Raw genomic sequence first — 57,671 nt, forward strand, 5'->3', positions numbered from 1 at the left:
GGCGAGGCGCGATGGGCGAGGCGCGATGCCGCCTTCTTGCCGGAGATCCAGCGGGTCTTTGACGAGAACTTCCAGGTCTATGGCGTGCGTAAGGTCTGGCGGCAGATGCAGCGCGAAGGGCATCAGCTTGCTCGCTGCACCGTGGCGCGCCTGATGCGCAGTGCGGGCCTGCAAGGCGTGATCCGCGGCAAGCCTATGCGCACCACGATGGGTGACAGGGCGGCGCCGTGCCCGCTCGATCATGTGAACCGGGTCTTCCGGGCACCGGCACCGAACAGGCTGTGGGTCTCGGATTTCACCTACGTCAGCACCTGGTCGGGCTTCGTCTATGTCGCTTTCGTCATCGACGCCTACGCCCGCCGCATCGTCGGCTGGCGCGTATCGCGGACCGCGCACGCCAGCTTCGTGCTCGACGCGCTGGAGCAGGCTCTGCACGAGCGACGGCCCGCACACCGCGGCGGCCTCGTGCATCATTCCGACAGGGGTTCTCCATATGTCAGCATTCGATACACCGAGCGCCTTGCCGAGGCTGGCATCGAACCCTCCGTCGGCAGTGTCGGCGACAGCTATGACAACGCTCTCGCCGAAACGATCAACGGCCTCTACGAAGCGGAGCTCATCCATAGGCGTGGACCCTGGCGAAGCTTCGAGGCCGTCGAGTTCGCCACGCTGACCTGGGTCGACTGGTTCAACAATCGCCGGCTGCTGGAACCCATCGGCAGCATCCCGCCGGCCGAGGCCGAGGAGCGCTACTACGCCATGCGCGAACCAGCCATGGCGGCGTGACTCAAACGAAACAGCCTCCGGGAAACCCGGCGCGGTTCACCAAGGAGATTCTCGGCCTCTGGCTGGAGCAGAACGAAGGCGCGAAGTTCTTAGCTCAGCGTCATGAACGAGCTGCGCAACCGCGGCGTCGAGGACATCCTGCTCGCCGTCATCGACGGCCTGAAGGGCTTCCCCGACGCGATCCGGGCGGTCCCGGAGGCCATGGTCCAGACCTGCATCGTCCATCTGCTGCGCCATAGCCTGGACTTCGTCTCGTACAAGGACGGCAAGCCCGTCGCCGCCGCGCTGAAGGGCATCTATCGTGCCGTCGACGCGTACGCATACGAGGAAGGCCGCGTGATCGAAGCCTTCTCGCGAGCGTAGCGGGCTCTATGATGAGGTTGGTTGAAGTTCAGGCGGCTTGCTGATCGACGATCGTGTCGGCCTGGCGCAGGTGCTTCCACTCCCAGGGCAGCAGTTCGTGCAGACGTGAGGCCGGCAGATCGGCGATGCGGGCCAGGACGTCGGCCAACCAGGCCTTCGGGTCGACGTCGTTGAGGCGGGCCGTGGTGATGAGCGTGAGCATGACGGCGGCGCGATCGGCACCGCGCTGCGAACCGGCGAAGGTCCAGTTGCGTCGTCCGAGAGCGATGCCGCGCAGCGCTCTCTCCGCGGCATTGTTGGAAAGGCAGATCCTACCGTCGTCGAGGAAGCGGGCGAAGTCGGCCCAGCGACGGAGCATGTAGTTGATCGGCTTCAGGACCTCGGCGGAGCGGGAGAGGGTCTCGCGCTCGCGCAACAGCCAGGCCTGCATCTCATCGAGAAGCGGCTTACTCTTCTCCTGGCGTACGTCCCGCCGCTCCTCGGCGCTATGGCCGTTGATGGCACGCTCGATCTCGAACAGCGCGTCGAGGCGTTTCACTGCTTCCAGGGCGATCGGGGAGACCGGCTTGCCCTTCACGCCGTCGCGGGCCTTCTTCGCGATATCGGCCAGTTCGAAGAAGCCGCGCCGGGCATGGGCGAAGCAGAACGCCGGTGTGATCGGCTGGTCCTTCCGTTGCGGGTCGAACAGCGGCTCGAAGCCTCCATAACGGTCGCACTGAAGGATGCCGGTGAACTTGGCCAGATGCTTCTGCGGGTGCTCGCCGCGCCGGTCGCCTGAAGCGTAATACACCGCCGCCGGTGGCGCAGGTCCAGCGAAGGGGCCATCATCGCGCACATAGGTCCAGATCCGTCCGGTCGCACATTTTCCCTTCGCCAGGATCGGGACCGTCGTGTCGTCGCCATGAAGGCGCTCGGCCGCAAGCACATGGGCCTCGATCAGGTCGAAGACTGGCTTCAGGGCGAAGGTTCCATGACCGACCTGGTCCGCCAGCGTCGACAGCGGCAGGTCGATCCCCTCGGCCTTGAAGCGCGCGCTCTGGCGATTGAGGGGAGCGTGCATGCCGAACTTGTCGAAGAGGATCGTCGCCAGCAGTTGCGGGCCGATGAAGCCGCGCGGCGTGGCATGGAACGGTGCCGGCGGCTGGCTGACCTTGCCGCAATCGCGGCAACTGAACTTCTCGCGCACCGTCTCGATCAACTTGAAGCGGCGCGGGATCTCCTCCAGCGTCTCGGTGACGTCCTCGCCCAGCTTCGACAGGCGCGAGCCGCCGCAACTGGTGCACGTCGTGGGAGGATCGATGACGATCCGCTCGCGCTCGATATCCTCCGGCCAGGGCTTGCGCACCGGCCGCTTGCGCGTGAAGGCGCGTACGTTCCCGCTCTTCGCCGCCGCGACAGACGCGGCAAGCTCGTCCTCGCTCGCCGCGGTTACGAGCTCGTCGAGCTGAAGCTCCATCTGCTCGATCAGCCGTGCCGTGCGTTCGGAACGCTGGCCGTATTTCTCGCGCTTCAGCTTCTCGATCATCAGTTGGAGATGCGCGATCAGCGCCTCGGTGTCCGAGAGTTTCGCCTGCGCGCTCGCGGCCACCGCCTCGGCTTCCAGCCGCGCCTCGCGTTCGGCCCGCAGCGCCACCAGGGCACTTGCGAGGTCGGAAGGAAGATCGTCCGGCTTCACCATCACGAAGCCAGTGAATCAGATTTAGCCTGCGATTTCAAAAGGTAAATGCTAGCCGACCCGCGTCGGGCGCCAGGTTTCCTGCGGATTTCGCCAGTCGATTCCGGACAGAAGATAACTCATCTGCGCCGTCGAGATCGTCACCGCCCCGTCCGCTGGAGACGGCCAAAGGAACCGGCCCCGTTCCAGCCTTTTCGTGAACAGGCAGGCGCCCTGGCCGTCATGCCAGATCACCTTCAAAAGGTCTCCTCGACGCCCCCGGAAGCAGAAGAGATGCCCACTCAGCGGATCCCGGCGAAGTACCTCCTGCACCTGCAGCGACAGGCCCGGGAAGCCGCGGCGCATATCCGTGTAGCCTGTCGCCAGCCAGACCCTCACGCCCGTCGGAACCGGGATCACGCAAGCCGCTCCAGGGCCTGCACGATCCGCAGCAGAGCCTCGACGTCGACATCGCGATCCACGATCAGGCGCCGCCCGTTCGCGGTCTCGATCTCGATCCGACCGCTGCCCTCTGCCATCAGCGCGCAGCTCGTCGCCGCGACCTCCGGCACAATCACTGCCGGAACAAATCCTGCGCTCGAAACCGGACCGAACCGCCCAGCCCGCGCGGCATCGCGCCAGTCATTCAACTGCGCGCGTGTGATTCCGTACTTGCGGGCCGTCGCCGAGCCCAGACGCCGACCCGAATAACTCTCCTCGACGATCCGCAGCTTCACTTCATTGCTGAAGCGCCGCCGACCGCCCCTCTCAACGATCTCAAGCCGACTGATCGGTGTGTCTGTATAGACGTCCATACAGACGAATTCTCACCGCAAAATCTCAATTCTCAAGACGGCCGCCCTCGGAGGGATGCGTCGACGCCGCCGCCGGCGAGGTGGCACTCGGCGCCTTCGAGGAGGGGCTCTGGGGCCGCCGCTATCCTGCCATCGCCCAGAGCTGGCGCCGTGCCTGGAGCGAGGTCGTACCGTTCTACGCCTTCCCAGCGGACGTCCGGCGCATCCTCTACACCACCAACGCGATCGAGGCGCTGAACGCGAAGCTGCGCCGCGCTGTCCGGGCCAGAGGGCACCTCCCGACCGATGAGGCCGCGATGAAGCTGCTCTTCCTCGTCTTGAACCGCTCGGAGAAGGAGTGGAAGATGGGCCCCCGTGAGTGGGTTATGGCCAAGGCCCAGTTCGCCGTCATCTTCGGCGAGCGCTTCACCAGGCCCATGGCGGCCTGATGTTCAACCCGCCGCCCGCACACGGAAATCCTGACACTCCCGAGCCGGTAACGACGCCAAGCGACGCGCGGCCGCGCCATTCTCAACTGACTGCTCGCGCGGCCAACCTACTCAAGGCCCGGCTCTGTGTGAAGTAGAGCGAACCCGCTGCCGTTAGCGGGTCGGAAAGGAAAACCGCCGCTGTGGCCGGTGCGGGATGTTGAGCGTGTCCGAGCACGAATGAAACGAAGCGGCTTGGATCTTGTGCTTCACAGAACAAAACTTTCAAGCCGGCAGTATCCGCTAACCACTTAATATTCGATTCCGAGTGGAGGAAATTGTGCTCTCGGTAGACATATTCTGGCGCGAGGAGAGGTCCCTGCGCAATGATGACGCCAGTGTCAGATAAGAAGTTGGCGCATAACCTCAAAACCTCGACAGCATCCGAAAGATGCTCAAGCACGTGCCATAAAAATATAGCCGCTACCTTACCCCTATCAGCCGGGCGCTCGGTTAAAAACGCTAAAATGTCCGTAGTGATGAGTTCGTGTTCTGCCAATCCGTAAACAACCCGCGCACGTGCGGCTAGCTCGACCGACGGCTCGCAGCCCATAGCCTTGTGACCGTTTGCAAGGAGGGATGCCAGCAGATTTCCTCGTCCCGCTCCTAGATCGTAGACGACTTGATCGCGGTTTTGCGGAAGGTGATGATCATGAAACTGGAGCACGCGCGTCATCGCGTCTCGATCTTGCAGATATCGACTTATGGTCTCCCCGCGCCAGTGCATTTCATGAAAGACCGTTTGACGTTCGACCATGTCTCGCTCGTCGTCTGGATACTCCGGCGTCAAAGCACAGCACTTTTGACAGTGGAATATCCGGACCGACTCATCGTCCCGGTCAGGCGCTCGCAATAGCGGTACCGTTTCCGTGCCGTGACAGCAGCCGCAACGCATCAAATCAGACCCTCGATTATTTTCGACATCATACTTCAAACCGAATCAATGCTCAGCAGAAGGGCAACTTGGCTCGGGAAGAAGAAACTTGTGCTGCAGGTTGGGAGCGCATCCCCTGAATTACGAGATCAACTGACATGCGAAACCGCGTCGGCTTCGCGATATTAGGATCGATGGCGCCCGATCAATCAGACCACGCCCCCTACTCCGCTCTCCCGGTTCGACCGTTTATGATGTTTGCAACCGAGAGCGCTCAAGCTCCGATCTGAAGCGATCCCGTTCGCGGACAAGGCTGAACCTCGAAATCGCTCGTTCACGTCGACTCACATTTTGGGCTTTAACTTCGGCCGCATGATCGCCGTTCAACGGCTTCTGAAAGATGAAGCTTAGAACGTTTTTGGCAAAACCAACGGGCAAGCCCACACTGTACATATCAAAAGCCGACAGCATCAGCTGGTCATCAGGAGAGATAGGAAACCAGCTGACCATTTCCGGATCGTAACCATCAGCGATCACCAGCTCGTTCAAGTCATGGCCGAACGCTTGCTGGAATAATTCAGGCGTAGCTCCGAGGCCCAGTCTTCTGCGAAGATCGAACAATGCTTGATCACCATGATCAGATGCCGCAAGCAGGGCCTCCCTAAATCGAAGCGATGCCGGCTGATCTTCGACCCATCGTCTAAAAAAATGATCGGGAATAAGATGAGAATAAGGACGCTGGAACGTATGATCGTCAAAAACAGAATATAGGTTTGGCGTCTCCGCGATAACGAGCAAACCACCCGGACGCAAGCGACTCCAGAATTCCCGCAGGTACTCTATCCGCTCGCCATCAAGAAGATGCTCGACTACCGCTACAAGAACAACAATCGATTTCGGTCCAACAGTCGAAAGCGCTTTTTCGAACACAACGCCAGGATCGGGCTGAAAATAGAAAGATACATTGGGGGCACCAAATAACTCCATCCTTGTCCTGGATGCCAGCTCAAGACGTGTGTCGATCTCGAACGTGTCGACGTGCTCTGCATAATGTGAGAACGCGAGAGCCGACGAGCCACACCCCCCGCCAAAATCAATAATGTTCTGTCCAGACAAAATTTGGTGCCGTTCGATCCACGGGATCAAGAATCGTACCGTGTTGTCATGGCGTCGGAAGACAACAAACTCTGAAGCTTCCCTTCCCGCCGCGCTATTTGCGAAATCCTGCCCCCAGTGCGCAACGCATGCTTGCCGCTGTCGTTCAGCCGCTACAGGATCAATGCGCTCGGCGAGAACGCGAGTAGAATACCGCTCATCCAACATAGGCCAACCTAACATAGCTTCGCACCTTCATTTTGACACGATCTGTATCACCTGCGCAAATTGAAGCGCCCGCATATCTGCCGAAAATCCAGCGGATGCGTGCAGTTCGGATGCCCCACGGGGAAACAGCACCTTGCCCGGAATATGGCGCAAGCCGCCAGCAATCTTTCTCGGACCGCGCCGCCCCTCAAAATGGCATGGTGCCGCGTCGCGGAACCAATTCACAAACAAGCGGATCGCCATTGCGCGGCACCAAGCGTAGAACAGCGCGCCGATCGAGGAAGCTCGCTGCAAGATAGGAGCCTCGGTGTCGAGATTGGATACTCTCGTGGCGCCAAGCCAAGCCAAGCCAAGGGGCGAGATCACTTGTCTTCTTGACCGGGTTTCCGCTGACCACGGCACCAGGGAGTGCGCTAGCACCGACGGGACCGATGCCGGAAACGAACATCAGCCGGCGCTTTGCCGGTGAGAGATCGCTCTCTTAAGCGCCACCACCAGCGACAGATCCAGCTTGAGACGCGGCCCACCCGCCGTATGGCGACGCCGTATTGAAGGCAGCAGCCTCGCATCTGGCTAATCAGCCAGATGCGACGTCCCGAAATACGCTGGCACGATGCGCACGCGTGACCAAGACTTTGGAGCTTGCGCGCAGCCACATGGAACCACGGCAAGACCCCATGCCGACGAGCGCGGGACTGATAGCACAAAGAAGGCCAGCACGGCGAACTTCATCGGTCGCAGGAGCTGACCGCCCCCCGCCGACGATACGGAAAGCGCTCTTCGGCGGCCCGACAGGACTCATCTTGGCTCTTGGCTTTCCTTCTACTGAATCACCGCAGAGATGGGCAGACGAGACCCTTGGGGACCTTCCGGTCGAAATGATGAGCACGGGCAAAGCCCGCAGGGAGGCCCAAGTTGCACGCAACTGTCGTAGAGGCAGCGCTGGCGCATCCATAATTGTCCGGTTCATCCACCCGGATCGGTGCACGGGAGCTGGTGCATTCCGGTCGAGCCCCCCTCCTAAGACGCCCCCCGTCGAGATAAACCTTGTAACCAATGCGTTGCAACCGTTATGTAGGATGAAAGATCGCGACCGAGACCCAGATTAAACATGACATTCCTGAACTTAAAGGCGATACGGCTCTTTAATTCTGCCGCGAGGCCAGCTAATCCTGATATTTCCGACATAAATGGGCGGATAAACCTTATCCTCGAGTCCGGCTTGTTTGATTCTAACTGGTACCGCGAAAAGAGGGGGCTGGGATCCGCCCACGACATCGCGGCGATTGCCGACTATCTGGCGCACGAATCCGACGACGTTTCCCCACATCCGCTTTTCGACGTTCCCTGGTTCCGGCGCAGCTTTCCCGAGCTCGTGGCGAATGGCTACTCTCCGCTTGAAGTTTATATAGCGGCCGCCCGGAAGGATTCGGTCAGCCCGAATCTATTGTTCGACCCCGCCTGGTACAGCAAGCTAGCCTCAGTCCCAGCCAACGTGCTGCCCTTCCTGCATTTCCTGCGCGACGGGGCGGCGCATGGGCTGTCGCCGCATCCCCTGTTCGACAGTCGCCACTACTTCCATCAGGATCCAGCGCTTGGTCATGGGCGCGTCAACCCGCTGACCCATTTCATCGAGATCGGCGCGCGGTCTGGTCTGAACCCCAATCGTTACTTTTCCTCGTCCTGGTATCTGTCGACTTATCGGCCAAGCGACCGAGACCCACTTTCGCACTTTCTGGAGGTCGGTGCCGAGCTCGGCCATCGCCCCCACCCCCATCTCGATCTTGACCGGTTCATGAAACTGGAGGGGCTCACCGGCTCGCGGCTTGATGCCTATCGCAGCATCGTCGTGAAGGATATTCGCCACGCGCTCCAGTCGGACGGCGATCCGGCCGGCGCGCCCTTCCGCACGGCGGGCTCCGGCGCCTTTCACGACAGGCATCCGCGCTCCGTCAACGACGGCGAGACGTGGCTCTTGGGCCTAAGTCTCGATTCCTTCGAGGCAGCGCTGAAAGAGGATGAGCGTTTGCCGCTTGCCCTGCCGGCTCCGTTGAGACTGGATCATCGGGGCGCCGAGGTAGTGACCTTCGATGTCTGGGATACCGTCTTGCGCCGGGACTGCCATCCAGACGAAATCAAAGTGCAGTCGGCACGTTTCCTTTTGTTGAGCGCGCACGACCTTCTGCGCCCGGCTTTTCGCAACATCCCCGCGCTCTTTGCGGCGCGCGTCAAGTCCGAGAACACCAGCGCCCCGAACGACGAGTTCGAGTTCCGCTTCGAGGAAGCTGTTCCGCGCTGGCTCGACATGGTGCTGAGGCGTGGCACTGCCGACGCGCTGCAGCAGGAACTGCAGGAGAGCGTCATCAGGCACGAATTCCAGGCTGAGCGGCGGAGCACGCATGTCGACGGCCCGGTGCGCGACGCCCTTGCCGACCTGAAGCAGCCTGCCGTCTTCGCCTCCGACTTCTACATGTCAGCAGATTTCATCGCGGCCTTGCTCCGTGAACACGGACTCAGCCGGCTGTTTGTGACCGGCTTCACCTCGTCAGATTCGTTCGAGACGAAGCGAAGCGGACGGATGTTCGCCAAGCTCATAAAGGAGTTCGGCGTCGACGCCGGCTCCCTGTTACATGTTGGCGACAACCAGCACGCCGATGACGCGGTTCCCCGGGGGCTGGGGATTCGTACCGTTCTCTATCAGCCCGAAGGCGAAGCGGCACGCCGCTCCTGGTTCGACCTCGGCTTCGAAGCCTGGCAGCGCAATGACATGTCCGTCCATCATAGGCGGCTCGCCAGTATCTGCGAGGAGACGGCCCGCGAGCAGGGCGGCATAAGCGAGTTGCACGCAATCGGCGCACGGCTCGCACCGCTCGTAGTAGGCTATTCGCTCAGCGTCCTCGAGGCCGCGATAAGGGACAATGCCGACAAGGTCTTCTTCCTCACGCGCGAAGGCATCTTTGTAAAGAAGGTCTTCGACGCTCTGCGCGAGGCGGACCCGTTCAACTGCCGCGCTCCAGCCTCCGAGCTGCTGGAGGTAAGCCGCCGTGCCACCTTCGCTGCGTCGTTGGAGGATGCGACACCGAAGGAGCTCATGCGGCTCTGGACACTTTACAGCAAGCAGTCGCTAAGGGGGCTAGCGCTGTCGCTCAATCTCGATGAGCGCCTGGTGCAGCGTCTCTGTCGCGAGCACGGTGTCGTCTATGACGAGGCCATCACCTATCCGTGGCAGGACCGTGCCTGCCTCGCCCTGTTGCAGAGCGAGCGCTTCTTGGAACATGCGCGCGAGCGGATCGCCGTGCAGCGCGAATTGCTGGTCGGGTATCTTCGTCAGCAAGGGTGCGTCGGAGCCGGGCTGAGGCACATCGTCGACATCGGTTGGCGCGGAACGATCCAGGACAACATCGCCAGGGTGCTGCCCGAGGCGCATTTCGTCGGCCATTATTTGGGACTTTTCCAATTCCTCAACCCGCAGCTCCCCAACACCAGCAAATTCGGCTGGGTCTTCGACGCCAACGACCCGTTGGAGGTTGCGGACGTCGCGCCTCTGGAGATGCTGCTGAACGGCCCTGGCGGCTCCGTTTCGGGATATGAGCATGACGGCGGCGAGATCCGTGCGATCCGACAGATCATCTCCGGCGAGGAAGACGTCATCCTGAACGAGGTCGCGGCTGTGCAGGAGGGGGTCTTGGCCACGGTCTCGGCGCTGGCCGACTATATTCGTCTGCACGGCCTGACTTCGGATAGCCTCCGTCCACTGGCGCGGGCGCTCGTGGTGTCCCTGACCGCGAGCCCACCCGCCGCCGTTGCGACCGCCTTCAATCGCCTGGAGCACAACGAGACCTTCGGCACAGGCACGACTGACGGGGGTGAGCGCTGGGACAACATGGCGGACGAACTCTCCCGCCGCGGGGGCAGCGAACTGCATGCCTTCGCGGATGCGGTGCTGCGCGAGTCGCGCTGGCCCCAGGCGCTAATCCACGCCCGGTCGGTCGCGAGCTGGTGGGCCGAAGCGCCGGTTGGCCAGCGCTGCGCCTTGCCATTGGAGTTTCTCGGCCTGGCACGTCCGGCCCTGCAGCGCATCACAGGCTCGCGCCTGCTGGTCTACGCCCCCCCGCCGCTCACGGCCTCCGGCGGTCACCGCACGATCTACAACATGGTACGGCGCTTATCGAAGCTGGGCTTCAACCCAGAGATCTTCTTAGAAGGCGTCGGAGATGGCGTCGAAGCGGTCGAGCGCTATCTCGACGGAACCAGCGCGCTGATCCATACTAGCTGGCATCATAACATCTCGGCAGATCTGGCATTTGCCACCGTCGCTCACTCGTCACAGTTCATTTCCCGAGTGAACGCCTACAACAAGGCGTATCTGGTGCAGGACTTGGAAGCGCTGTTCAACCCGATGAGCGACGCCTACGTCGTGGCCGAGAATAGCTATACGCAGGGCCACCAACACTACACAGTTGGCAACTGGCTCTCCCACGTCATCAATCTAAATTATCATGCCCAGGCCTGCCCGGCGGGCCTAGGAGTCGACACCTCGGTCTATCACCCCCTATCAAGGCAGCAGCCGCGCGAGCGGGCGATCTGCTTCCTCTACCAACCGGATAAGCCGAGGCGGACTCCTGTTCTTGGCATAGATGCGTTGCGTCTGGTCAAGCAGGCCGCGCCGGACGTGACCATCTACGTTTATGGTTCGAACACCCCTCTACATCTCGACTTTCCCGTCGAGAACCTCGGTCTAGTCCACGACCTCCGCGAGCTCAACGACCTCTACAACCGTTGCATGGCGGGACTCTGCATTAGCGGCTCGAACCCATCGCGCATCCCTTACGAGATGATGGCAGCGGGCTGCGTGCCGGTCGATCTCTATCGGTACAACAACCTGATGGATCACATCCCCGATACCATCATGCTCGCCTATCAGGATTCCGCCTCAATCGCGGAGGCGCTGCTCGCGGTGCTAGATCCCCCCACCTTCAAACGGATGAGCGTGGCGGCCCGGCGCTTCACGGCCTCTCGCACGATGGATTGGGAGATGGACGTTATAGCCAACAGCGTGCTGGCGCAGATCGACGGCACGCTGCCGGCCGACGCCAGCATCCGCTTGTCATACGTCGACGAGCCCGTCATCGCCACCGGCTCGCGCTCCGTGGCCGTCGAACGCTTCTGCTGCAGCCAGCGCGAATTGGCGGAACGACGGATGCCCCCTGCCGGGCCTTCCGCAACGGCGCCGTCCGGGACCGGGCGGCAGAAGCGTGCCGGGGCCTCCACCGCGGCCACGAAGCAAAAGCGCGCGCAGTGACGGGTGGCGTGCCCCTCGGTCGGGCGCTTGCGCGTGCCGACGCGCTGCGGGACGCGCGTCGGTTCGACGAGGCCGCCGCAGCCTATCGCGCCGCCCTAGATCGGGCGCCAGAACGGGCCGATTTGTGGGTTCAGCTCGGCAACATGCTTAAGGATTCCGGCCGCTTCGACGAAGCCGAGGCGGCCTATCGACAGGCGCTCGCGCTGCGGCCCTGCGAGGCGGACACCCATCTCCAGCTCGGGCGGGCGCAGCATCTGGCTGGGCGAAGGCCCGATGCGCTACGTTCTTTCATCGAGGCCCTGCGAGTGTCGCCAGCCGACGCGACCGTTATCGCCGAACTCGCCTCGCTGGGGGCAGGCTGGGAGGCCGGCCGCCAAAAGTTGCTCGGGCCACGGCTCCTGACCGATCTTTTGGACCTCGCTGAAGAAATGAGAGATACGCTGCGCCGGATTGAGTCCGAGTTGCCGCTCGTTCGCAGCCTCGTGACCCTGCCGGCGGAGCAACATGATCTGCGGCGGCGGACATTCGCGGCGCCGCCGCCGCCCGTGCCGGCGCCGGATTTTCGGCTCGCCGTCGTGATCGCGGGGGACGGTCCTCTGGTCGAGCTTCTCGAGGTGCTCGCCAGCATGCGGCGGCAAAGCCATCGGAATTTCAGCGTGGCAATGCCCGACCTGACTGGAGAGGGGCGTCTAGCCTTTGCCCGGATGGCCGCGGCAAATCCGGTGCGCTTCATCGATTCGGTCCGCTCCCGGGACGGGGCGCTCGCTGTTCTGGTAGACGCCATGCCCCCCCATGACGGAGTCGTGCTGTCCGACATCCCGATGGTTCTCGCTTCTGAGGCACTGGCGTGGATGGCCGCGGGACTGGCCGAGGGAGAGGCCACAGCCTTCCCCGACGAGGACGTGGTGCATCTAGGTGGCGCAAGGCCAATCTACTCCCGGCCGGAGGCGAAGGCCGAGTTCGATGCCGAGTTGCTCGAACAGGGGAAACGCCACGGGCTGATCGCCGCTATCGGCCGTGCGCCCTTCCAGAGAGCGCTCATAGCCTCCGGCAGGAGGGCAAAGACTCTGGCAGAGCTCTTTCCCGCTCTCGCCGGCGAAGGGCCAGGCCGGCCTCTGCGGCAGTTCCTCGCCAGCCGGCCGCATCGGATCGCCATGCCACTGCCCGTTAGCGCCGCGCGAGTTTCACCGACCGTCGTCGGGTCAACTAGGGATATAGCAGTCGTGATCCCGACGCGTGACCGGGCAGAGCTACTGGCGAATTGTTTGACGGCGTTAGAAGCGACTGCTGCGCAGCGAGAGCGGGTGAAGGTCGTCGTGGTCGACAATGGCTCGCGCGAGGCGGAGACGCAGGATCTGTTGGCTGCCGGGACCGCCTCGGACCGCTTCACGGTGACGCGCATCGAAGAACCGTTCAACTGGTCCCGCCTCAACCGGCTCGGCACAGCCGTCACAACCGCTCCGCTGCTGCTCTTCCTGAACAATGACGTTGATCTACTGACTCCCGGCTGGGATGCGAAGCTCGACGCACTGCTGGGACGCACCGAAGTGGGTGTGGTTGGGGCAAAATTGCTCTATCCAAATGGTACCATCCAGCATGCCGGCATTGCTGTCGGCCTCGGAGTGCATGCGGATCACCTTGGTCGCGGAGCCCCCTCCGACGCCGAAGGCCCCTTCGGCCGCGCAATGGCCCGTCGCTCGGTGACCGGTGTGACCGGAGCCTTTCTCGCAACGCGACGAGATCTGTTCGACAGGCTGGGCGGCTTCGACGACGAGGGGTTGCCGCTGTGGTTCAACGACCTCGACTATTGCCTGAAGGTGTGGCAAGCGGGCCTACGCGTAGTCGTCGAACCAACGATCAAGGCAATCCACCACGAGTCGCAGACACTCGCGCCAATAGATTCGGTGCGGGATGCCCATTTCGAGGCAGCGGCGCGGCTTATGAAGGAGCGGTGGGGCGAGGCCATGACCCGCGACCGCTGGTTCCGGACCGAGCATCTGGGTTGACGAGGCCGCATGCTAACGGCCTGTGCTTCGCGGAGCGCGACCTCGGGCTGGACTTGCACCATGATTTTGGAGAGCGATTTCGGTTCTTCGCGGCCCAACTCTCACACCGAAGCGGACTTTGAAGCTGAGCGCCGAATGGCGCCGGATGGGGTTGTAAATGCTGTCGATATATCGGCCGATGGCGGCCGCACCCTCGGCCCGACTTTGGATGGCGACGCGCCAGACCAGTTCGGCCTGCAGCATCTTGAAGAAGGCCTCGACCATGCCGTTCCCGAAGCAGTTTCCCTTGTCGGACATCGATATCTTGATCCCAACGCGGCGCAATTCCGCTTGATACGCGATGGCCCAGTAGTGGCTGCTGCGATCGAACCAGCCCGTTCAGCAGCCCCCGAATGATGACGGCACGACGTAGAGCGCACGAGGGCAATTCGTTATGGGATGATCGTTGGTTGCTCAAGGCGCAGACGGGTTCGCTCGATCACGGCAAGATCGGCGGGCACAAGCAGCCGCGGCTGTCGGGCGAGACGGCGGATTGGTTGCGCGAACGCTGTCGCTCGGGGCCTTTCACGACGCGAGGCCTGACGGCGGAGTTGCTGGCGCGCGGCATCAAAAGCGACCGGCGCAGCGTCTGGCTCCTCCTGCATGCGCAGGGGCTGAGCCTCAAAAAAACCGTGCTGCCGGCCGAACAGACCCGACCTGACATCGCCCGCAAGCGAGAGCGTTGGAAGACGCATCAGGCCTGCGTCGATCCGCGCCGCCTCGTCTTCATCGACGAGACCTGGATCAAGACCAACATGGCACCGCTGCGCGGCTGGGGCCCGAAGGGAGAGCGCCTTCAGGCGCGTACGCCACATGGTCACTGGAAGACGCTGACCTTCATCGGCGCGCTCAGATGCGACCGTGTCGATGCGCCTCTCGTCATCGACGGCCCGATCAACGGGAGCTCTTTGCCCTCTATGCCGAGAAGGTTCTGGCCCCGACGCTGGCCAAGGGCGACATCGTCGTCCTCGACAATCTCGGCAGCCACAAGGGCCAGGCCGCCCGTCGCGCGATCCGGCAAGCGGGCGCCCATTTGCTCTTCCTGCCGCCCTACAGTCCCGATCTCAATCCGATCGAGCAACTCTTCGCCAAGCTAAAACACTGGATGCGCGACGCAGAGGCCAGGACGGTCGAGGCAACATGGCGAAAGCTCGGAGACCTCCTCAACCTCGTCTCACCAAACGAATGTGCAAATTATCTCAAAAACGCCGGCTACGCTGCCGTATAAATGAAGCATGCTCTAATGCCCAGATCCCCCGCGATCTCCCTTCTGCGTGCGACCGCTCGCCTCGACCAACAGGATGGCCTCAGCCTCAAACCCCTTATCGACCAACGCTGGGCTTGATCAGCAGACGCGCCTCATTCTCCCAGAAGAGCTCTCCCCTTTGCTGAAGCACATCCACCGCGCGATTGTGGCTTGAGAGCATGGATATGTGGCTTGTATGAGAGTTTCTGATTTTTCATTCCCCGATATCAGACAGATAAGCGACATGCCTCTCATCCTTCACATTGGCTACCACAAGACCGGATCCACAGCGATCCAGAATTGGTTGCAAGACAATCGAGAAAACTTGGCTTCCAACGGTACCATCTACCCAGCCGGTCTCAGCAGCTGGCTTGGACATCCAGAAATGTCTTGGATCTTCGAGACGGCGCACTACCCTTGGCAGGATAAGACGTACTCGCTCGATGAGACGCTGGCGCACTACCAGCCGCATCTGGAAACCAGCCTAGATCCCAACATTAAAGTCGTTTTAAGCTCGGAGGAGTTCTGCCGGCTCGAGTTCGACCTCGCCGCCCTATTGCGCTTGCGCGATACTCTGGCCGCTTACGCCCCTATCATCGTCGGTTATGTCCGCAACCCGATGCCGTTCCTGCTGTCGCGCTATCGCCACGAGGTTCAGCACGGCGCCGAGCGCCGGGCCCTGCGCGAGTTCTTGCTGAACTTCGATAACCTGGTTTCGGCGGCCTTCGCGTTTCGGGCAAATGTCTGGCGGAGGATCTTCCCCGATTCATGCATCTTCCGGAGCTACGAAGACGAGTTCGATAGCTGCGGCTCAATCATCAAATCCTTCGGAGACCTGCTCGGCCTGGAGGGAATGCAGTACCCAACGGGCCACGACGAAAAAGAAGTGAAAATGCATCCGACCTTGCTGGACCTGACGCGTCTGGCCGCCGGATCGGACATCTCCGCCGAATGCAAAAACCAGATATTCGAGGAAGCCTTTGCCCTGTCGAACCTACTGCCGCCTACAAGCTTGGAGAACCTGCTTGCGACGGCAGGTCTCGGAATCGACGTCCAGACGGTCGTCGGCACAGTGCCGGACTTCCAGCACAAGGAGGGCGAGGATCTCTCGACGATCATAAAGATGCGCGGGGCCGCGCGCCGCCACAGTGCGAAGGCTCCAAGGCTGACAGCCTCGGCCCGCTCCGCCAAGCGCAAGCCCTGATCGGACGGCGGAGCAAGACCAGATGCTAGGTCCGAAACCACCGTCGTGGGTCACGTTCTCACCACGGCGCACCTTCATCACCGGCGCCCCCTCGCTCGCCGGGACGCCCAGGCCCCTTCGACCAGCGCGGGCGTCTTTGACGTTGCCTTATTTTGTATCGAGCATTGAAATCGTTTCTGGCGGTTTTGGAACCCGTTCTGGCAGACGAAGCGACGGTCTCCGGCGCTGTGCTGTCGCCATAACGCGGCGAGGTGCCCAGCGCGGCAGCTGTCGCGACAACGCTATAGCAGATAGCTTCTTGACCCGCTCAAGCGCCAGTCCACATCAGTCCATCTCAGGGCTCAGCGTCTACTAGGCAGAATCTAGCGCCCTTCTGGGATCGGCGCGCCGGCCAGTGGCTGGCCCAGAGGGGCGCCACGGGTACGGTGGGGACATCGCGTCAGGCTGTCGGAAACTTCCTTCGAAGTTACTGAGGCCAACTGCGCACTGAAGTTCAGGCGCTCGCTTGGCAAACCGAACTTTGCCCGATATGCCGCGAGGCAACATGATAAACGCTGCTAACTCGTTTGTGCCGTGCCGCATCCTGTGCGAGATGCTAAGAAGGCGTAGTGGGAAATGACGTCGCGCTCGATCTTTCGACCGCCAACCATAGTTAAGCGGCATGAAGGTGATTGCTTCATTCCGAGTTACCCTGCGCCACCTACGCAAGACCTTAACCTCCTGCAGATCATCCTGGGTGCACGCCGGAACCTCATCGAGATCTGGCCCGCCAAATACTACCGCTCCGGCATCGACAGCTTTCGCATCCTGCGCCGGCAAATTGTTTTCGTGAACAGCCCAGAGCACATCCGGCATGTCGTCGTGACGCGTCACGACAATTTCGAACGAAAAAGCCCTCAGATGCGGCGCGCGCTCGAAGCTCTGCTGGGAGACGGTCTCTTCATCAGCGATGGCGAGACCTGGAAGAAGCGCCGGCCCCTTGTTGCCGACATCGTCCACAAACGCCGTTTGCCGGAATTCGGGCAGACCATCGAGGACGCGGCGCTCGCGGTCGCCGCCGAGTGGGCCGCCCTGCCTGCCGATGCTGAAGTCGAACTCACCGAGGAAATGGGGCGCCTGACCGCCGCGATCATCTCGCGGGCGGTCTTCGGCAACAATATCGCGCGCGAAGCCGCCCAACAGGTCATCGACGGCTTCAGTGCCTATCAGCGCCATGCCGACTCCTTCAATCTCGGTTATTTCCTGGGGGCGGACAAGGGTTGGCCGCCCTTCGGCGGCAAGCGCCGGCGCCGGGCCATCGCGATGGTTCACGGCGTCGTCGAAAACGTCATCAACGCCCATCTCGCCGGCGAAGGCGATGCCGGTTCGATGGTCGACCTGCTGATCCGCCGCAATCAGAAAAGCGGGGGCGAACCGCTGGATATCACGGCGCTACGCAACGAGGCGGCGACGATTTTCATGGCCGGGCACGAAACCACGGCGACGACGCTGACATGGGCTTGGTATCTCCTAGCCAATGCGCCTTGGGTGAGACGCAGCGTCCATGACGAGATCGCCGCAGCTTGCGGCACCCGAGCGCCTACCTTGGCCGATCTGTCGCAATTGCCTTGGTGCCGCGCCGTCATCCAGGAGACGCTGCGCCTCTATCCTCCCGTCCCCCTGCTGCCAAGGCAGGCCTTGGAGGCCGATCGCATCGGCCATATCGATGTCGAGAAATCCGCTCTCGTCATGATTGCGCCGTGGCTGCTGCATCGTTCTGTGGATCTCTGGGATAAGCCGAACCATTTCATGCCGGAGCGCTTCTTGTCCGGCACCCGGATCGATCCCTTTGCCTATATTCCCTTCGCGGTCGGCCCGCGAATCTGTCCGGGCATGAATTTCGGCCTAGACGAGGCGACCTTGTGCCTGGCGATCCTGGCTCGGCGCTTTGAGGTCCAGCCGCGGGAGGGTTACAAGGTCGAGCCGGTCTGCCGCTTGACGCTGCGTCCCAAGGGTGGTCTGCCCGCCCGCGTGGTCGCTCGCGCACTGCAGCACATGATCTGACGGGACGAGACCGCTATGCAAGCCCTTGAGAGAGTGCTGCATCACGCCTTGCGGCGGCTGCCGATCTCGTTTGTCTCGAACCTCGGCGCCCGGCTGGCCTGGCTCAAGATCCGCTTCATCGACCCTGATGTCGCGCGCAAGGCCCGCGCCAACATCCGGCACCATTTTCCGGCCATGCCTGAAGCGGAAGCCGAGAAGCTCGCATGGCGGTTCGTCGAGAATGTCGGGCGGCTGATGGCGGAATTTTCCATCGTCCATCGTTTCGCCGCGGCCGAGCGAATGGAACTCGTCGGTGCGGATATTGCCCGAGCTGACGTGGGAAAGATTCCGACCATCGCGCTGTGCCTGCACCTCGGCAATTGGGAGGTCCTGGCGTCCGCATTGCAGACTATCGGTGTTCCGATCGCGTCGATCTCGGAAATTCCGGACAACGCCGCACATCGCGACATCGCCGAGGCGACTCGCAGCGCGTTCGATGTCAACGTCCTCCCACCAGACCGAAATGGAGCGCTCCGCGCGCTCTCTATCCTGAAAGGCAATGGCGTCCTTGCCGTATTCCCGGACGAGAAACGCAACGGAACCATGATGGCGCCGCTCTTTGGCCGCCAGCCCCACCTCAAAGGCAATCTGGCTTTTGTGGCGAAGCTTGCGCGGCGCACCAGCGCGCAGATCATCGTGGCCTATTGCGAACGGGTCGGCGAGACGCGGTTTCGACTGCAATTCGAGCGGCCTTTCCATATGGATCCGGGTGTCGAAAGCCCGCTCGCCGATGTCGCCTTCCTCAACGACAGGATCGAGCCGATTATCCTGCGCCATCTCGAGCAATGGTATTATCTGGACGACTCGATCGGGCCGGTCGCGTAGAGCCCCTCCCCCGCAATCGCTCGATCGGAGAACATCCAGTGCCAACACTGCCTCCGCCCAAGATTGCCGTCATTTCCGGCGGCTCGAGCGGCATCGGTCTGGCTTGCGCGCGCATCCTCCTGGAGCGCAGCTACCGCGTCATCCTGCTGGCACGCGACATGGACCGACTGCTTGATGCCAAGACGCTGCTCGGCCCCAAGTGGGCTAATCTGATTGATCTCCAGCCAGTCGACGTGACCAATGCTGTGGCTTCGCAAAGCGCGATCTCTGAGATCGAGGCTCGCCATGGCCGCATCGACTGGCTCATCACATGCGCGGGGATCGTCGAGCCGGGACTGTTTTGCGATCTCGAACTCGCCGCTCATCGCGCGCAGATGGAAACGAACTATTTCGGAACGCTTCACCTGATCCAGGCCGCCGTTCCGCTCATGCGCGGCAATGGCGGCCGGATCACGCTGGTGTCGTCTGGCGCGGCCTTCATTGGCATCGCCGGTTATAGCGGCTATGCGCCAGGCAAGTTCGCAGTCAGGGCACTCGCGGAAATCCTGCGCCTGGAACTTGCAGCCGACCGCATCGCCGTCAGCGTCGCATGTCCGCCCGACACCGAAACGCCGCAGCTGGCGAATGAGAGGTTGAAGCGGCCCGCGGTGACCCGCCTGATCTCCGAGCAAGGCGGCGTGATGACCGCCGAGCGTGTGGCCGAGCGGATCATCGAGAAGGCTGAGAAGGGAGTGTTCCTGCTGGCGCCGTCGAAAACGATGGCGCTACTGGCCTGGTTTCACAGCCTGTACAGACCGCTGCTCGTCTGGCAGCAACAGCGACTGCTCAAACGCAGCCTTGGTCCTGAGAAACCATGAGTCCAGCAATTTCGCCTCATCGACCGTACCGTCAACTTGCTCCCGATCAGGTCGGACCATGATCTATATCTGCTACGGCATCACGAAATCGGCGAGCACCTTCCTCTATCAGATGACAGAGGAGGTCTTCCGGGCTGCCGGACGGCCGGTCGTCCGGCTGGGCGCGCCATTCCGGAAGTCGGATTCGGTCGAGAACTACTTCAACTTCATCGATCACGATCTTCTAGGCGAGATCGAGCGCCATGTCGGCGGAGGCGACATTGTTCTCAAAACGCACGGGCCACCTCGCGGCGAGGTCGCAAACCACGTGGCAGCGGGGAAAGTCCTGGCGAGCGCTTCGATCAGGGATCCGCGCGAGATCGCGCTCTCGATGATCGATCACGGTGCGCGCTCGCGGCGCTGGCGAAACAAGCCGTTCTCGGAATTCGTGACTATCGCCGACACGCTGAACTCGCTCGACATCCAGCTCGGTTGCTTTCGGGAGTGGGCTGTCGTCGAGCCAGTGAAGATCTTTACCTACAACGAGATCTGCTACGACAGCGCTGCCGTGATCCGCGCCATTTCGAACCAGATCGGTGCAGCCATCGACGTCAAGAACGTCCTTGCCAAATTCCGCGACAAGGGTGTCATCGGCCAGTTCAGCAAGGGCAAGGCGCTGCGCTACGCGGAGATGAGCCCCAGCGATCAAGCAGTCTTTCTTGAGCGCTATGCCACGCTCTACGCCTCCTATGCATTCGACACCGACAAGGCCCGCAGCGTTGCCTCGGAGCAATCATCGCTCAAGCTGCGGGCATCAGGCGAGCTCGCCCAGCACATCACCAATCTCAGACGCCGCTTCGGCATCTGAGAACAGATCCGAAGCGCAGAACATTATCAAGCGCTGTCAGCCGAGGACGCGGTCGTAGACCGCCTTCATCCGCTCGGCATAGAGCGCGGGCGAGAAGAACTCGGCCCTCTTGCGCCCTCGGCTCACGAGTTCCGCGCGCAGATCATCGTCGGCATCTAGCGTCCTGATCGCATCCCGGATCTCCTCGATCTTGTAGGGATTGACCAGCATCGACGCGTCGCCGGCAACCTCCGGCATGGAGCTCGTATTCGAAGTGATCGTCGGCGTCCCCAGCAGCATGGCCTCGAGGATTGGAAGACCAAAGCCCTCGTAAAGCGAGGGGAACAGCACCGCCCGCGCGCCCCGGATCAAGGACATGAGAGAGGCCAGCGGCACATAGGGCAAGCGCTGGACCCGGCGCTCGGGCCTGATATGCGAACCGTCGAAGCGCCAGCTCAGCAGCCGCTCGTCCTTCAACGTTTCGAGATCCTGCTCGTATTGCCATCCGAGACCGCCGACCAGGACGAGCGGCCGCGTCGACCCGGAGGCGGCGTAGGCCTCGACCAGTCGCGAGATGTTCTTCTTGGGTTCGACAGCGCCCAGGAACAGAAAGTAATCCCGGAACGAGAGGCCATATCGATTTTCGACATCACGCGCAGCATCCTCGTCCGAGCTCGAAATCGAAGCTTCGCTGACGGAGACGGATTGCCAGGTGTTGGTGATCCGCTCGTCGGGAATATCAAAAAATTCCTGGACATCCCGGCGCGTGAATTCCGAAACTGTCACGATGTGATCGGCTTTCTCGGCGAGATGCCTGATCATATTGTAAAAATACTTCTTCTTATCCAGCGTGGCATAAGGAAGTCGAAGCGGAACGATATCGTGGATCGTGTAGATGTTGGCCGCGCCCTTGACGAAGGCGGGCGTTGGGCGCGTCACATGGAACAGGTCGTGGCGCCCCTCCGGCTTAACCTCCATCCGGCTGCCGAACCGGTTGAAATGGAGAAAGGACCGCTCCCAGAGCCGGACCGATCCATGCATCGGATGGCGCCGCTCCGCCGCCCTGCCCGAGCCGGGATCGAGCACCATGCGCGGCGCTGGCAGGCGCTGTGCCCGCAAGCCGGCCGGCGCCCCGATCGTCCAGTCGATCGCACGGCCGAGCATCTTCACGGGGTCGATCGCCTTTGGATCGATCGCATCGTTGAGAACGACTTCTGACAGGAGCGCTTCGCGTCGATTGACGCTGCGCTCGATCCCGACGAGCAGCTCGACATCATGCCCGAGGCCCGTTGCAGTGCTGGCGAGGTTGCGTGCGTAGGTGGCGATGCCAGTGCCCTGCTTCAGCGTCATCGCATGGGCTTCCAGAAGGATATTCTTCGACACCGGATCCATCTTTCCTGATGCTGTTCGCGATGACCCGCCGTAGCGGCGTCTCGCCTGACGCGGGACCAAGCCTCGCGGTTCCTATGATTGGCGGATAGGGCGTGAGGCCACGTCCTATCGACGCAAAATCTCGTTCAGCGAGACATCGCCCAAGGCCTTCACCTCGCGGGCCAGACAATCGACGGCGTTATCGATCTGGGCGTCGCTATGTGTCGCGTTGATGAAGAAGCGCAGCCGCGCCGCCTTCTCGGGAACCCCAGGCGGCACGATCGGGAAGGCGTTGACGCCTTGCTCCAGCAGCCGCTCGGCGAGCATGACGGTGGGGACCGTCTCCCCGATCACGATCGGAACGACGCCGAAGCCCCAGCTTTCGCCCGTATCGAGCCCGGCCGCGTGGGCCCGGTCCCGGAAGCGTTGCGACTGACGTTGCAGATGCAGGACGCGCTCGGGCTCGCGCACCATCAGATCGAGCGCGACAGTGGCTGCGACCGCATTTGTCGCGGGCATGCCCACGCTGTAGACGAAGCCCGGCGCCTGGTGCTTGAGAAGGTCGACGACGGCGGCGCAGCCCGCGACATAGCCGCCACAACTGACCAGGGATTTCGAGAGAGTGCCGAGCCAGAGGTCGACGCCCTCAGGCGTGACGGATTGATGCTCGAAGATGCCACGCCCGGTCTGCCCGAGGACACCGAGGCCATGAGCGTCATCGATCATCAGCCAGGCCGAGAAATCCGTCTTGATCTCGATCAGGCGCGCCAGATCGGGACCGTCGCCATCCATGGAGAACAATCCCTCGCTGACGATGAGAACCCGCTCGAAACGATGCCGCTCGGCCGCGAGCATGGCCTCCAGCGCATCGAGATCGTTGTGAGGAAACAGCCTGCGAGCGCAGCCGGCCAGCTGAGCCCCGACCACGATGCAGTTATGGATCAGGGCATCGTGAACGATGAGATCCTTCGGTCCCAGCAGCGTCGCGATCGATGACACCGCGCCTGCATGGCCGGAGACGAAGGCGATGCAGTCCTGCGTCTCATAATTGCGGGCCAGCGCCTGCTCGAGATCACGGTGTACCCGGCGCTCGCCGGCGGTAATTCGGCTGGCCGACACGGAACTGCCGTATTCCGTGACAGCCTTGGAAACCGCCTCCGTAATCTCGGGATGACCGTTCAGCCCGAGATAGTCATAGGAGGCGAAGTTGGTGACGGGCCTGCCCTCGACCACCGATGTCGCCCCGGCGCGAACCTCGTGCAGGCGATAATAGGGGTTTTGCAGCTTGGCGAACTCGGCAAAGCTCCGCTGGAATTGCATCTGCTGGTACAGCGGATGATCCTCGAAGGCGATGCTGGTGCGGGTCTGCGGCCGTGCGGCGAGCGCAGCCGGCGCCGGTATGGCGCGCGGAGCCTCGTCCATCCGCGCCAGGAGACTAGCCAGCGCGCCATCCGTGAGAGGTGAGCTCTCGTCGTTCATTCGGCCCCACCATGGCTGGCGCGGCGGACCATCGCCTCGACCTGGCTCGCTTGCTCGGGCGAGAGATCCATCTTCGAATGCACGTTGGCCAGCCTGATGATGGTTGCCTGCATTTTCTCGGCGGGAGCTTGTTCAACGTCCTCCTCGGCCTGATCGAGCTGATCGACGATCGTGCCGGCCATGTCGAGGAGGCTGCGGTCGCCGGCCCCTACCACCGCGATCTGAACGCCGATAGCTTCTTCGAGCGCCATATGGAGCTCCAACGCCATCAGCGAGTCCAAACCGAGATCCGCAAGCGGCCGGGTCAGATCGACCTTGCCCTCCGCCATGCGCAGGATTTCCGCCACCTCGCGGCGCAGGACACCGGTGACGATCCCGATGGCCTCTTCGCGGCTCTTCCCACGCAAGGTCGAGCCCAAATCCTCGGCATGGACCGCCCGCACCTCGCCACCGGGATGACCGAGATCGATGAAGGCAGCGCTCTTGAGCAGGTTCAGCTTGTCGGCGCCGCCACCGGGCGAGATTCCGGCGAAGAACTGCACGGGATCGGCAGCGTTGCCGAGGCTCAGGAGCCGGCCGAGATGCGCTAGCGCCTCGAAGGAGCGCATCGGCACCACGCCGGTCGTCCGCCGCAGACGCTGCCCGAGCTGCTTGTCCCGGGCGATGAGGCCGACATCGGAGATGGCGCCCCAACCGATGGCGAGACCCGGCTTCCCCTGGCGGCGCCGGCCGCGCATGAACCCTTCGAGGAAGCCGTTTGCAGCGACATAGGCGCCCTGCCCCGGGCTGCCGATCAGCGTCGTCGCCGATGAATACGCCACGAAGAAATCGAGCGGTTGATCCTGGGTAGCCTTCGACAGGTTGATGATGCCGTCGACCTTGGTCCGCAGAACCGCCTCCAGGCGCTCCGCAGACAGATTGGCGATCAAACCGTCGTCGAGATGCACCGCTGCATGGATCACGCCCCGGACGGGTCCATGCTCACGCGCCAGCTGCGCGACGGCGGCCGCCACGGCAGGCCCGTCGCAAACGTCGAGCGCTTCGACGATGACCTGCGTACCGCCGGCCCGCATCTCGGCAAGCTGCGGCGCGAGGTTCTTGTCCACCTCGCCGCGACGGGACAGCAACGCGACATGTGAGGCGCCCTTGCGGGCAAGCCATTGCGCCGTTGCGAAACCGAGTCCCGCCGTGCCGCCGATGACGAGATGGAGCCCAGGGCGGACCTTGTAGCTCATCGAGGCCAGGTCGGTCCGTGCGACGCGCGGCGGCCGGATCACGATCTTGCCGACATGCTCGGAGGCCTGCATCGTGCGGAACGCCGCGCCAACCTCGTAGGCTTCGAAGCTGCGATAGGTCAGCGGCCGCAACCCCTGCTTCTGGAAGGCCGCGGACAGCTCCGCCATCATCCCGCGCACCAGCTCCGGATCGGCCGCGAGCAACTCGTCGAGGTCGATGCCGCTATAGGCGATGTTGCGCAGGAACGGCCTCAAGGCCAGCTGGGTGTTGTCGAGGAAGTCCCGCTTTCCCAGTTCGAGGAAACGCCCGAACGGCTTCAGCAAGCGGAAGCTCGCGAGCATCGCGGAGCCCGCCAGCGAGTTAAGCACGACATCGACGGCGCCGAACCGCTCGCGGATTTCGCCGGCGAAACGCTCCTGACGGGAGTCGAAGACTGCGTCCGCCCCTGCCGCTGACGCTATGGCACGGCGTGCCGGGCTGCTGGCGGTGCCGAAGACGCGCGCGCCATGGAGCTTCGCGATCTGGATCGCCGCAAGGCCGACGCCGCCGGCCGCACCGTGGACCAGGACGTCGTCGCCGGCACGGATCCGGCCGCGTTCGACCAGCGCATACCAGGCCGTCGAGAAAGCGACGGGAATGGTCGCGGCAGCTTCGAGATCAAGCCCGTCCGGAACGGGGAAGAAATGCCAGTCGGGGCAGACGATGTGCGAAGCGAAGGTGCCGGTGGCAAAGCCCATCACGGCATCGCCCGGTCGCAAGCGCGTCACGCCCGGACCAACCCGGCTCACCCTGCCCGCGCATTCGAAGCCAAGCGCCGCGCGCGTCAGTCCCGCACCGAGCAGATCGTCATCGAGGAGACCGAGCCCGACCATCACATCGCGATAGTTCAAACCTGCAGCGGAGACCTCGACCTCGATCTCGCCTGCTTGCGGAACAAGGCGCGGTTTCCGCTGCCACTCGAAACCGTCAAGGCCGACGCCGTCGGCAAAGTGGAGCACCGCACGCTCGTCGGGGCCGATCGGCGCCTCAAGTCCGATGCCGCGGCGAATGCGGCCGACCTCGATCCCATGGGAAGCCATCCGCAGCTCACGCTCGGCATTGTCGAAGGCCAGGATATCGGCGAGGCCGGCTGCCGGGGCGGAATCGGAGAGGTCGACAATACGCAGGTCGATCTCGGGGAACTCGTTGATGGCCACACGCATGAAGGCCCAGACACCGGCATCCTCGCCGACGCGATCGGAATCGGTCGTTTGGCCGCTCTCGGTCAGAACCACCATCCGGCGTGGCCGTTCCGCCGCAGCGAGCAGCTTCAACAATTCGGTCAAAATCTCGATGCGAGCAGAAAGTCTGCGGCCTGGCGCAGCATCCGAAATCTCGGGCGTGACGATGATCGTGGCTCGCTCGCCGCCCGGAAGCGTCTCGAGCCACGCGGAAAGCGTCTCGATCCGATCGCAATCGAAGATCCCGGCCACCAAGCCATAGCGATCGTGGCTGTCGCCTGCGCCCGGCGCGGCCAGGACGGCGAAATGTTCTGGCGCAACCTGCGGCCTGCTGGGAGCGGCGGCCCGGGCCGTGAGCAGAACCAGCGTGCCGTCCGCGCTCTGGTGTTGTTCTATGGCGGTGGCGCGGACCTCCTTCAAATGGCGCCGAGCCCCTTCCATCCCGCCATGCGCAGCACTTGCCTGATCCTGCCAAACGGAAGGCGTGGAGGCGCCCAGAAGGAAGGACAGATGTGGATCTTCAACGGGGCTCGCCAAAAGGACCGGTGCTTCGCCAACAAGCAGATCCATCGCACCGCGTATCGCCGCTTCGTTGCTCGCCCATAGCGGCGAAAGCGGCATGTCGCAGCCGATGAAAGCATCGAACCGAGAGGGAGCGGACTTTTCGACGCCATCAAGGATGAGCATGTCGAACAGGCTGCCGGCTCCAGGCCAATGTCTCTGCTCGTCGGCTCTCGCCGCGTTGGCAACGGCCATCGTGACCCGCGCGCGGCCAGCTTGGACCGCCTCCGCCAGAGCCTCGGCAAGCCCGCTATTCCAATCCCCGGCAACGAGCAAACGCAAGGGCCTGCCTGCAGCCGCGCTCCACGCGGTGAGCGTGCTGCCCACCAGATTCCGCATTGCCGCGGAAAGCCCGAGCAGGCTCCAGTGATCGTGGGCGAAGCCGGCCGGACGCGCCTCAACCTCCCCCGTGCGCAGGAACGGCCCCGCATGGCTCAGCGCCAGGGCGGCCAGCCGCAGCTCGCGGTTCGCCGCCGGAACCCGCTGCAGCAGCGTGCCGAGCAGGGCTTCCGGCGAGGGCAACTCGAAAGTCGCCGACAGCCGCGTGCCGTCCTCCGCGCTGTCCAAGCCGCCGGCCATTGCCAGCACATCCCGGGCCAATCCCAAAAGCGGCTGGGCCACCGGCGGAACCGTGCCGTCGACGACGACGCTCTCGAAGCTGTCGCCTCGTTCGGGCGACAGCAGATCGCGGCAGAGTCTCTGCGCCAGCGAAATGGTGAAGGCCTTCAGCAGGAGCGAAAGCTGCTTGGTTTCGCCGGGCTGGCCGCTGCCGGCATCCGGCAAATGGCCCACGACGTCCGGCAAGACCACCGGTGCGATCGACAGATGCTCTTGCCGGAATGTCCGCTCGATCATGAAGGGTTTGACCAGATGGACCGAGCGCAGGACGGCGGCCTCGATCGCCGCGACAAGCACTCCATCCTCACCCAGCAGGATGACCGAGAGCGTCTTGAAGCGGTCGGTCTCCCGCGACAGCTTCGTCACCGAACGCGTTATCTTCGTCGCCGGCTTCCAGACGCGGATGCGGCGAAAACGGATCGGGAGATGCGCCTTGCGCTCGCCGTCGCGTTGCGGGCGCGCAAGGAACAGCCCGTGGAAGCTGCCGTCCAGCGAGATCGGGTGAAGCACATGCGAATCGTCGAAGGCGCCGGTGCCGCCTTGGGGAACCGACAGGCAGCTTTCGCCGACGGTCTCGTCCCGCAGCGTCGAGAGCACAACCCGGAAGGCCGGGCCGTAGTCCAGGCCGGCGCGTTCGGCGGCCGCATAGATCTCCGCGGCCTGGCTGAATATCGGGTCCTCGACCTCGGGGATCTCCGGCACTTGCGCCGCTGCGGCAGGCCGCAGCGGTTCCAGCGTCCCACGGGCGTGCAGGATCCAGTCCCCGCCGCCGAAACGACGCCTGCTCCAGACCTCGATCGAGCCGGTATGCTCGAAATAGCGTGTCGAAATCTCGCGTGTCTCATCATCGGCGAAAGTCATCGCCTTGGTGATGTCGAATTCCACGATCTCCAGCGGCACGGCACCGAACAATTCGCGGCCGGCCGCAAGAGCGAGCTCGATCAATCCCGCCGCGGGCATGACCACGCCGCCGTCGACACGATGGTCGTCGAGATAGGGCAACAAGACGGGATCGAGCAGATTGCGCCATTCCGGAGAGCCATCCGAGAGACGCGCCCCGAGCAGTGGGTGCAAGGGCACGCTTGCGATCAGGCGGCCATGAGCGCTGATCGCTTCGTTCGTTCCCTCGAAATGATACTGCTCCGGCTGGAAGGGATAGGGCGGTAGAGCTGCGATCTTGGCAGGAGCGTCGCCGAAAACGGCCCGCTGCTCGTGAACGATGCCATTGACAGCAAGACGAGCGACCACCGCGCAGACCGGATCCCGATCCATCGCGTCGTTGGTCGACAGGGTCGACAACACGGGCCCCTGGATTTCGGCCGCCTTCAGAATATCGGAGATCGGGCCGACGAGGATGGCTCGCGGCGAGATTTCGATGAAAGCCGCATCGGAATGCGCCGCCAGTGCCGTCTCGACCGCTTCGCCGAAGCGGACGGGGCGGCGGATATTGTGCCACCAATAGAGCTCGTCCAGCTCCTCGCGCGCCAGCGCGCGGCCGGTTACGGTCGAATAGAAGGGCGTGTGCGGCGGCTGGGCTACGATTCCGCCGAGATCGCGCATGAGAGGCTCGCGGACAACATCGAGCGCGCGGGAATGGAACGGATAGTCCACATGCAGCGGGACGCAGGCGACTCGGCTCTTGCGCGCCACCCGCGCCAGCATCTCGAGTTGACCGGCAGGCCCGGATACCGTCGTCGAAGTGGCGCTGTTGTAGGCGGCGATATCGACCTCATCCGCGCCGGATTGCCGCAACAGGTCCTCGACATTCGAAGAGTTGCTCGCCAGGACCAGCATGCGGCCCTTGCCACGCACGGCCTCCTGGTGCCGGCTGCGCTTGTGCATGACCTGCAGGGCGTCGTTCCGGGAGATCAGCCCGCAACACTCAGCAGCCGCGATCTCTCCGACACTGTGGCCGAGGACCCCGGCAGGACGGATGCCGTATTCGGCCAGAACGGCAGCAAGGGCTGACTGAACGGCGAAAATCAGCGGCTGAGCGATCGAGGTTTGCTCGAGTAGCTCGGGCGAGACACCGTCCCGCAGGCAGTCGGCAATCGACCAGCCGGCGATGTCTGCGTAGAGGCGGTCGATCTCGTCGATCTCGCGCTGAAAGGCCGCGTTGCTACGATAGGCAGCGACGCCCATCTGTCCGAACTGCGCACCGTTCCCGCTGAAGACGAAGACGGAGTCGCGGACCGCGCCATGGACCACGGCTGTCGAGGCACGGGCCTGCACATCGGAGCCCTGCCCGAAGGCGCGCAGGGTATTGGCCACATCCGCCGCGGCAATTGCCCCGCCAGCAAGTGGGATGGCCATGCGATGCGGCAATACCTCTCGCTGATATGCGAGCGCGCCCGCCACATGGGCACTCGTTTGGCCGCCCGAAATCGTCTCCGCGATTTGCTGAGAGCGAGTCTTCAGCGCGTCCGCAGTGCTGGCTGAGACCAGCAACACTTCGGCGGAACGTGAGGGCGGTTTGTGCGTTTCGGCGGGCTCATTGGTTCGTGCCGTGCGCAGGATTGCATGACCGTTCGTCCCGCCGAAGCCGTAGTTGCAGATGCCGGCGAAGAGCTCCCGGCCATCGGATGGCAGCGCAAGCGGTTGGGTGACAGGCGAGAGGTTGAGGTCATCGAAGGCGATGGCCGTGTTCCGCTCTTCCGCGAACAGCGAGCGGGGAACGACGCGATGCTCCAGCGCGAGGCTCGCCTTCAACAAGCTCGCGAGGCCCGAGGCAGCCTCGAGATGGCCGATATTGGATTTGACCGAACCGATCGGCAGAGGGCTCGCCCGGCGCTGCCCCAATGCTTGGCCGATAGCCGCAGCCTCGATGGGGTCGCCGATCTTAGTCCCCGTTCCATGCGCCTCGACAAAAGCGAGCGCATCAGGGTCGAGCCCCGCCGACCGGTAGATCGTCTCGATCAAATGCTGCTGAGATTCCGTTGAGGGCAGCGAGATGCCATTGGTCCGGCCGTCCGCATTTGTACCGGCGGTGACGACCACGCTGCGGATCCTGCGCCCTGCGGCAACCGCGTCGGGCTCCCGTTGCAGCACCAGCACCACCGCCCCTTCGGAGCGCACGTAACCGTCCGCAGCTTCCGAGAACGGCCGGCACAGCCCGGTCGGCGAAAGCATGCGGGCTTGCGAGAAGCCAATGAAGGGAACCGGCGAAAGCAGCATGTTCACGCCGCCGACGATCGCCACCTCGATCTCCCCGGCCCGCAGAGCTGCGACAGCTTGCGACAGGGCCACGAACGAAGACGAACATGCCGCGTCTGCAGTGAAACTCGGCCCCTTCAGGTCAAAGACGTAGGATAGCCGGTTGGCGAGAATTGACAGGGCATTGCCCGTCATGAAGTGGCTGCCGATGACGGCCGGATCGAACGCGCCGACACTCTGATAATCGGCAAGCGAGGCGCCGACATAGACGCCGATATTGCGCCCTGCCAGCGCTGACGGAGGCAATCCGGCATCCTCGCAGGCTCGCCAGGTCGCGGTCAGCAGCAGGCGCTGCTGCGGGTCCATCTGCTGCGCCTCACGCGGCGAAATATTGAACGGCGCCGGATCGAACCCAAAGGCATCGTCTAGATACCCTCCGGCGAAAGTATAGGAGAAGCCAGGAGCGGGGTCGCCCGGACGAAGGAACCGCTCGATGTTCCAGCGGCCGTGCGGCCTTGGCGCGACGACGTTTCGGCCGGACTGCAGCAGTTCCCAGAATGATGCGAGCGAATTCGCGCCGGGCAGGATGCACGATGCGCCGATGATGGCGGCTTCGGCGACGGTAGACTGCTTTCGAAACGACATAGACTTCAGCAATCTCGACGATCCCGTGCGATCAGCGCAGGTATATTGCGGCACAGTCATGCCGCCACACCCGACCTGCTGATAAGGGGCACTCGCGCAAATTACAATACGACCTAAACTTCAGATTGCGCCGCCAGCCTCGATCTTATGGACAAACTGTGAAAGCGCCGCGAAGTAATCGGACCAGGTGAAACTGGCATAGCCCGGAGAAGCAGCCAGGCGGCGTGGCTCGGCCGATATGAGCGACGTAACGGCAGCTTCCCAGCCCAGGCCATCGATCGGATCGACGAAGACCGTTTCAGGATGCCCCACTTCGCGATGTGCGGGGATGTCGGAGGCAATGACGGGGGTGCCGACCGCCGCGGCTTCGACAACAGGCAGCCCAAATCCCTCGATGAAGGACGGCATCAGCAATGCGCGCGCACCGCTGATGACGCGCTTGAGCGCTGGCGTAGACAGGCCGTGGAGCACATGAATCTGCGCGCTTACATCACCTGAGCGCCGCAGCCGATCGAGGATCAGGTCGCCTTGCCAGCCCTTGGCTCCCGCGATCACGAGGTGGGGCGTATTCGGCCCGAGACGGCGATGCAAGCGCTTCCAGACCTCCAGAAGCATCAGATGGTTTTTTCGCAGTTCTATCGCGCCGCAGACCACGAAATACGGGATGGAGGCGAGCGTCGGGTCTGGGTCAGGCGGGTGACGGAAGATCGACGGAACCGGCAAGGGCAGGGCGAGCGTGGGCAGCGCCTTGACACCTCGGCGCTCCAACTCCACCGCGATCGCTTTCTGAGCAGCTCGGGTCGTGACGATCAGGCCAGCAGCGTAACGCGCCGTTTGATCGACCATGGTCGAATGAGCCTTGACCGCGCTCGGCGCTACGTATTCCGGCGTTTCAAGCGGGATGACATCGTGCAGCATGAAAAGCGGTCGGATATCCGGCCTTTTATTTAGCCAGCGAAGCAAGAACGGTACGGCAAGGCCGACCTGTCCGACATTCAAGTACACTGTGTTTTGCTTGAGCGTTCTGGCCGCATCGTCACCGAAGCCGATGCCGGTTGCCTTGATGAGGGAAGTCATCCGGGCTGTCTGGGTCAAGGGCCCGCTTGACGGAAGGTACCACGACGATTTCCCGGCCTGCATCGTCGGTGCGAGCGATGTCCAGGCGCCGTCGACCGCCGGCAGCTTGTTCTCGGCCCACAATTCCTCCAATCGGGCCAGGCCGCGCAGGACGCGCTCACGCGGAAAAACACGTGTGCCCCAGGCCGTGGGAAGGATGGCGCAACAATCGTCTTTCTCATGCTCGAAGAAATAGCGCGCATAGGCGAGATCGACCCGGTCGATGCCGCGCGGGGTCAGGGACAGCGGCCCCAAGAAGAGTCGCGTGGCGTCATAGGCGATCGGCACAGAGGAATCCTACAGGGCTGGCTGAGTTCGATTGCCGATCGTTACGGTCTCAAAATATGTCGCCCCGAGCGGGCCACGATCCGACCTTGTGATGAAATACGGTTTATTCGCCGACGATGCTTGAAACCGGCAGCGTACTCGGCAATAGCTAGCTCCATCATTCCATTCAACCAGCAAACGTCCTTGATACGCATCAATAACAGCCTTGTCGGCGCTGTCGAGCGGAAGGCGCTGGCTTGGCTCGTCAGGCGTGTGCCGGCGCGAATGACCCCGGATACGCTGACGGCTTTCGGCATCTTCGGCGCCGCTCTTACGCTGGTAGGTTATGTCCTTACTGCTTGGTCTGCCGGATTCTTATGGCTGGCCTCTTTGGGCTTGGTGCTCCATTGGCTCGGCGATTCGCTCGACGGCAATCTCGCGCGTTTCAGGAAGATCGAGCGGCCGAAATACGGATACTTCCTCGATCAAACGATCGATGTCATCGGCAACCTGTTGATCTGCTTGGGAATGGGGCTCTCGCCCTACGTGCGGATGGACATCGCTCTGTTGGCGCTCGCTGGCTACCACGCGCTGTCGATCTATTCGCTGGTCAAGGCTTGTGTCTCCGGAGAGTTTCACATTTCTCTGGTCGGCTGGGGGCCGACCGAAATGCGTTTGCTCATCATCCTGATGAACACGACGATCTTCTTTTTCGGCGCGCCCGAATTCGTCTTCGCCGGTCTGACCATGACGTGGTGCGATATCACCGTGCTGTTGATGGCAGCCGGCTTCTTCGCTGCCTTCGTCCACCTGCTCGCGAGCTATGCGGCCGAACTCGCCCGCGAAGAACGCAGTGTTCGCGACGAGGAGAGGCGGGTTCGCCGCCCGCGTATCGTCTGAGTCGACCGCCACCCGGGAGGGAGCGCGCGCTCAGCCGTAGTAGGCGATGTATTTCCGGAAATAATCTTCCCAGGTCACCCATTCGCCGCGAACGAGGTATTTCCGCCTGGCATCCGCCCATCCGATCTGTAGTGCCGCCGCGACTTTCGGATGGATCGGGACCTGCAGGCGACTCAGGGAATCGAGCGAGCCGGGCAGCCAGAAATGGAGCGAAAGCCCGAGTTCCTTCGCGACCTGCCTGACCAGCATCTTCATGATGCGGCCATTGGGATGAGCGGTCGTATAGAAGGTTTGCCTTTTCCTGAAATTCTCGAGGATATAGGCGCCGATTCCGGCCTCGAACTTCCGGTCCATATCCTCGAGACGGGCCTGCTCGAAGCGATGCAGGCGATTAAAGTCGATGAGCCGATCGACCTCGAGCGTTTCATACGCTTTGAAGCGTTGCTCATGATCGGGGACCTCCCGCCGCAGGCGCGCCAGCAAGCCGTCGAAATAGGTGAACTCGAAATTCGGGAAGTCCCGATTGCGAGCCACCTTGTCGTCCGGCCCGTTGAACGCGTCGAACGGCCAGGGCGAGGCAAAGCGAACGCAAGGGTAACGCAGTGTCGGCAGGTCGCTCCGCACATGGGCGCGCAGCGGATATTGATCCCATTCCCGGATATCCTGGATGAGAAGGAGGTCGCACTCCTCCAGATCGCGTTTGCCCTGCTCGTGCAGATTGACCGGAAGCTCCATGTAGTGGTGCTTGACCGAAAAATGGCGTGAGAAGCCTGAATGGTAACGAAGTGCCTCGGCCAGCAGGTTGCCCTGACAATTCCCGAAGATCACGATCTGCTTTTTGACCGACGTGGCGGCCGCCGCCCTCCCCCGCGCCGGCAAAATTGATGGAGGTATTTCCGCGGTTAGCCGGCGCAGATCGAGCGAGCGGAGGACGACATCGGCATTACGGAAGTGACGCAGCCGGATGTCGATCGTGCGCGGCACCCCGACATCGAGGCTCAGATCTTTCGCGATGGCGAATTCGAGCGAGACCCGGCCGGTTTCGAGTTCGCGCCCATCGAACTGAGCGCGCCCCAGGACAATGCCATCCCGCGTCTCGACGGCGATTTCGAGCGCAGGCGCCGACGCGCTCCGCATGCGCTTGAGCTCGCAGACCACATCGGCGCGATAGGTCCCGGCCGGAAGTCGCAGAATTGCAGAGCTGCGGCCCAGTTTCAGGCGCGTCATCGAAAGGGGGGTGAGACGCACCGCTCCCGGAATGGGCAACGTCCGCAGCCGGCCGAGCAACCGCCACGGCTCGAGCCGCCCCGGTGCATCAGTCAGCGGCTCGGCGGAGGCTTCGCGATGCAGCGTGACCGAAGCCATCGTCAAAAACGCATTGCCGAAATGGGTGAAGCGGAACTCGAAAGGGGCATCGGCACCGCTTTCTATGCTGAGCTCCCGCGGCACTTCGAAGGCCAAGCTCAGTTCGCCGCTGCGGAGCTCGGCCGCCGTGTAGTCGCGCCATGCGCGCAGGATTCGATTCTGCGCGATGACCTCGAGGCCCATGACGGGATGCTCGCCCTGTAGCGGCAGGCGCACGCGACACTGAAACGATATGCGATATCGCCCCGCCTCCAGACGCAGGAAAGGACCGTAGAGGAACGCCTGCGCCGGAATAAGAAGAACAACCGATACGGTACCATCGGACCAGCGCCTCGCCGGTTCGCGGACCTCCATCAGCGACAGGAGCGGCCGCGAATCACTGTTGCGGGCTTCCGGCGCGACCTCCTGCGTTGTCCTGACCTGCGCTAAAGCATCCATTCTCGGTTCCACCGGATCATGGCCGGGCCTCGTGCCTCATTTGCCAAAGCGCGATGCGGCAACCAACACCGCCTGCCGGCCTTGCCCTGCTCTAGCATTCCTTGCGTCAACACGCAGCCGGCGCAGCAAGGTTTTCGCGGTTGATCTGGCCGCGGCGCGTCTCCATAGAATAGCGATAGTGCTTTCACCTCGCTCGTGAGGCAGAAGAAACTGGAGGCGCCTTCTCCTGCCTCTCGGACCGATGCCCGCGCCCGTTTTATAGATAGCTTTCAATGAGCCATTTCTCGTCTTTGGCAGAGGTCTTGCAGCATCAGGCCGCAAGACGGCCTGAGATTGCCGCGGTAACTGTCTATTCCGATCGCCCCGGCGATCGGAATAGACTGACCTTTGCCGAGCTCTGCGCCCAAGCATCGCATCTCGCACAGCAACTCGCAGCCGAAACGACGCCTGGCGACCGCGCTTTGCTCATCTTCCCATCCTGCCTGGAATTCGTCGTCGCCTATTTCGCCTGCCTGATGGCCGGTGTCGTTGCCGTCCCGATGATGCCGCCGCGTCGCAACGCGAATCACGACGCCAGCGCGGCCATCATCGCGGACTGCGCACCGCGTCTGGCGCTGAGCCCGGCGTCCGATCCGGATCCGCGCGGGCTGCTGCGCCAGCGCCTGGCGGAACGGGGCATTCGCCACATGCTTGTCGCGCTGGCTCCCGAGCCTGCGCCGATGAGCGCCCTACGGCCTCACCCGACGAACCTGGCCTTCCTGCAGTATACTTCAGGCTCCACCTCGTCGCCGAAGGGCGTGATGGTCAGCCACCGCAACCTGCTCGACAATCTGGCGATGATGCAGAGGCGCCTGGGCAACCATGCGGATTCGGCCCATGTCAGCTGGATTCCGCTCTATCACGACCTCGGTCTGATCATGAATTTGCTGCAGCCGATCTATCTCGGCGCGCCATGCGTTCTCATGACGCCATCGGGATTCATGCACCGCCCGCTGAACTGGCTCAGGGCGATCCACGACCATCGCGCCGAGGTAGCAGCAGCTCCCAATTTCGCTTTCGATCTGTGCGTCGACCGGTTCCGGCCGGAGCAGATGGAAGGCGTCGACCTCAGCGGCTGGAAGGTCGCTCTCAACGGCGCCGAGCCGGTGCGCGCCGCGACGCTGGAACGATTCGGCGCGACCTTCGCCGCCTATGGCTTCAACGCGGAAGCGATGCGTCCGGCATATGGCCTCGCGGAGGCGACCTTGCTGGTAACCGCCGCCAAGAGAGGTGCCGTTCCACGCATACGTCAGGTGAGCGCGAAGGCTCTCAAAACCGCCCGTATCGCGTCCCCCGAAAATGCCGAAGACAGCTGCCCGATCGTCAGCTGCGGCTCCCCCATGGACGGCTTATCCGTCCTGATCGTCGACCCGGCCACGCAACGATCGTTACAGCCCGGCGAAATCGGCGAGATCTGGATCCAGGCTTCGAGTGTTGCGGGCGGCTATTGGCAGCGCGCCGAAGATAGCGAGCGCGTATTTCACGCGCAGCCTCAGACGCCTGAAGACGAGGCCCCCGAGCAAGCCGGCGACTGGTTGCGAACCGGGGACCTCGGGCATCTCGACGAGGATGGCGAGCTCTACGTTGTCGGCCGTATCAAGGACGTCATGATCGTCCGGGGCGTCAACCATTACCCTCAGGACATCGAGGCCACGGTTGCCGCCAGCCACCCTTCCCTGCGGCGGGATCACGGAGCGGCCTTCACCGTCAAGGACGAACAGAACGTCGAGCGCATCGTCGTCGTCCAGGAAGTCGAGCGCAGCCAGCGCCATACCGTCTCCGAGCCGGAGGTGTTTTCAGCGGTTCAATCGGCCGTGGTGAACAATCACGAGGTGGCCCTGCACAAGATCGTGCTGATACGGACCGGCTCGCTGCCGAAGACGACGAGCGGAAAGGTTCAGCGCAGCTTGGCCAAGCGTCGCTGGCTCGAAGGAACACTCGAGCCATGGAACCTGCCGGAGCCGGTTGAGGATCGCAGCACCGTCTCCGCTTGACGGCTACGGGCGGCAGCTGCATTCGGGGCCCGAACCCACGATCAACGCGACGGATCGCCATGCCACCAGCTTCCGACATCGAACGCTTCTGCAAAGCCGGTCTTGGGGCCATGCTCGACCGCGACGAGGCCGGGATTGAATCCTCGGCGACCTTCGCGAGCCTGGGCCTCGACTCCGCCGCCGCTGTTCATTTCGTCCTGGAAGTGGAGCAAGAATACGGTGTCGAGCTCTATCCTGGTGTGACACAAGATTACCCGACGATCGCGCAATTCGCGGAGTATCTCGGGACTTTGAAGCCAATCTAAATTGTGACCAGCCCTGAGCCTTCCAACCTCGGCCGCTCAAGATGTACTTGTCTTTTCTTTGAGGCCGATCTCGACGGCGCGGGGCATTGGCGATAATAGACCCTCTGCCGATAAACCGACGCGGCAAGACAAGCATTCTTGGGGATGGGCGAGCGCTGATGGCACACGCTTCGAACGCTGCCGGCGGCCAGCACATGGGGAATGCGGACGACATCATTCCGCGCGACATCCGCTTCGGAATTCTGGAGAACGCCCAGCGGCACTGGCTGGAAGACGACATTATCAAGACGGTGCTGATCGACGGCCTGTCGATCTTCCTGCCTGAGGGCGAGCGTTTCTTCATTCGCTCGCTGAAGCACTATGGCCCGAAGCTCCAGGATCGCGAACTCGCCGCCGAGATCAACGGCTATTCCGTGCAGGAAGCCTACCACACGCGCGAGCACGAGGAATACAACCGGGCCATGACGAAGCTCGGCTACGATGTCGAGAAGATGGAAAAGCCGATCCGCCAGGGCTTCGAGATCGTCAAGAATCCGCTGCATCGGCTGTCGATCACCTGCGCGATCGAGCATATGACCGCGACGCTGTCGACACTGACGCTGCGCCATCCCGAACTGATGGACAAGGCCGCGCCGGCCTATCGGCGCCTTTGGATGTGGCACGCGCTCGAGGAACTCGAGCACAAGGCCGTGGCACTCGACGTGCTCAAGGCCGCAACGCCGGGGATGTCGGGCTGGCGGCGCTATATGGTCCGCGTCCTCGGAATGAACGGGACGCTCTTCCCCTTCCTCGTCCTCTTCCTGCGCAATGTCCCGATTTATGCGAAGACGGACGGGGTCAAGACCGGATTGCGCTTCTGGCTGCGCTTCTTCTGGGTGACGATGATCAATCCCGGCTACTGGCGGCGCTGCCTGCCGAATGTGCTGCGCTACTATCTGCCGGGCTTTGATCCGCGTAACAGCGACGATCAGGAGTTGATGCGTAAGGGACGGGACTGGCTGGCGGCGAACCTCCCGCCGACGCCCGGCGCCACAGCCTCCCAACCGAACGTCTGAGGCACAGCGCCCATGGCGAGCCCTGCTTTCTCCGGCCTGCTTGAAGCCATCGATCGGGGCGCTTTTCCCAGAACGCGCAAGTTGTTGTGGCGCGTGCTCTACAACGTGCTGTCGCGCCGGTGGCGCGACGACGACTGGCGGTTCATGAACTACGGCTTCCTGCCGTCGGGGCCCGCCTTTCCGATCGACAAGGACGACGAAGCCGACCGCCCTTTCATCGGGCTCTACGCACAAGCTGTCGACGGGTTGCCGCTAGGCGGCGTACGTGTTCTCGAAATCGGCTCCGGTCGCGGGGGAGGCGCCCGGTATGTCGCGCGTTATCACGCACCTGCCTCGGTCACCGGGGTCGACTACTCGCCCGCGACCGTGCGGCTGGCGCGTCGTCTGAATAGCGATACCGCCAATCTGACCTTCGAGGTCGGCGATGCGGAGAAGCTGCCTTTCGCCGATGCCTCGATCGACGTCGTGGTCAATATCGAGTCCTCCCATTGCTACGGTGATGTCACGGCGTTTGCGCGGGAGGTTGAGCGTGTGCTGACGCCCGGCGGCTGGTTCACATTCGCCGACATGCGCGGAAGGGCTGCCCTTCCCCAGCTACGGCAGCAATTGGCAATACCCGGTATGACTCTGCGCAGCGAAACGGATCTGTCGAAAGGCGTGATCGCCGCTCTCGACGCAGCGGAGCTGCGCAAGCGGACGCGGATCGCCAAGATTCGCTTCATGCGCGGCTTTGTCGCTGAATTCGCCGGCGCACAGGGTTCCGTGCTCTACCGGGAGCTGAGCGAGGGCGGGGTCGTCTACATAGCGCAACGCTACCAGAAGAACCCCTCTGCCAGCTCTCGGCCTTCGGCCGAGCCTTTGCGGTAAAGCACCGCGCTCCGCAACGCGACCTGAAGCGAAGTCGAACTCAGCGGGATTTCGAAGAGCCGGGCTCTGCGGTCTCCGATCCTTGCTCCGAACCCTCGAAGCTCTTCAGCGTGTCGTCGTAGCGCGGATGCAACGTTCCCATCAGGCGATCCCAGAATGAGAAGGTGTGTCCGTAATTGAACCTGAACGTGCCGTGATGCTGGTCGTGAAACACGGTGCTGGCAAGCGGCCACGGCGAGCGGCCAGCCGGAGACGCGAAATGCTCGAACCCGGCATGGCCCAGCATCCCGCTCACCTGATCATAGATCTTCTGCAGCACGAGCATCTGCCACGGGATGGGCAGGACGAACACGATGATCGCGTAGTAGGCCTGGTTGAGGAGCGCCTCGCCGAAGCTCTCGTGATGGTTGCTCCAGACCGTTGGCGCCACGCTCTTATGGTGAAGAGCGTGAAAGCGATAGAAGGCCCGGCTGTGTAGCAGCCGATGAACCCAATAGAACCAAGCGTCATAAAGAATGACCGACACCAGCAGCGTCAAAGGTCCCGACCACCATGTGAGGTCCAGCGGAACAAGCGACCAGCCCTGCCGCTGTGCGAAGAGACCGAACGCAAAACAAGCGGACAAGGTGAGGATCGAAATCGGAGCCCGCCGCAATTCCTTCCATTTGCGGCGGTTGACCCGGTTCTTCTGAATGCGGCGTTCGGGATGCCGGGCATTCATGATCTCGAAGAAGAGGCCCGTCAGCAGCATCACCAGAATGACGGCACCCGCCACGAGACTAAGAAGGTAGAGAAAGTCGATCAGGAGCGTCACAGTCCAGCCAATCTTCGAGCCTCGGCTTCTCCGGGTTACGGATGCGCCTGCATCGCTGCGTCCCCATCCAGATAAAGCAAGCGATCCTCCTGATTGGTGGGATCGAGCAGGCTTTCGTCCGAAGCCGGAACAACTGCCGCATCGTAGCCGAGGCACTGGAGCACGGGATAGGGGCCGCGCAACAACGCGAGCAAGGCTTGTGGATCACGGCAACGCCCGGGATTGAACTCAAGCACGATGCGCGGCCGCCAGCGCGCGATCGTCTGACCCAGCCCGACGACGATGTCCTCCTCCGCTCCTTCGGCGTCGATCTTGAGGAAATCGACACGCGGAAACTCCCCGAGCAACCCATCGAGGCTGCGGATGGGAACCGCGACCAGCGCGGCATCATCAGGCGCGGCGGCCGCGCTCACGAGCATCGCGTTCTTTGGCTCGCCCGCCGGCACGAAAAGGCGCCCTTCTCCCTCGTTCGAGCCGGCAGCGGCAGCCACGACGGTGCTGCGGCCGGCAAAACCGTTGAGCTCAAGGGTTCGCCGGAGCATCTCGACCACCGGTGGATTCGGCTCGACTGCCATCAAGCGCCCCGTCGGTCCGACGAGATCGCTCATGAGCAGCGAATAATAGCCAAAATTCGCGCCCACATCGGCGACATGCATGCCAGGCTCGACCAGACGGGCGATGAATTGCGTCAGCCACATCTCCCAATAGCCGTCTAGCATCACATGCGCGGCAAAGCCTCGATCGCGTGTATCGAGAAACGCCTTGTATCGCCCCAAAATGCGCGAGAGGACGATATGCTCGCCGAGATAGGCGGTTTGCGTCGCCGCACGGCAGAGACATTCAGTATGATAGCGATCCGGTCCTCGAAGCTCGTCCACGGACAGGATGCTTCCGGGAACGATCGGCATTGGCATCGACATTGGCGGAACGACCGGAGGCGGCATCTTCTTGTTCCTGATCAACCTGTCTACTCCAACCGCCATCAATACCGTCCACCAAATAGCCGGCTCGACCACGCAGCCCGCTAGGTTGCGATACCCCGTTCAACCAACAAGCGCACGACACGGTCGGCAAGGTCGTCGGCCTCGTACCGGCTGCTGTCAAGAAGAAGGTCGGGAGCGGTAGGACGCTCGTAACTTGAGCTTATTCCGGTGAAGTTGCGAATCTCGCCGCGCCGCGCCTTGGCATAGAGCCCCTTCGGGTCGCGATTCTCACAGATTTCGAGAGGAGCATCGACAAAGAGTTCGAGGAAGGGAGTTCCTTCAAGCCGCTCGCGAACCATCGCCCGGTCGGCAGCAAAGGGCGAGATGAAGCTGCACAACACGATCAGGCCCGCATCGACCATCAGCCTGGCGACTTCCGCGACGCGTCGCAGGTTTTCGACGCGATCCGCCTCCGTGAAGCCCAGATCGCGATTCAACCCGAGCCGAATATTGTCGCCGTCCAACAGGATCGTCAGCTTGCGTCTGGCATGCAGCTTGCCCTCGAGAGCGTCGGCTATGGTCGATTTGCCCGCCCCGGACAATCCCGTAAACCAGAGGACCGCGCCCTTCTGGTCAAGCATGTCCTCGCGTGCTCGCCGATCGACCGTCAATTTCTGGGCGAACACATTACTTCCGCGATCAAGGGCGTTCCGGACCATCCCGGCGGCGACTGTCTCGCCGGTCACCCGGTCGATCAGCAGAAAGCTGCCGGCGCCGCGGCAACGCTCATAGCTATCGAAAGCGATCGTTCCGGGCGTCGCAAGGTGGCAGATGGCGATGTCATCGCGCGTGATTTCGGTTGCCGCCACCCGCAGCCCGCTGACGATGTCGAGCTTGCCTCGGATCGCCGTCACGGTGACCGGGCTGACACAAGTCCCAAGACGCAGTTCATAGTCGCGGCCGGCAAACAGCGGCCGCTCGCCGAACCAGATCACTTGCGCTGAAAAGTGATTGGAGCAGGCGGGAAGGTCGGCATCCGTATGCAGCAAATCGCCGCGTCCGAGATCGGTTTCCGGGGTCAGCGTGACTGCAACAGCGGCCCCGGGACCAGCCCGGTCGACCGGCCCTTTGACGCCAACCAGTCGTTCGACGACGGCTTCGGCCCCGCTGACCGCGACACGGACCCGCTCGCCCAGTGTCAGCGTCCCCGTTGCGATCGTGCCCATATAGAGGCGCACGCCCTCCGACGTGCGGCAGACGCCCTGGATTGGCAGGCGCAACCCGGTGCTGCTCTCAGTCTGAACGACCTCAAGGCGTTCGAGATGTTCCAGGAGCGTGGCTCCGGCGTACCAATCCAAAGATCGGCTCGCGATGACGACGTTGTCGCCGTGACGAGCGGATATCGGGATCGGAACGACGTGTAGTTTCAACTGCGCGGCGACTGGCGCGAACGTTTCGCAGATGCGACGAAAATGCTCTTGCGAGAACCCGACAGCGTCCATCTTGTTCACGGCGAGAACCACATGCCGGATGCCGAGAATGCTGCAGATGGCGGCATGCCGGAAAGTCTGCTGCTGCAGTCCGCGGATGGCATCGACCAGAATGATCCCGACCTCGCATTGCGAAGCCCCGGTGGCCATGTTGGCGGTATATTGCTCGTGGCCCGGCGTATCGGCGATGATGAAATCGCGGCGCGCCGTCGACATGTAGCGATAGGCGACGTCGATCGTGATGTTGCGCTCGCGCTCGGCCTCGAGCCCGTCCGTTAAAAGCGAATAGTCGATCTCGCCGTCGCTCGTCCCGTAGCGGCGCGAATCCGCGGCAAGCGCCACCAGTTGGTCCTCGGGGACCGCCCCAGCTTCAAAAAGCAGACGCCCGATGAGGGTCGACTTGCCGTCGTCAACCGCACCGCATGTCAGGATGCGCAAAGCCGGCGGACGTTCACAGGGCCTTGCCGCTTCAGGCGGGCCGAAGACCGCCTGATAGGACGCAGAAATGGGATTCAAAAATAGCCCTCCCGCTTCTTAGCCTCCATCGATGCAGCGCCTGCACCATCGATCAGCCGCCCGTGCCGCTCCGAGGTGTTGGTCGCTGCAAGTTCAGCCACGACATCCGCAATCGTCGCGGCCTCGGACTCCACCGCCCCGCAGAGGGGATAGCAACCCAGCGACCTGAAGCGGACGGATCGCAATTCGGCCGTCTCGCCAGATTGAAACGGAAAGCGCTCGTCATCGACGACGATCAGGGCTTCGCCACGCAGCACTACCGGCCTATGCCTCGCCAGATAAAGCGGGACGATCGGAATGCCCTCGGCAAGCGTGTAGCGCCAGACGTCGCGCTCGCTCCAGTTCGACAATGGAAAGACGCGCATCGTCTCCCCGGGGCGCAGATGCGGGTTTGCCAGCCGCCAGAATTCCGGCCGCTGGCTGCGCGGCTCCCAACCGTGCTGGGGACTGCGCAAGGAAAACATGCGCTCCTTTGCGCGGCTCTTCTCTTCGTCTCGCCGTGCCCCGCCGATCGCGACGTCGAAGCCGCCAAGCTCCAACGCTTGCTTAAGCGCGTCGGTCTTCATGATCCGCGTATAGGCGTTGGCGTCGGCAGTGAATGGCGTGATCCCGCGCGCCAGCCCTTCTTGATTGACATGCACCCGTAGATCAAAGCCCAGCGCATTCGCCAGGCGATCACGAAACCCGATCATCTCGCGGAATTTCCACGTCGTGTCTATGTGGAGGAGCGGGAACGGTGGCTTCGCCGGCCAGAACGCCTTGGCGGCCAGATGAGCGAGAGCCGTCGAATCCTTGCCAATCGAATAGAGCATGACAGGGCGCCGAAACAGCGCAGCGGTTTCCCTCAGCAGGAAGATCGCCTCCTCCTCCAGCCTCCTGAGATGACTCACGTTTCGCTTCGCCCAGTCGCTGCGTTGCCGATATCCGGCAACGCCAATCCACGATTTCGCTGCATCACGGGCCGCCAGGCCCCCTGTTTACTTGAACCCGGCGGCGATGCTGGCGCCCTGCACCACGGGCGACGTCAGGCTCTGGAAGATGGAGAGAGCCTTTTGCACGTCCGTCAGAGACGCGTTGGAAACATAGAGTATGTCGCCTCGCTGCATGCGCAGGCCTTGCGCCACAAACAGACCGCTGGGATCGCGCAGGTTTACGCGATAAATCACCGGGACCGAGCGACCGTAGCCAAGAAGGGGGCTGTCCGGCTTGATCCGCCGCAGGACGTCGGACGATTCGAACCGGTACAGGAACACGCCTTCCGGATCCGCTCGGAAGTCCAACAAGCCGCCTGCCTTGGCCATTGCCTGCGCCAGGTTCATGGCGTCGGCGTCGAAGGGGATCTCCGCATTGCGGCCGGTTGCACCGGCCGCAATAAAGGTTCGCGGGTTGCGCACGAGCGTCAGCGTATCGCCACCGCGCAGATAGATGTTCTCGCGAGGGTTGTTGACGATCGCGATCATTGGCACGGCAAGGGTTCGCGAGCCACGCGTCAACCGGACTTCCGTTTCGTTGACAGGCGCGCGGATGCCTCCCGCAGCGGCGATGACTTCGAGGACACGATCGCCTTTGTTGGACAAGGGAATGCGTCCACCCGATGCAACTTCTCCCGTGACTGCAACCGTGCTGCTGACCGAGCGGCTGATCGTCACCAAAATCTGGGGCTGGATCGCCTTACCTGCGAGCCGCTCCTCGATGGTGGCCTGAACCTCGGCGGCTGTTTTGCCGGCTACGCCAATGCGCCCGGCATAGGGAACCGATATCGTGCCATCACGAGCGACGGCTTGCTCGGGGATCGTCGCGGTCCGAGAACCAGGCGTGAAGCGATCCGTCGTAAGCGGCGCGGAAAAGAGGCCGCCGGCGCCAGCCTCCCAAATCGTCACAGCAACAAAATCGCCGATCCCGATCCGCGATTCGACCGCGCCGCTGCGATCCCCAAAGCTGCCGCTGAAGCTATCGACAGCGCGCGCGTTGAGGACCGAGAGCGACGCCGGGGCCAAATCAATCAGCTCGAAGCCGAAATTCGCGTTATCCCCGGGCTGAGCAACAATATCGGCAGTGGATGGACCACTCGCGGGAAGACTGGAACAGCCCGCCAAAGCCATGACGGACAGAATCGCTACTAGGCCAACCCGCACTGATCCCATCTCCTAAGCCACTCGGCGACTACCATTGATCAGCCCGTTTGGAAACGAAGCCGAGGCGTCACAGGTATATTCCCTTGCCCAGTGTGGCCTCTGCGCATCGCTGATCAGTTACGAAAACCGCGGCATTAGCGAATATGATTACTAAAATACCAAATAGTGAACCTGGGCTGGGACCTCGAATTGCCCGAGCAGAATTGCCTCGCCCCCCATTGAACGGATACACTTTCAGCCTGAGCGGAGCCACTTGGCGATTCCGCTCCTGCCCAAACGTTCCCGCCGCTAAAGGCCTTCTAACGGCGTCACTTAACCTTGATGCTATGCTCGCGCACGCCGGCGAGGAGGAGCCATCCGACGAAGAAGAGCATCAGGCTACCGGCAAAGGCCAGGAGCACGCTGCGCAAACGCCGAGGCTGCTCGGCATAGTCAGCGACATGCGGTTCCACCACGCGTTCGAGATAGAGCTGCTGGCGACGCGCTTCATTGCGAGCCACCTCCAGACCGGTGACGGCGGAGGCCAAGGCCTTGACGGCGAATTCACGCTGCAGGGTCAGCCGCTCATAACCAGCGATCTTTTCGGCCAAGCCGTCGGAAGCATTCGAGACCCGCTGACGCTCAAGGGTGATCTGGCCTTCGAGAGCCGCGATGCGTCGCTGCAAACCGGGAATCTGCGGGGAGCTCGGCGAGGAGGCCTGAACCTCCCGAAGCTGCGCCGTCACGACCGCAAGTTCGGCGGAGAGGCGCCCGATAAGTTCCGCCACGATCAACGAACTCTTCGACGGATCGAGCATCAATTCGCGGTTTCGGAATTCGGTGATCGCGATCTGGGTCTCGACCAGCCGCTCTTCGCCACGTTTCACTTCTGCCTCGGCGAAGCGGATGGCGTCGGCGCGAATCCGTTCGTTCATGCGATTCACCAGCGTCTCACCCAGCTCGAGCAGGTTTCGGTTGATCGCGAGGGCGTCCTCCGGCCGGAAGGTATCAACCTTCAACGTCGTCAGGCCGGTGGACGCACCGTGAACGACGCTGACGCGCGACTTGTAATATTGATAAAGCTCTTCCTCGGTCGAACCATAAATCGGGTTCGGATAGCGAGCGATGAAATCCGCGCCTGAGCGATTGAACATCTCGCGCAGTGGCAAGCGCTGCGACAGCGCAGTGACCGCATCGCGCGACAGCAGATACTCCTGCACGGAATAGCTGTCGTCCTGCGAGCGCGAAATACCGACGATCTGCAGCAAGCCCCCGAGCCCCCCAGACAGGGGTGACTTCGCAGAGCGAACGACGAAAGTGGACTCAGACATAAATCGATCGGAGGCGACAAGGCCGAAATAGAGCGCTGAAATCGCCGTCGGCAGCACCACGACGAGCAGGAACGCGACTTTGCTCCAGCTCAGGCGCGGCGCGGCGGGATAACGGCGTATCCGTGCGCCGGCCACCGCGCCATTCCCGTCCGCTGCGCCTGACATGGGCAGGCCGAATCGCTTGGCCGCGAGCGGTCGCGCCGCATGCGCGATCGGCCGCAGCCGCCGGGAGATCTTCTCGAAGCGTTGCCTCATCTCGACATCGTATCGCCTTGGCAAAGCCGCACAATACTGCGGCCGAAAGCATCAGTTCGGCATTCCTATCCAGAAGTCCGCCTGCTATCTAGCATTCTTCGCACAGAGATCAGAAGACGATGTCACAAGGCGTCACGCCGGATCAGGTCACGGAGTATGTCGAACTCGTACCGCTTCGGGCGGAGGAGCTCGATCTGCACGTGCCTGTCGCAAGCAATCATCCCGATTGGCTGATCTGGCTGCGCCGCCACGCCCTGCTCCTCATCACCTTCGTTCTGCCCAGTGTCGTGGCCGTGCTGTACTATGGGCTGGTTGCCGCCGACCGATACACATCGGAGGCGCAATTCGTCGTTCGAAGCCCCAGCCGAACCGGGATCGACCAGCTCACGAGCGCGATCCCGACGACCACCGGAACCGAGCGCGCTTCGGACGAGGCCAGTGCCGTCCACCAGTTCGTCCGCTCGCGCGATGCCGTAGAGTTGCTCGTGCGAGAGGCTGACCTGCGGGCCATTCTGTCGCGGCCCGAGAGCGATCCCGTCTGGCGCTTCCCCGGCTGGTTCTCAAAAGATCTGCGCGAAAAGCTGTTCGATCGCTATCTCGACTTCGTTTCGATCAAGCAGGACAGCGGGACTGGCATAAGTACGCTCACGGTGCAGAGCTTCCGACCGGAGGATTCGGTCAAGATCGCCCAAACCCTGCTTGAGGGCTCCGAGGCTCTGATCAATCGACTGAACGAACGCGCCCGCCGCGACACCATCCGGGCGGCGGAAGCCGAAGTCGAGTCCGCGAAGTCGCGCGCGTTCCAACGGCGGGAGGAGCTCACAGTCTTCCGGACCCGTGCCGGCACGGTCGATCCCGCCAAATCCTCGCAAAACCTGCTGGAAACGATCGGCAAACTATCTTTCGAAGCCGCGCAGGCCAACGCTCAACTCGCCGAGGCGCTGCGGAATTCGCCGCAGGGACCGCAGGTTACGAATCTGCGCAACCGAATACAGTCAGTCGAGCAGCAAATTGTCGAAGAGAAACGCCAGATCGGCGGTTCGGCACAGGCGCTGGCGCCCGTTATCGCTGATTACGAGCGCCTCGTTTTGGAGCGCGAGTTTGCCGACCGGGCGCTCGCCTCGGCCCTTGCTTCCCTTGAGAATGCGCGCATCGAGTCCCAGCGGCAGCAGCTTTACCTCGAGCGCGTCGTCGAACCGCATGCAGCCGACTACCCGAGCCAGCCGAAGCGCCTGCTCTGGATCGGCATCGTCGTGGCGTTGAGCTTTTCGGTATACTCGATCTGCCGTTCGCTGATCGAAAACATCCGCGGGCATGAGCCCTGACATGAACGCTTTTCACGCAGGCCAGGCTCGGCCCGACGTCTCAGCCGCCCGACCGGAGCGCGCCGTGCGCGCCGACGATGTGATCAAGGAATTCCATACTGAACATGGCCCACGCCGTGTCCTGGACGGGATCTCGTTCAGCATCGGCATCGGTGAGCGCATGGCCATTCTCGGCCGCAACGGCGCTGGAAAATCGACGCTAATCAAAATCCTGGCCGGTGTGGAGCGGCCGACCTATGGGAAGGTCCATCGAGGCCTGAACATGTCCTGGCCCCTGGCTCTCGGCGGTGGCTTCGAAGGGCAGATGACCGGCTACGACACGTGCCGGTTCATCTCGACGCTTTACGGCGCGCCGCTCAAAGAGACCGTCGAGTATGTTGCGGATTTCACCGAGTTGGGGAGCCAGCTCTTCACCCAGGTTCGCTTCTATTCGGACGGCATGCGCGCGCGCCTGGCCTTCGCGCTGTCCCTGGCAATCGACTTCGAATGCTACCTCATCGACGAGGTCATCCTGGTTGGCGACAGGCGCTTCCAGCAGCGTTGCCATGACGAGCTTCTGGTCAAGCGCAAGGACCGGGCGATGCTGATGGCGATCCATTCGATGGAGTTCGCCAAGGAATTCTGCAGCTCGGCTTTGGTCCTCAAGCAAGGCCGCGGGCGCGTTTTCTATGATCTTGATCTGGCGTGCTCGATTTATGCGACATTGTGAGCGAGGCAGGGCGGCGTTCTGTCGTGTAGTGATCTTTCCGGCATGTTGATCGTCGTCCTAGGCATACCAAGCGCCTTTGCCTCTTGGGGGGTTGAGGTGGTCCGCTCTCTCGCGCAATCTGCCCATCCTGATCTGCAGATGCGCTGGATCGATCGGGCTGACTCTTTTGATCCCGATAACGCCACGCCGTTGCTCATCTGCTCGCAATTTCCGTCGCGGTCCTTGCGGCAGGCATTGCCGATGCATCAGGCTCCCATGATCGTCTTCACCACAACCGGCATCGACGCAGTCGCCCACCAGCGCCAGTTCCAGCCGGGGCTGATCGAGGCTGTGCGGACGATCGGCGCGAGCGTCGCATTGATTGGAGATTGCCGGCCGCAAAAACGGGCCCTGCTTCTCGATGCGACCACTGCGCCATCGGAAGGGATCATGATCCAAGCCATCGCGCACCATATCGGCTGCGGTATCGCGGCCGATGCCGTCGACGCGGTACTGGCGTCCGTCGGACCGATGCCTCAGCAGACGGCATCCACCTTCACGGAAGCGGAAGAAGGCATCGTCACGCTCGTCCTCGAGAACGGCATCGCGCATCTGCGCGACGCTGGCGTCCCGCTCAGATCGATCTGGCCCCATCGCGTCTTCTTTTCAGGGGATCGCCCGAACGAAGAGGCCCCGCTCGTCATGGATGCCACGGGCGGGTCGCGTGTCTTGTACTATGGGCCGTACTTTCATCTCGCCGAAGGGCGCTGGCGAGCCAAGCTGACGCTCGGCTTCACCAAGGAAGCTGTCGGGTTGCCGCTCAAAATGGCAGCCTTTGGACCGGGCTTGCTGGGCGAGGCACGGCTGCGGCCACGGCAGGAAGGCATTTTCGCGGCCCAGTTCAGCTTCCTCGTCAGCGAGCCGGAAAATCCGGTGGAGTTCCATGTCCGGACCGAGGAAGGCGCCATCGAAGGACGCATTGCGCTCGGCCAGGTGGAACTCAGCCATCTCGGCCATGCGCAGCAGGCTTCGTGAGCGCCGGCAACGCTCCGAAAGAAGGGACCATGCATCACGATCGGATCGACCTCGGGCCCTTCGCTCCCCCGCTTCGCCCCGCGAAGGCCGGCCTTGGCTGACGTCGTCTACCGCTCGCCGCACCTGCTCGTGAAGGTCGCGCATCGAGGCGGCACCTGCTGTGTCGTGACCTTCGATTCCTATACCGATACGGCAAACCTCGATCGCCCGGCATTCGGCGAGGGTTTCTTCGCGGACCACCAAGTCTCGGCGGTTCATGTCGTGAATGGCCGCAATCGCTGGTATCACGAGCCCGATTGGCGCGAGGCGATTGCCGCGGCGCGCGCTGCGGCCGAAGGCTACGCGCGGGTCGTTAGCTACGGCTCCAGCATGGGCGGCTACGCCGCGCTGCGTTTTGCCGACCGCCTCGGCGCGGCAACAGCGCTGGTGCTCTCACCGCAATACAGCCGCGATCCCCGAAAAGCGCCCTTTGAGAAGCGTTGGCGCAAGCACCGCCGCGAAAAATGGCGGCCCGAGCTGTCCGGCCCGCTGCCCTCGGACGTGCCGGCTATCGTCGCCTACGATCCCGTCATGCGCGCGGAACGGCTGCATTTGGAACGCATCGCAAGCGAAATGCAGGTCGACAGACTTGCCCTGCCCCATGCCGGCCATGCCAGCGCGTCCTTCTTGTCCGAGTGCGGGCTCCTGACTGAGTTCGTCCTGTCGGTCGCGAGCGGCACGGTTGATCTGGCAGCCGTCCGCCAGCTCGCCCGCGCACGGCGGAAACGCTCGCTGCACTATCTGATGACGCTCTCCTATGCGGCGATCGGAAGAGGCAAGCAGCAATGGGCACTGGCCTTGGCCCACAAGGCAACGCTGATGGCGCCGCAGTCCGAACTCGCCTGGCACTATCTCGGCTATCTCCTGTCGCGCCTCGGACGGCATGCCGAGGCCGTCGCCGCCCATCGCCGCTCGGCCGCGCTCGCGCCGGAGGCAAGCGCGATCCAGCTGAGCTTCGCTGCCGCGCAGCGCCGGGTCCGCGATTACGATGGCGCCCTGCGCACCCTGCTCCCACTCTCGGGCAAGCCGATGCCGGACCGGCATCGGCGCAAGGTCGCGAGCATGATCTGGTTCACCCGCGTTCTGCGGCGCGTAGCGCTGGCCCGTCAGAGCATTTTCTCTCGAATGCGATGAAACGCTGGTCTCCTCCCCCACGAGGAAGAGCGCGACACACACGCGGGCAGTTGGGTCTCGTGCGCGTTGCGGAAATGACCTGTATCAGGATCGAACGCGGCGTCTGCACTTCATACGAGCACTCGCTTTACCGGGATTCATGAGGCGGATTTGACAGGAAGCAGCAGCCTCAAGCCTGCTCGAAAAAGCAGATCGCCTCGATGGTTCCGTACCAGCCTAGTCGGGCTTGTCGCGGTCCTGCTTGCCTTAGCCGCATACAGCGAGTGGCTGGGGTTTCAAGCCGCTCAAGATTACCCGCCGCGCGGCACTTTCGCGAACGTCGCCGGCGCCACCCTGCACTACCGCGAAGTCAAGCCTCCGCAGCCATCGAAAGGCACGATTATTCTCGTGCACGGAGCTTGGGCAGGCCAGGCCGACCTTCTCGCGGCGCTCGGCCCTCATCTTCGCGACTATCGTGTTATCGCCATAGACCGGCCCGGCCAGGGTTGGAGTGATCGGCCGGGGGACTGGGACATGGCCGATCCCGGAAACCAGGCCAAGATGCTGATGGGATTGGTGGACAGGATCGCCCCGGAGCGGCTGGTGCTCGTCGCCCACTCGCTTGGCGGGCCGCTCGCAGCCCATATCGCGCTCGAGCGGCCAGAAAGGCTCCATGGCCTCGTCCTGCTCAGCGCAGTCACGCATCCCTGGCTGGGGAACGCCCTGCGCTACCATCCCCTGTCGACCGCGCCGACGCTCGGACCGATCTTCAATCGCCTGATAGGCATCCCCTTGGCGAGGTTTTTGCTCCCGAACGGCGTGACTCTCGCCTTCTCGCCGCGAACCGTCCCGCCCAATTATATGAAGGAGAGCGAGCTGCCGCTGCTGTACCGAGAGAAGACCTTTCGCAGCAATCTTCAGGACATTGTCGCGGCAGATGATTTTCTCAAATCGCAAACCTTGCGTAACCGAGAGCTGCGGGTTCCGATTCTCGCGATCACCGGCGATCGCGACGCTTTCGTTTCACCGGAGCGTCACTCATTGGCGTTGGTGCGCGAGGCCGCGATGGCCCGGGTGATGGTCTTGCCCGGAGTTGGCCATATGCCACACCATGCTGTGCCAAAAATGATTGCGAGGACCATCACGGACCTCATCGGGCAACCATGATCTCCACGAATTTGCACGACACGCGACCGTATGCATTGAACCGACAAATTGTTTACGGCCTTCTTGCACTCCGGCAGATGTGTGACAGGCAGATTCGAATGGGAAAGCGCTCGGCATGACACGCGAGGCACCGACGATAACGACCGATCTTCTCATCGAGCTGTTTCAGCAGGTCATTCAGGAGAACGCGTCGCGCGATCGCCCTAAGCTCGCTGCCATTGTTTGGGGGCCTGAGACGCTTCTCGAAGATACCGCCTTTGACTCGTTCGATCTGGTCGAACTGATTTTCAAGATCGAAGACCGGTTCAGCATCGATATCGACTATAACGCCAATAACAGCATCAACGATGTGAAAACGATCGCCGAACTCTGCGATGAGATCGGCAAACTTATTGCCCAAAAGCACGCGGCATGACGCGGGTTGTCGTTTCCGGCCTCGGCGTCGTTTCCCCGGGCGGCTGTGACACGGAAAGCTTTTGGCAGGCTCTGCTGACGGGGCGGGGAAGCTTCAGCGGGGCATCTGCCTTGCCTGGCAAGGGCATTCGTGTGTCTGAGGTCTTGAACCAAGACTTCATGGAAGGACTGCCCATTTCGCCCTCAACCTGCGACCGCAATGCGCTGTTTGCTGTCGCGGCAGCCCGCAGGGCGCTGGCGGCCGCTGGCCTTGAGCATGGCCTGCCGCGCCCCGAACGCGTCGGCGTTATCCTTGGCAACGCCGCCGGCGGACAGTGCAGCGTCGATGAACAGTATTCCCGACTCTACCAGCAGAACAAGCGTCCTCCCCCGATGACGGTTCCCAAGGTGATGGCGAGTTCCTCCGCAAGCTGGGTTTCGATCGCGTCGGGTGCAACCGGCCCTTGTTTCGTGACGTCGAGCGCCTGCGCATCCTCCAGCCATGCCATCGGCATCGCCATGCAATTCCTGCGTGCCGGGCTCGCCGACATTATTATCGCGGGGGGTACAGAGGCTGCGCTTTCGGCCGGCACGCTGCTCGCCTGGGACTCCATGAAGATCATGTCGCGCTCCCTCTGCCGGCCATTCGCAGCGGGGCGCAACGGACTGCAGCTTGCTGAAGGCGCGGGCGTCATCGTGCTGGAGACCGAGGCACACGCGCGCAGCCGCGGCCTGAGCCCCACGATCGAGGCGGCGGGCTTCGGTTTCAACGCCGATGCGAGGGACATCGTCTCGCCCGACGCTGCTGGCATGACGGCGGCAATGAAGCTTGCCCTCGCCGACGCGGGGATGGTCGCTAGTGATCTGGCCTACATCAATGCCCACGGAACCGGGACCCGTGCCAACGATCGCACAGAGACGCAGGCCTTGAAGCATCTGTTCGGCGATCGGCCTCTCCCGCCGATTTCCTCGACGAAGGGCGTTACCGGGCATGCGCTCGGTGCCGCGGGTGCGCTCGAGGCTATCGCCACAATCATGGCCATCGAGAATGGTTGGGCCCCTCCGACCGCAAATTTCGACGCCCCGGACCCGGAATGCGATTTCGATTGCGTGCCCAATGAAGGGAGGGCGATGGCAATCCCGGTTGCCATGTCAAACTCGTTCGCATTTGGCGGGCTGAACGCAGCACTTGTTTTCAGGTCGTTGGGCTAATTGTCATTGCAGATCGCAATCAGCCACCGATCGGTGGAAGAACGAGGGTCCGGTCCTTGTGCATTAGTGGCGGGTCGCGCCAGCATCGCGAGCCGCCAGCAAGGTGTCGACCAGCCTGCGGCGCTGCCGCAATGAGCCCCCGGGCCAATGTCTGGCCAATAGGTCATACTCGTTACTGCTGACTGCCCGCCCAGATGGGATCGAGACCGCGCTCTGCGGCGACTTCCGCCAGCTTAAGCGGCGACAGCTTGGCGAGGTCCGCTTCGGTCGGTTCAGGAAACGCGTTCGCGCCCATCCGGTCGCGAAGAGCTCGTGGCAAGGGCTCTTCGCAATTTGCGGTCGTGATGGAGCCCGCCTTAACCGTCGGCTTCAGTTCTCCTCGCTCGGCGCAAGTTGGCGCACGAATCGGCGCAGCAAGGTCTCGAAGGCCGAGAGCGCCGGCGAGACCGAACGGCCGCTCGGCCGGATCATGACGATGTCGCGCGCGATCGAAGGTTCTGCCAGAGGGCGAGCGACCACCCCCGAAGGCGCGACGGCACGTGCATAGGTCGGCAGCACCGCAATGCCGAGCCCCGCCTCGACTAGCGCCAGCGCCGTCGTGATCTGCGCCACCTCATAGGCCGGCCGCAACGTGATCTCGGCGCTTTCATAACCGACCTCGACCAGCAGGCGGATGCCGCTGTCGCGAGTCAGCGTGATCAGTTCCTCTTCCGCAAGATCGCGCCAGAGCACGCTCTCCCGCTCCCCGAATCGGCTGCCCCGCGCGCAGAACAGCATCAGGCTGTCGCGGGCGAGCGGCGTGCGCTCGATATTGTCCTCCAGCGCCGAGAAGGTTCCGACCCCGCAATCGGCCCGGCCGAAGCGGACGGCTTCGACGACGAGATCGTTGCGCGCATCGATAATCGCGACCTGGAGACCGGGGTGCTTCTCGCGCAGCGCGGCGATGGTCGGCGGCATGATCACGGCCGCGAGCAGCGGTGGCACCGCCACCACGATGCGCCCGCGCCGCCGCTCCGCCAGCCCGTTGGCGTTCTGCACCGCCGTGTCCAGATCCTGCGCGATCTTCAGCGCCGCGCCGTGGAACTCGCGCCCGCCCTCGGTCAGCTCGACGCGGCGCGTCGTGCGGTCGAGCACCCGGATGCCGAGCTCGCGCTCCAGCTCTCGCACCAATTGCGAGAGCGCCGGCTGCGCCATATGCAGCCGCTCTGCCGCCTTGGTGAACGTGCCCTGCTCGGTCACCGCGAGGAAGGCCTGGATCTGGCGCAGCGTGATCGCCATGGATTTCCCGATTTATAAGGAGAGCTTCCGAATTCATACGAATGTTACGAGTTGCCGTATACCCCGCCTGTCATGCCATCATTCCTCATCGCCCCAATCGGATCCGGGGCGACGCCTGGCGGGGACGCGGAAAGGCGGCGGCGGATGAGCGGCTCAAGGCCGGCCCTCGCCATCGCCGCCCGCCCAGCCCGGACCGTGCGGGAATGCGAGGGTGAGTCTTCCATGAAATACGCCAAGAAGGACGCCAAGGCCTATGCCCGCGCCCATATGAAAGGCATCTGGGCGGCCGCGCTCACGCCCTTCACCGATACCCTCGCCATCGACGAGGACGGTTTCCGCCAGAACATCCGCCACTGGCTCGACGACCTCAGGATCGACGGGCTGTTCATCGCCGGCAAGCAGGGCGAGTTCTTCTCGATGTCGATCGAGGAACGCAAGCGCAGCTTCGAGCTGGCCGTCGAGGCTTCCGCCGGGCGCGGCCAGACGATCATGTCCTGCTCCGACCAGAACATGGATGTGGTGATCGACCTCGCCCGCCATGCCCAGAAGGTCGGCGCCGACTACATCGTGGTGCACGCGCCGATCCTGCATTTCTTCAAGGCGCAGGACGAGACGCTCTACGAATATTACCGGACCATCGCCGAGAAGGTCGATATCGGCATCGCGCTCTGGAGCCACCCGGATTCCGGCTATCTGATGAGCCCACAACTCTGCAACCGCTTAGCGGATATCGAGAACGTGGTTGCGATCAAGTACAGCGTGCCACGCCCGATGTATGCCGAGCTCACCCGCCTTGCCGGCGACCGCATCCTGGTCAGCACGGCCTCCGAGGAGGAGTGGCTCGACAACATCCTCGAGCTCGGCTGGCAGCTCTATCTCTGCTCGTCGCCGCCCTATCTCATCCAGACGGCGAACGATCTGCGCATGCGCGAATACACCGACCTCGCCTTCCGCGGCGAGGCTGAGAAGGCCCGCGCCATCCGCGACAGCCTGAATCCGGTGCGCGAGGCCCTTCGCGGAACACGCCCGGCAGAGAAGCCGCACGCCCACCAGAAGTATTGGCAGGAGCTGCTCGGGCAGGTCGGCGGGCGCGTCAGGCCGCCGATGCTGGAACTGACCGAGGCCGAGAAGGCCGCGACGCGCACCGCCTTCGAGAGCTGCGGCCTGAAGCCCGGCCGGGCCCCCCTGGCCAAGGCCGGCTGAACGAGATCCGAGACAAGAACGGGAGAGGTGGAGAGATGGCGACCGAAGGGCGGCTGAAGGCCTTCAACTTCAACAAGTGGATCGAGGAGCACAAGCATCTGCTCAAGCCGCCGGTCGGCAATCAGCAGATCTGGACCGACTCCGACCTGATGGTGACGGTCGTCGGCGGCCCCAACCGCCGCACCGACTATCATGACGATCCCGTCGAGGAGTTCTTCTACCAGCTCAAGGGCGACATGATGCTCAAGCTGGTCGATGACGGGAAGCACTATGACGTGACGATCCGCGAGGGCGACATCTTCCTGCTGCCGCCGCATGTGCGCCACTCGCCGCAACGCCCTCAGGAGGGCTCGATTGGTCTCGTCATCGAGCCGAAGCGGCCGGAGGGCTGGCTCGACGCCTTCGAATGGTACTGCTTCGAATGCCAGGGCCTCGTCCATCGTGTGGAGGTCGACCTCGTCAGCATTGTCGACGACCTGCCGCCGCTCTACCGTGAGTTCTACGGCAACGAGCAGGCTCGCACCTGCCCGCATTGCGGCACCTTGCATCCCGGCAAGGAGCCGCCGGCGGGCTGGGTCTGCCTGTGATGCCATGCTGTAGGCGCCGCTCGCTCGGGCGGCGCTTGTCATCGGAATACGCATAAGCGCGGCGGCGCAGAAACGCCGCGTCGAACCATTTCAGAGGCAGAACGGAACGACTGGAGTCCATGATGAAACTGCGCGGATTGCTCTTCGGCATCGCGGCCACGCTGGCGGCCTCCACGGCGCTGGCCCAGCAGCCGGTCAAGATCGGCATGATCACCACGCTCTCGGGCCCCGGCGGCTATCTCGGCCAGGACATCCGCGACGCCTTCAAGCTCGCCATCGAGATGGAAGGCGGCAAGCTCGGCGGCGTGCCGGTCGAGCTCGTGGTCGAGGATGACGCGCTGAAACCCGGTCAGGGCAAGCAGATCGCCGAGAAGATGCTGAAGACCGACGGCATCAAGATCATGACCGGCATCGTCTTCTCGAACGTCGCCGGCGCCACCGTGCCGGATATCGTCGATTCCGGCGCGCTCTATGTCAGCCCCAATGCCGCGCCGTCCAACTTCGCCGGCAAGGAGTGCAACGAGAACTATTTCGTCGTCGCCTGGCAGAACGACAGCCTGCATGAGAGCGCCGGTCAGTACGCCACCAATCTCGGCTACAAGAAGGCCTTCATCCTCGCCCCGAACTACCAGGCCGGCAAGGATGCGCTGACCGGTTTCAAGCGCCTGTTCAAGGGCGAGATCGCCGGCGAGGTCTATACCCGCCTCGACCAGACCGACTTCGCCCCCGAGATGGCGCAGATCCGCGCGGCCAATCCCGACGTCGTCTTCCAGTTCCATCCGGGCGGCCTCGGCATCGCCTTCCTGCGCCAGTACCAGCAGGCCGGCCTGCTCGGAAAGGTGCCGATGGTGCTGGCGGAGCCCTCGCTCGACGCCACCACCCTGAAGGCG

41 protein-coding genes and 4 pseudogenes (1 of these 45 running past the window's edge) are annotated in these 57,671 nt (G+C 62.9%); 26 read left to right on the forward strand and 19 right to left on the reverse strand.

What is annotated here, in order from left to right:
- On the forward strand, positions 1-786 hold a 786-nt coding region (locus AC1DEZ_RS15050), incomplete at its 5' end, for an IS3 family transposase (protein ID WP_476779860.1).
- A 41-nt stretch (positions 787-827) separates the two neighbouring features.
- Positions 828-1,116, forward strand: a pseudogene (locus AC1DEZ_RS15055) (transposase); the annotation flags it as partial.
- A gap of 61 nt (positions 1,117-1,177) precedes the next feature.
- Here AC1DEZ_RS15055 and tnpC read toward each other — a convergent pair.
- From tnpC to tnpA, 3 genes are read right to left on the reverse strand one after another with little or no spacing between them, the layout of a single operon-like run.
- Entirely contained in the window at positions 1,178-2,830 is a 1,653-nt protein-coding gene (gene tnpC, locus AC1DEZ_RS15060) for an IS66 family transposase (RefSeq protein WP_476779861.1), read from the reverse strand.
- Positions 2,831-2,875: 45 nt separating this feature from the next.
- Positions 2,876-3,223 (reverse strand): IS66 family insertion sequence element accessory protein TnpB, encoded by a 348-nt coding sequence (gene tnpB / locus AC1DEZ_RS15065; protein ID WP_476779862.1) that lies wholly within the window; start codon positions 3,221-3,223, stop codon positions 2,876-2,878.
- Positions 3,220-3,618 carry an IS66-like element accessory protein TnpA gene (gene tnpA / locus AC1DEZ_RS15070; RefSeq protein ID WP_476779863.1) on the reverse strand — a complete coding sequence of 133 codons (399 nt, stop codon included), beginning with the start codon at positions 3,616-3,618 and terminating at the stop codon, positions 3,220-3,222. The genes tnpB and tnpA overlap by 4 nt, the downstream gene beginning before the upstream one ends.
- A gap of 62 nt (positions 3,619-3,680) precedes the next feature.
- On the opposite strand from tnpA, the pseudogene AC1DEZ_RS15075 reads away from it, so the two are divergent.
- Positions 3,681-4,046, forward strand: a pseudogene (locus AC1DEZ_RS15075) (transposase); the annotation flags it as partial.
- 82 nt (positions 4,047-4,128) lie between these two features.
- Here AC1DEZ_RS15075 and AC1DEZ_RS15080 read toward each other — a convergent pair.
- The 3 genes from AC1DEZ_RS15080 to AC1DEZ_RS15090 all read right to left on the reverse strand — a co-directional run bounded on the left by AC1DEZ_RS15080 (position 4,129) and on the right by AC1DEZ_RS15090 (position 6,648).
- Positions 4,129-4,842 carry a class I SAM-dependent methyltransferase gene (locus tag AC1DEZ_RS15080; protein ID WP_476779864.1) on the reverse strand — a complete coding sequence of 238 codons (714 nt, stop codon included), beginning with the start codon at positions 4,840-4,842 and terminating at the stop codon, positions 4,129-4,131.
- 366 nt (positions 4,843-5,208) lie between these two features.
- Complete coding sequence (locus AC1DEZ_RS15085) at positions 5,209-6,282, reverse strand: class I SAM-dependent methyltransferase (protein ID WP_476779865.1); 1,074 nt, start codon at positions 6,280-6,282, stop codon at positions 5,209-5,211.
- 27 nt (positions 6,283-6,309) lie between these two features.
- Entirely contained in the window at positions 6,310-6,648 is a 339-nt protein-coding gene (locus AC1DEZ_RS15090; protein ID WP_476779866.1) for a hypothetical protein, read from the reverse strand.
- Positions 6,649-7,393: 745 nt separating this feature from the next.
- Here AC1DEZ_RS15090 and AC1DEZ_RS15095 point away from each other — a divergent pair.
- Together AC1DEZ_RS15095 and AC1DEZ_RS15100 are read left to right on the forward strand one after the other, a co-directional pair.
- The gene (locus AC1DEZ_RS15095; RefSeq protein WP_476779867.1) at positions 7,394-11,584 is read left to right on the forward strand and encodes a rhamnosyltransferase WsaF family glycosyltransferase; all 4,191 of its coding nucleotides are present in this window, start codon (positions 7,394-7,396) and stop codon (positions 11,582-11,584) included.
- Positions 11,581-13,590: a tetratricopeptide repeat protein gene (locus AC1DEZ_RS15100; RefSeq protein WP_476779868.1), complete on the forward strand. Its 2,010-nt coding sequence runs from the start codon at positions 11,581-11,583 to the stop codon at positions 13,588-13,590. The genes AC1DEZ_RS15095 and AC1DEZ_RS15100 overlap by 4 nt, the downstream gene beginning before the upstream one ends.
- Positions 13,591-13,602: 12 nt before the next feature.
- On the opposite strand, the pseudogene AC1DEZ_RS15105 reads toward AC1DEZ_RS15100, so the two are convergent.
- A pseudogene (locus AC1DEZ_RS15105) lies at positions 13,603-14,026 on the reverse strand (IS3 family transposase); the annotation flags it as partial.
- 7 nt (positions 14,027-14,033) lie between these two features.
- Here AC1DEZ_RS15105 and AC1DEZ_RS15110 point away from each other — a divergent pair.
- From AC1DEZ_RS15110 to AC1DEZ_RS15135, 6 genes and pseudogenes are all read left to right on the forward strand, one after another.
- A pseudogene (locus AC1DEZ_RS15110) lies at positions 14,034-14,857 on the forward strand (IS630 family transposase); the annotation flags it as partial.
- A 214-nt stretch (positions 14,858-15,071) separates the two neighbouring features.
- A complete protein-coding gene (locus AC1DEZ_RS15115) occupies positions 15,072-16,079 on the forward strand; it encodes a hypothetical protein (RefSeq protein ID WP_476779869.1) in 1,008 nt (335 codons plus the stop codon).
- A 615-nt stretch (positions 16,080-16,694) separates the two neighbouring features.
- A complete protein-coding gene (locus tag AC1DEZ_RS15120) occupies positions 16,695-18,122 on the forward strand; it encodes a cytochrome P450 (RefSeq protein ID WP_476779870.1) in 1,428 nt (475 codons plus the stop codon).
- Between the two features lie 33 nt (positions 18,123-18,155).
- Positions 18,156-18,986, forward strand: coding sequence for a lysophospholipid acyltransferase family protein (locus AC1DEZ_RS15125; protein ID WP_476779871.1), 831 nt, complete (start codon positions 18,156-18,158; stop codon positions 18,984-18,986).
- A gap of 38 nt (positions 18,987-19,024) precedes the next feature.
- Positions 19,025-19,843: an SDR family oxidoreductase gene (locus tag AC1DEZ_RS15130; protein WP_476779872.1), complete on the forward strand. Its 819-nt coding sequence runs from the start codon at positions 19,025-19,027 to the stop codon at positions 19,841-19,843.
- A 58-nt stretch (positions 19,844-19,901) separates the two neighbouring features.
- Positions 19,902-20,690, forward strand: coding sequence for a hypothetical protein (locus AC1DEZ_RS15135; protein WP_476779873.1), 789 nt, complete (start codon positions 19,902-19,904; stop codon positions 20,688-20,690).
- Positions 20,691-20,726: 36 nt separating this feature from the next.
- Here the strand turns inward: AC1DEZ_RS15135 and AC1DEZ_RS15140 are convergent, their stop codons facing one another.
- The 4 genes from AC1DEZ_RS15140 to AC1DEZ_RS15155 all read right to left on the reverse strand — a co-directional run bounded on the left by AC1DEZ_RS15140 (position 20,727) and on the right by AC1DEZ_RS15155 (position 32,356).
- Complete coding sequence (locus AC1DEZ_RS15140; protein WP_476779874.1) at positions 20,727-22,052, reverse strand: glycosyltransferase family 4 protein; 1,326 nt, start codon at positions 22,050-22,052, stop codon at positions 20,727-20,729.
- A gap of 114 nt (positions 22,053-22,166) precedes the next feature.
- On the reverse strand, positions 22,167-23,519 hold the full coding sequence (locus tag AC1DEZ_RS15145) for an aminotransferase class I/II-fold pyridoxal phosphate-dependent enzyme (RefSeq protein ID WP_476779875.1): 1,353 nt from the start codon (positions 23,517-23,519) through the stop codon (positions 22,167-22,169).
- Entirely contained in the window at positions 23,516-30,952 is a 7,437-nt protein-coding gene (locus AC1DEZ_RS15150; RefSeq protein ID WP_476779876.1) for a type I polyketide synthase, read from the reverse strand. Before AC1DEZ_RS15150 ends, AC1DEZ_RS15145 begins: the two co-directional genes overlap by 4 nt.
- Before the next feature lie 120 nt (positions 30,953-31,072).
- A complete protein-coding gene (locus AC1DEZ_RS15155; RefSeq protein WP_476779877.1) occupies positions 31,073-32,356 on the reverse strand; it encodes a glycosyltransferase family 4 protein in 1,284 nt (427 codons plus the stop codon).
- 120 nt (positions 32,357-32,476) lie between these two features.
- Between AC1DEZ_RS15155 and AC1DEZ_RS15160 the strand changes: the two genes are divergently transcribed.
- The gene (locus AC1DEZ_RS15160) at positions 32,477-33,235 is read left to right on the forward strand and encodes a CDP-alcohol phosphatidyltransferase family protein (protein WP_476779878.1); all 759 of its coding nucleotides are present in this window, start codon (positions 32,477-32,479) and stop codon (positions 33,233-33,235) included.
- 30 nt (positions 33,236-33,265) lie between these two features.
- Here the strand turns inward: AC1DEZ_RS15160 and AC1DEZ_RS15165 are convergent, their stop codons facing one another.
- Complete coding sequence (locus AC1DEZ_RS15165; RefSeq protein WP_476779879.1) at positions 33,266-35,038, reverse strand: WcbI family polysaccharide biosynthesis putative acetyltransferase; 1,773 nt, start codon at positions 35,036-35,038, stop codon at positions 33,266-33,268.
- Between the two features lie 272 nt (positions 35,039-35,310).
- On the opposite strand from AC1DEZ_RS15165, the gene AC1DEZ_RS15170 reads away from it, so the two are divergent.
- From AC1DEZ_RS15170 to AC1DEZ_RS15185, 4 genes are all read left to right on the forward strand, one after another.
- Entirely contained in the window at positions 35,311-37,071 is a 1,761-nt protein-coding gene (locus AC1DEZ_RS15170) for a fatty acyl-AMP ligase (RefSeq protein WP_476779880.1), read from the forward strand.
- A 59-nt stretch (positions 37,072-37,130) separates the two neighbouring features.
- Positions 37,131-37,376 (forward strand): acyl carrier protein, encoded by a 246-nt coding sequence (locus AC1DEZ_RS15175; protein ID WP_476779881.1) that lies wholly within the window; start codon positions 37,131-37,133, stop codon positions 37,374-37,376.
- Between the two features lie 158 nt (positions 37,377-37,534).
- A complete protein-coding gene (locus tag AC1DEZ_RS15180; protein ID WP_476779882.1) occupies positions 37,535-38,431 on the forward strand; it encodes a metal-dependent hydrolase in 897 nt (298 codons plus the stop codon).
- A 12-nt stretch (positions 38,432-38,443) separates the two neighbouring features.
- Entirely contained in the window at positions 38,444-39,298 is an 855-nt protein-coding gene (locus AC1DEZ_RS15185; RefSeq protein WP_476779883.1) for a class I SAM-dependent methyltransferase, read from the forward strand.
- A 40-nt stretch (positions 39,299-39,338) separates the two neighbouring features.
- On the opposite strand, the gene AC1DEZ_RS15190 is transcribed toward AC1DEZ_RS15185, so the two are convergent.
- From AC1DEZ_RS15190 to AC1DEZ_RS15215, 6 genes are all read right to left on the reverse strand, one after another.
- Complete coding sequence (locus tag AC1DEZ_RS15190) at positions 39,339-40,112, reverse strand: sterol desaturase family protein (protein ID WP_476779884.1); 774 nt, start codon at positions 40,110-40,112, stop codon at positions 39,339-39,341.
- 35 nt (positions 40,113-40,147) lie between these two features.
- Positions 40,148-40,990 (reverse strand): FkbM family methyltransferase, encoded by an 843-nt coding sequence (locus tag AC1DEZ_RS15195; RefSeq protein ID WP_476779885.1) that lies wholly within the window; start codon positions 40,988-40,990, stop codon positions 40,148-40,150.
- 146 nt (positions 40,991-41,136) lie between these two features.
- Positions 41,137-43,041: an adenylyl-sulfate kinase gene (cysC, locus tag AC1DEZ_RS15200; RefSeq protein WP_476779886.1), complete on the reverse strand. Its 1,905-nt coding sequence runs from the start codon at positions 43,039-43,041 to the stop codon at positions 41,137-41,139.
- Positions 43,038-43,931, reverse strand: coding sequence for a sulfate adenylyltransferase subunit CysD (cysD, locus tag AC1DEZ_RS15205; RefSeq protein WP_476779887.1), 894 nt, complete (start codon positions 43,929-43,931; stop codon positions 43,038-43,040). Before cysD ends, cysC begins: the two co-directional genes overlap by 4 nt.
- Positions 43,932-44,018: 87 nt before the next feature.
- Positions 44,019-45,143, reverse strand: coding sequence for a polysaccharide biosynthesis/export family protein (locus AC1DEZ_RS15210; RefSeq protein WP_441510483.1), 1,125 nt, complete (start codon positions 45,141-45,143; stop codon positions 44,019-44,021).
- Positions 45,144-45,484: 341 nt separating this feature from the next.
- On the reverse strand, positions 45,485-46,621 hold the full coding sequence (locus AC1DEZ_RS15215; protein WP_476779888.1) for a KpsE/RkpR family capsule polysaccharide export protein: 1,137 nt from the start codon (positions 46,619-46,621) through the stop codon (positions 45,485-45,487).
- Between the two features lie 239 nt (positions 46,622-46,860).
- Between AC1DEZ_RS15215 and AC1DEZ_RS15220 the strand changes: the two genes are divergently transcribed.
- The 7 genes from AC1DEZ_RS15220 to AC1DEZ_RS15250 all read left to right on the forward strand — a co-directional run bounded on the left by AC1DEZ_RS15220 (position 46,861) and on the right by AC1DEZ_RS15250 (position 53,713).
- Positions 46,861-48,066: a KpsE/RkpR family capsule polysaccharide export protein gene (locus AC1DEZ_RS15220; protein WP_441510485.1), complete on the forward strand. Its 1,206-nt coding sequence runs from the start codon at positions 46,861-46,863 to the stop codon at positions 48,064-48,066.
- A gap of 64 nt (positions 48,067-48,130) precedes the next feature.
- A complete protein-coding gene (locus AC1DEZ_RS15225; RefSeq protein ID WP_441510486.1) occupies positions 48,131-48,775 on the forward strand; it encodes an ABC transporter ATP-binding protein in 645 nt (214 codons plus the stop codon).
- 42 nt (positions 48,776-48,817) lie between these two features.
- Positions 48,818-49,789: a hypothetical protein gene (locus AC1DEZ_RS15230; RefSeq protein WP_441510487.1), complete on the forward strand. Its 972-nt coding sequence runs from the start codon at positions 48,818-48,820 to the stop codon at positions 49,787-49,789.
- Between the two features lie 93 nt (positions 49,790-49,882).
- A complete protein-coding gene (locus tag AC1DEZ_RS15235; RefSeq protein WP_441510488.1) occupies positions 49,883-50,962 on the forward strand; it encodes a tetratricopeptide repeat protein in 1,080 nt (359 codons plus the stop codon).
- A gap of 150 nt (positions 50,963-51,112) precedes the next feature.
- On the forward strand, positions 51,113-52,108 hold the full coding sequence (locus tag AC1DEZ_RS15240; protein ID WP_476779889.1) for an alpha/beta fold hydrolase: 996 nt from the start codon (positions 51,113-51,115) through the stop codon (positions 52,106-52,108).
- A 115-nt stretch (positions 52,109-52,223) separates the two neighbouring features.
- Positions 52,224-52,523, forward strand: a complete 300-nt coding sequence (locus AC1DEZ_RS15245; protein WP_441510490.1) for an acyl carrier protein — start codon at positions 52,224-52,226, stop codon at positions 52,521-52,523.
- Positions 52,520-53,713: a beta-ketoacyl-[acyl-carrier-protein] synthase family protein gene (locus tag AC1DEZ_RS15250; RefSeq protein WP_441510491.1), complete on the forward strand. Its 1,194-nt coding sequence runs from the start codon at positions 52,520-52,522 to the stop codon at positions 53,711-53,713. The genes AC1DEZ_RS15245 and AC1DEZ_RS15250 overlap by 4 nt, the downstream gene beginning before the upstream one ends.
- Before the next feature lie 369 nt (positions 53,714-54,082).
- Here AC1DEZ_RS15250 and AC1DEZ_RS15255 read toward each other — a convergent pair whose 3' ends face one another.
- Positions 54,083-54,991, reverse strand: coding sequence for a LysR family transcriptional regulator (locus AC1DEZ_RS15255; RefSeq protein ID WP_441510492.1), 909 nt, complete (start codon positions 54,989-54,991; stop codon positions 54,083-54,085).
- A 222-nt stretch (positions 54,992-55,213) separates the two neighbouring features.
- Here AC1DEZ_RS15255 and AC1DEZ_RS15260 point away from each other — a divergent pair, with 222 nt between their 5' ends.
- From AC1DEZ_RS15260 to AC1DEZ_RS15270, 3 genes are all read left to right on the forward strand, one after another.
- Positions 55,214-56,194, forward strand: a complete 981-nt coding sequence (locus tag AC1DEZ_RS15260) for a dihydrodipicolinate synthase family protein (protein ID WP_441510493.1) — start codon at positions 55,214-55,216, stop codon at positions 56,192-56,194.
- A gap of 35 nt (positions 56,195-56,229) precedes the next feature.
- The gene (locus tag AC1DEZ_RS15265) at positions 56,230-56,781 is read left to right on the forward strand and encodes a 3-hydroxyanthranilate 3,4-dioxygenase (protein WP_441510494.1); all 552 of its coding nucleotides are present in this window, start codon (positions 56,230-56,232) and stop codon (positions 56,779-56,781) included.
- Between the two features lie 122 nt (positions 56,782-56,903).
- Positions 56,904-57,671, forward strand: the 5' portion of a protein-coding gene (locus tag AC1DEZ_RS15270; RefSeq protein WP_441510714.1) for an ABC transporter substrate-binding protein. It continues 396 nt past the right edge of the window; 768 of the gene's 1,164 nt are visible here — the first part of the coding sequence; it begins with the start codon at positions 56,904-56,906; the stop codon falls past the right edge of the window.

The organism is Allobosea sp. 10L422 (assembly GCF_056395345.1).

Coding starts and splice junctions, on each gene's coding strand:
- AC1DEZ_RS15085 (WP_476779865.1), bottom strand. CDS start 6,282: ATGTTGGATGAGCGGTATTCTACTCGCGTTCTCGCCGAGCGCATTGAT.
- AC1DEZ_RS15145 (WP_476779875.1), bottom strand. CDS start 23,519: ATGAACGACGAGAGCTCACCTCTCACGGATGGCGCGCTGGCTAGTCTC.
- AC1DEZ_RS15165 (WP_476779879.1), bottom strand. CDS start 35,038: ATGGATGCTTTAGCGCAGGTCAGGACAACGCAGGAGGTCGCGCCGGAA.
- AC1DEZ_RS15245 (WP_441510490.1), top strand. CDS start 52,224: ATGACACGCGAGGCACCGACGATAACGACCGATCTTCTCATCGAGCTG.
- AC1DEZ_RS15175 (WP_476779881.1), top strand. CDS start 37,131: ATGCCACCAGCTTCCGACATCGAACGCTTCTGCAAAGCCGGTCTTGGG.
- AC1DEZ_RS15135 (WP_476779873.1), top strand. CDS start 19,902: ATGATCTATATCTGCTACGGCATCACGAAATCGGCGAGCACCTTCCTC.
- AC1DEZ_RS15265 (WP_441510494.1), top strand. CDS start 56,230: ATGGCGACCGAAGGGCGGCTGAAGGCCTTCAACTTCAACAAGTGGATC.
- AC1DEZ_RS15170 (WP_476779880.1), top strand. CDS start 35,311: ATGAGCCATTTCTCGTCTTTGGCAGAGGTCTTGCAGCATCAGGCCGCA.
- AC1DEZ_RS15115 (WP_476779869.1), top strand. CDS start 15,072: ATGAGAGTTTCTGATTTTTCATTCCCCGATATCAGACAGATAAGCGAC.
- AC1DEZ_RS15120 (WP_476779870.1), top strand. CDS start 16,695: ATGACGTCGCGCTCGATCTTTCGACCGCCAACCATAGTTAAGCGGCAT.
- AC1DEZ_RS15230 (WP_441510487.1), top strand. CDS start 48,818: ATGTTGATCGTCGTCCTAGGCATACCAAGCGCCTTTGCCTCTTGGGGG.
- AC1DEZ_RS15255 (WP_441510492.1), bottom strand. CDS start 54,991: ATGGCGATCACGCTGCGCCAGATCCAGGCCTTCCTCGCGGTGACCGAG.
- AC1DEZ_RS15095 (WP_476779867.1), top strand. CDS start 7,394: ATGACATTCCTGAACTTAAAGGCGATACGGCTCTTTAATTCTGCCGCG.
- AC1DEZ_RS15210 (WP_441510483.1), bottom strand. CDS start 45,143: ATGGCTTTGGCGGGCTGTTCCAGTCTTCCCGCGAGTGGTCCATCCACT.
- AC1DEZ_RS15080 (WP_476779864.1), bottom strand. CDS start 4,842: ATGGTCGAACGTCAAACGGTCTTTCATGAAATGCACTGGCGCGGGGAG.
- AC1DEZ_RS15150 (WP_476779876.1), bottom strand. CDS start 30,952: ATGTCGTTTCGAAAGCAGTCTACCGTCGCCGAAGCCGCCATCATCGGC.
- AC1DEZ_RS15220 (WP_441510485.1), top strand. CDS start 46,861: ATGTCACAAGGCGTCACGCCGGATCAGGTCACGGAGTATGTCGAACTC.
- tnpA (WP_476779863.1), bottom strand. CDS start 3,618: ATGGACGTCTATACAGACACACCGATCAGTCGGCTTGAGATCGTTGAG.
- AC1DEZ_RS15250 (WP_441510491.1), top strand. CDS start 52,520: ATGACGCGGGTTGTCGTTTCCGGCCTCGGCGTCGTTTCCCCGGGCGGC.
- AC1DEZ_RS15185 (WP_476779883.1), top strand. CDS start 38,444: ATGGCGAGCCCTGCTTTCTCCGGCCTGCTTGAAGCCATCGATCGGGGC.
- AC1DEZ_RS15180 (WP_476779882.1), top strand. CDS start 37,535: ATGGCACACGCTTCGAACGCTGCCGGCGGCCAGCACATGGGGAATGCG.
- AC1DEZ_RS15260 (WP_441510493.1), top strand. CDS start 55,214: ATGAAATACGCCAAGAAGGACGCCAAGGCCTATGCCCGCGCCCATATG.